The sequence below is a fragment of the Cohnella sp. 56 genome (assembly GCF_037963805.1).
Taxonomy (GTDB): Bacteria; Bacillota; Bacilli; order Paenibacillales; family Paenibacillaceae; genus Cohnella.
Genome location: NZ_JAZDQE010000008.1, coordinates 230,686 through 288,356, shown reverse-complemented (window position 1 = coordinate 288,356; position 57,671 = coordinate 230,686). Strand labels below are relative to the sequence as shown.

General features: G+C 61.1%; 42 protein-coding genes (2 of these 42 only partly in view). 10 read left to right on the top strand and 32 right to left on the bottom strand.

What is annotated here, in order from left to right; all coding sequences use genetic code 11:
* The 3 genes from VQ071_RS16215 to VQ071_RS16205 all read right to left on the bottom strand — a co-directional run.
* On the bottom strand, window positions 1-734 hold the 5' portion of the coding sequence (locus tag VQ071_RS16215) for a COX15/CtaA family protein (protein ID WP_340515137.1). Its footprint begins 295 nt before the window's first position; the window shows 734 of its 1,029 coding nt (coding positions 1-734); the start codon lies at window positions 732-734; the stop codon falls past the left edge of the window.
* Window positions 735-970: 236 nt separating this feature from the next.
* Window positions 971-1,321 carry a thioredoxin family protein gene (locus VQ071_RS16210; protein ID WP_340515136.1) on the bottom strand — a complete coding sequence of 117 codons (351 nt, stop codon included), beginning with the start codon at window positions 1,319-1,321 and terminating at the stop codon, window positions 971-973.
* Window positions 1,322-1,437: 116 nt separating this feature from the next.
* A complete protein-coding gene (locus VQ071_RS16205) occupies window positions 1,438-2,970 on the bottom strand; it encodes a stalk domain-containing protein (RefSeq protein ID WP_340515135.1) in 1,533 nt (510 codons plus the stop codon).
* Between the two features lie 159 nt (window positions 2,971-3,129).
* Here VQ071_RS16205 and VQ071_RS16200 point away from each other — a divergent pair, with 159 nt between their 5' ends.
* Window positions 3,130-4,416, top strand: coding sequence for a DUF2515 family protein (locus tag VQ071_RS16200; protein ID WP_340515134.1), 1,287 nt, complete (start codon window positions 3,130-3,132; stop codon window positions 4,414-4,416).
* A 24-nt stretch (window positions 4,417-4,440) separates the two neighbouring features.
* Here VQ071_RS16200 and VQ071_RS16195 read toward each other — a convergent pair whose 3' ends face one another.
* The 15 genes from VQ071_RS16195 to VQ071_RS16125 form a co-directional block, all read right to left on the bottom strand.
* Complete coding sequence (locus VQ071_RS16195) at window positions 4,441-5,259, bottom strand: GNAT family N-acetyltransferase (RefSeq protein WP_340515133.1); 819 nt, start codon at window positions 5,257-5,259, stop codon at window positions 4,441-4,443.
* Window positions 5,260-5,893: 634 nt separating this feature from the next.
* A complete protein-coding gene (locus VQ071_RS16190) occupies window positions 5,894-7,561 on the bottom strand; it encodes a putative polysaccharide biosynthesis protein (RefSeq protein ID WP_340515132.1) in 1,668 nt (555 codons plus the stop codon).
* 21 nt (window positions 7,562-7,582) lie between these two features.
* Window positions 7,583-8,062 carry a DUF456 domain-containing protein gene (locus tag VQ071_RS16185; RefSeq protein ID WP_277564494.1) on the bottom strand — a complete coding sequence of 160 codons (480 nt, stop codon included), beginning with the start codon at window positions 8,060-8,062 and terminating at the stop codon, window positions 7,583-7,585.
* A 7-nt stretch (window positions 8,063-8,069) separates the two neighbouring features.
* Window positions 8,070-8,813: a Cof-type HAD-IIB family hydrolase gene (locus VQ071_RS16180; RefSeq protein WP_340515131.1), complete on the bottom strand. Its 744-nt coding sequence runs from the start codon at window positions 8,811-8,813 to the stop codon at window positions 8,070-8,072.
* A 154-nt stretch (window positions 8,814-8,967) separates the two neighbouring features.
* Window positions 8,968-11,016: a peptidoglycan D,D-transpeptidase FtsI family protein gene (locus VQ071_RS16175; protein ID WP_340515130.1), complete on the bottom strand. Its 2,049-nt coding sequence runs from the start codon at window positions 11,014-11,016 to the stop codon at window positions 8,968-8,970.
* A gap of 183 nt (window positions 11,017-11,199) precedes the next feature.
* Window positions 11,200-22,359, bottom strand: coding sequence for an S-layer homology domain-containing protein (locus VQ071_RS16170; RefSeq protein WP_340515129.1), 11,160 nt, complete (start codon window positions 22,357-22,359; stop codon window positions 11,200-11,202).
* Between the two features lie 391 nt (window positions 22,360-22,750).
* Complete coding sequence (locus VQ071_RS16165) at window positions 22,751-23,863, bottom strand: TolB family protein (RefSeq protein WP_340515128.1); 1,113 nt, start codon at window positions 23,861-23,863, stop codon at window positions 22,751-22,753.
* 102 nt (window positions 23,864-23,965) lie between these two features.
* The gene (locus tag VQ071_RS16160; protein WP_340515126.1) at window positions 23,966-25,432 is read right to left on the bottom strand and encodes a sensor histidine kinase; all 1,467 of its coding nucleotides are present in this window, start codon (window positions 25,430-25,432) and stop codon (window positions 23,966-23,968) included.
* The gene (locus tag VQ071_RS16155) at window positions 25,416-26,126 is read right to left on the bottom strand and encodes a response regulator transcription factor (protein WP_340515124.1); all 711 of its coding nucleotides are present in this window, start codon (window positions 26,124-26,126) and stop codon (window positions 25,416-25,418) included. Before VQ071_RS16155 ends, VQ071_RS16160 begins: the two co-directional genes overlap by 17 nt.
* Window positions 26,127-26,261: 135 nt before the next feature.
* A complete protein-coding gene (locus VQ071_RS16150; RefSeq protein WP_340515123.1) occupies window positions 26,262-28,289 on the bottom strand; it encodes a peptidoglycan D,D-transpeptidase FtsI family protein in 2,028 nt (675 codons plus the stop codon).
* A gap of 924 nt (window positions 28,290-29,213) precedes the next feature.
* Window positions 29,214-30,335 (bottom strand): transglutaminase domain-containing protein, encoded by a 1,122-nt coding sequence (locus VQ071_RS16145; protein WP_340515122.1) that lies wholly within the window; start codon window positions 30,333-30,335, stop codon window positions 29,214-29,216.
* The gene (locus VQ071_RS16140; RefSeq protein WP_340515121.1) at window positions 30,332-30,778 is read right to left on the bottom strand and encodes a hypothetical protein; all 447 of its coding nucleotides are present in this window, start codon (window positions 30,776-30,778) and stop codon (window positions 30,332-30,334) included. The genes VQ071_RS16145 and VQ071_RS16140 overlap by 4 nt, the downstream gene beginning before the upstream one ends.
* Before the next feature lie 72 nt (window positions 30,779-30,850).
* Window positions 30,851-32,461, bottom strand: coding sequence for a hypothetical protein (locus VQ071_RS16135; RefSeq protein ID WP_340515120.1), 1,611 nt, complete (start codon window positions 32,459-32,461; stop codon window positions 30,851-30,853).
* On the bottom strand, window positions 32,458-33,207 hold the full coding sequence (locus tag VQ071_RS16130; protein WP_340515119.1) for an ABC transporter ATP-binding protein: 750 nt from the start codon (window positions 33,205-33,207) through the stop codon (window positions 32,458-32,460). The genes VQ071_RS16135 and VQ071_RS16130 overlap by 4 nt, the downstream gene beginning before the upstream one ends.
* A 5-nt stretch (window positions 33,208-33,212) precedes the next feature.
* Window positions 33,213-33,596: a GntR family transcriptional regulator gene (locus tag VQ071_RS16125; RefSeq protein ID WP_340515118.1), complete on the bottom strand. Its 384-nt coding sequence runs from the start codon at window positions 33,594-33,596 to the stop codon at window positions 33,213-33,215.
* Between the two features lie 212 nt (window positions 33,597-33,808).
* On the opposite strand from VQ071_RS16125, the gene VQ071_RS16120 reads away from it, so the two are divergent.
* Window positions 33,809-35,065 carry an MFS transporter gene (locus VQ071_RS16120; RefSeq protein WP_445293296.1) on the top strand — a complete coding sequence of 419 codons (1,257 nt, stop codon included), beginning with the start codon at window positions 33,809-33,811 and terminating at the stop codon, window positions 35,063-35,065.
* Between the two features lie 8 nt (window positions 35,066-35,073).
* On the opposite strand, the gene VQ071_RS16115 is transcribed toward VQ071_RS16120, so the two are convergent.
* Window positions 35,074-36,852: an ABC transporter ATP-binding protein gene (locus VQ071_RS16115; protein ID WP_340515117.1), complete on the bottom strand. Its 1,779-nt coding sequence runs from the start codon at window positions 36,850-36,852 to the stop codon at window positions 35,074-35,076.
* Entirely contained in the window at window positions 36,830-38,572 is a 1,743-nt protein-coding gene (locus VQ071_RS16110; protein WP_445293299.1) for an ABC transporter ATP-binding protein, read from the bottom strand. The genes VQ071_RS16115 and VQ071_RS16110 overlap by 23 nt, the downstream gene beginning before the upstream one ends.
* 289 nt (window positions 38,573-38,861) lie before the next feature.
* On the opposite strand from VQ071_RS16110, the gene VQ071_RS16105 reads away from it, so the two are divergent.
* Window positions 38,862-39,227 carry a toprim domain-containing protein gene (locus VQ071_RS16105; protein ID WP_340515115.1) on the top strand — a complete coding sequence of 122 codons (366 nt, stop codon included), beginning with the start codon at window positions 38,862-38,864 and terminating at the stop codon, window positions 39,225-39,227.
* Between the two features lie 88 nt (window positions 39,228-39,315).
* Here VQ071_RS16105 and VQ071_RS16100 read toward each other — a convergent pair whose 3' ends face one another.
* Window positions 39,316-40,041: an SCO family protein gene (locus VQ071_RS16100; RefSeq protein ID WP_340515114.1), complete on the bottom strand. Its 726-nt coding sequence runs from the start codon at window positions 40,039-40,041 to the stop codon at window positions 39,316-39,318.
* Between the two features lie 5 nt (window positions 40,042-40,046).
* Window positions 40,047-40,904 carry a heme o synthase gene (gene cyoE / locus VQ071_RS16095; protein WP_340515113.1) on the bottom strand — a complete coding sequence of 286 codons (858 nt, stop codon included), beginning with the start codon at window positions 40,902-40,904 and terminating at the stop codon, window positions 40,047-40,049.
* 304 nt (window positions 40,905-41,208) lie between these two features.
* Here cyoE and VQ071_RS16090 point away from each other — a divergent pair, with 304 nt between their 5' ends.
* Entirely contained in the window at window positions 41,209-41,631 is a 423-nt protein-coding gene (locus VQ071_RS16090) for a cell wall hydrolase (RefSeq protein ID WP_340515112.1), read from the top strand.
* A gap of 134 nt (window positions 41,632-41,765) precedes the next feature.
* Window positions 41,766-42,158 (top strand): spore coat protein GerQ, encoded by a 393-nt coding sequence (gerQ, locus tag VQ071_RS16085; RefSeq protein ID WP_340515153.1) that lies wholly within the window; start codon window positions 41,766-41,768, stop codon window positions 42,156-42,158.
* Here gerQ and VQ071_RS16080 read toward each other — a convergent pair.
* A complete protein-coding gene (locus tag VQ071_RS16080) occupies window positions 42,155-42,508 on the bottom strand; it encodes a hypothetical protein (protein ID WP_340515111.1) in 354 nt (117 codons plus the stop codon). The two genes, gerQ and VQ071_RS16080, sit on opposite strands and share 4 nt — an antisense overlap.
* 37 nt (window positions 42,509-42,545) lie before the next feature.
* Here VQ071_RS16080 and VQ071_RS16075 point away from each other — a divergent pair, with 37 nt between their 5' ends.
* A complete protein-coding gene (locus tag VQ071_RS16075; RefSeq protein WP_340515110.1) occupies window positions 42,546-43,529 on the top strand; it encodes a metal-dependent hydrolase in 984 nt (327 codons plus the stop codon).
* Between the two features lie 192 nt (window positions 43,530-43,721).
* Here VQ071_RS16075 and VQ071_RS16070 read toward each other — a convergent pair whose 3' ends face one another.
* The gene (locus tag VQ071_RS16070) at window positions 43,722-43,946 is read right to left on the bottom strand and encodes an alpha/beta-type small acid-soluble spore protein (RefSeq protein WP_340515109.1); all 225 of its coding nucleotides are present in this window, start codon (window positions 43,944-43,946) and stop codon (window positions 43,722-43,724) included.
* Window positions 43,947-44,048: 102 nt separating this feature from the next.
* Here VQ071_RS16070 and VQ071_RS16065 point away from each other — a divergent pair, with 102 nt between their 5' ends.
* Complete coding sequence (locus tag VQ071_RS16065; RefSeq protein WP_340515108.1) at window positions 44,049-44,234, top strand: hypothetical protein; 186 nt, start codon at window positions 44,049-44,051, stop codon at window positions 44,232-44,234.
* 72 nt (window positions 44,235-44,306) lie between these two features.
* On the opposite strand, the gene trpS is transcribed toward VQ071_RS16065, so the two are convergent.
* From trpS to VQ071_RS16050, 3 genes are all read right to left on the bottom strand, one after another.
* Entirely contained in the window at window positions 44,307-45,314 is a 1,008-nt protein-coding gene (gene trpS / locus VQ071_RS16060) for a tryptophan--tRNA ligase (protein ID WP_340515106.1), read from the bottom strand.
* Window positions 45,315-45,790: 476 nt separating this feature from the next.
* Window positions 45,791-47,704 carry a beta-propeller fold lactonase family protein gene (locus VQ071_RS16055; RefSeq protein WP_445293298.1) on the bottom strand — a complete coding sequence of 638 codons (1,914 nt, stop codon included), beginning with the start codon at window positions 47,702-47,704 and terminating at the stop codon, window positions 45,791-45,793.
* A gap of 149 nt (window positions 47,705-47,853) precedes the next feature.
* Entirely contained in the window at window positions 47,854-49,893 is a 2,040-nt protein-coding gene (locus VQ071_RS16050) for a hypothetical protein (protein WP_340515104.1), read from the bottom strand.
* 191 nt (window positions 49,894-50,084) lie between these two features.
* On the opposite strand from VQ071_RS16050, the gene VQ071_RS16045 reads away from it, so the two are divergent.
* The gene (locus tag VQ071_RS16045; RefSeq protein WP_340515102.1) at window positions 50,085-51,719 is read left to right on the top strand and encodes a permease; all 1,635 of its coding nucleotides are present in this window, start codon (window positions 50,085-50,087) and stop codon (window positions 51,717-51,719) included.
* A gap of 71 nt (window positions 51,720-51,790) precedes the next feature.
* Here VQ071_RS16045 and VQ071_RS16040 read toward each other — a convergent pair whose 3' ends face one another.
* Window positions 51,791-52,204, bottom strand: coding sequence for an O-methyltransferase (locus VQ071_RS16040; RefSeq protein ID WP_340515101.1), 414 nt, complete (start codon window positions 52,202-52,204; stop codon window positions 51,791-51,793).
* 1,124 nt (window positions 52,205-53,328) lie between these two features.
* A complete protein-coding gene (locus VQ071_RS16035) occupies window positions 53,329-55,116 on the bottom strand; it encodes a M3 family oligoendopeptidase (protein WP_340515100.1) in 1,788 nt (595 codons plus the stop codon).
* 129 nt (window positions 55,117-55,245) lie between these two features.
* On the opposite strand from VQ071_RS16035, the gene VQ071_RS16030 reads away from it, so the two are divergent.
* A complete protein-coding gene (locus tag VQ071_RS16030) occupies window positions 55,246-55,485 on the top strand; it encodes a hypothetical protein (RefSeq protein WP_340515099.1) in 240 nt (79 codons plus the stop codon).
* Between the two features lie 8 nt (window positions 55,486-55,493).
* Here the strand turns inward: VQ071_RS16030 and VQ071_RS16025 are convergent, their stop codons facing one another.
* Window positions 55,494-56,201, bottom strand: a complete 708-nt coding sequence (locus VQ071_RS16025) for a DUF2225 domain-containing protein (RefSeq protein ID WP_340515152.1) — start codon at window positions 56,199-56,201, stop codon at window positions 55,494-55,496.
* Between the two features lie 45 nt (window positions 56,202-56,246).
* Window positions 56,247-56,624 carry a globin domain-containing protein gene (locus VQ071_RS16020; RefSeq protein ID WP_340515098.1) on the bottom strand — a complete coding sequence of 126 codons (378 nt, stop codon included), beginning with the start codon at window positions 56,622-56,624 and terminating at the stop codon, window positions 56,247-56,249.
* A 482-nt stretch (window positions 56,625-57,106) separates the two neighbouring features.
* On the opposite strand from VQ071_RS16020, the gene VQ071_RS16015 reads away from it, so the two are divergent.
* A complete protein-coding gene (locus tag VQ071_RS16015) occupies window positions 57,107-57,643 on the top strand; it encodes a cysteine hydrolase family protein (protein WP_340515097.1) in 537 nt (178 codons plus the stop codon).
* Here VQ071_RS16015 and VQ071_RS16010 read toward each other — a convergent pair.
* Window positions 57,640-57,671 carry the 3' end of an aminoacyl-histidine dipeptidase gene (locus tag VQ071_RS16010; protein ID WP_340515096.1) on the bottom strand. Its footprint extends 1,456 nt past the window's final position, so 32 of the gene's 1,488 nt are visible here — the last part of the coding sequence; the start codon falls outside the window, past its right edge; its stop codon occupies window positions 57,640-57,642. The two genes, VQ071_RS16015 and VQ071_RS16010, sit on opposite strands and share 4 nt — an antisense overlap.

The window sequence follows — 57,671 nt, the reverse complement described above, 5'->3', positions numbered from 1 at the left end:
GCCCCGCTCAGCTCCGGCACGATCTCGCCGTTGCACAGCGGCCACCCGATGCAGCCGCCGGCCGCGTCGGTATGGCGCACATAGGCGCCCAGGTAGACGACGGCATAGCAATAAATAATGATGGCCAGTATCCAGCCGAACAGACTCTTCGGCACGGCGCCGCCGGACGGCGTCCGACGGACGGGCTGCGCGCTGCGCTGCGGCGCAAGAGCGGCCCCGGCTCCCGCGAACGACGCCGGAGCGGGCACAGCGTCCTTCGGGATCGGCCAGCCCCCCGCGTCGCCCGCAAGCAGCGTCCGCTCCCAACGCCTCGCCCACGCATACAGCAGCCAGGTGCTGGTGAATGCGATCATCGAGATGCCGAAGTGGATCGCGAGCACGGCGTCGGAGGTCGGCATGATGACGGCCAGCATGCCCAGCACGGCCTGGAATATCGTAAAGAGCAGCGCGCTGCCCGCATAGAGGCGGGCCTCTCCGTTGACCGGCTTCAGCCGTATCGTCAGCAGGAACACGCCGAGCACGAGGAAGCCCTCCAGCCCGCTGACGGCGCGATGCGTATATTCCACGATCGATTCGACCGTATAGGCGGGTATAAACTTCCCGTTGCAGAGCGGCCAGTCCGTCCCGCAGCCGCGGCCGGATTCGGTATTGGTCACGACGACCCCGGCTATGAGCACGAGCAGCATGCCGATGCAGCTCCATAAGGCAAGCAGCCGATAAGCTTTTGCAGTCATGGTTCATCCCTAATTTCTATAATGAAGTAGTCGGCTTCAGCCCGTTTTCATTATACCCGAGCGTCTATAGGCAATGCTATGTTCAAACTGTGAACGGCTCGATTCTATGTGAACTCTGTCACAAAGGCGCCTAAAATTAAAGCCCCCGTCTCCGCCGATCGGCGGAGACGGAGGCTTCGCGCCGTCATTGTCGGCGCGTACAGGGCTGTCTGCCGGCGGCAGGCATGCCAATCGGGTCAGGCCTTCGGCGCGATCTCGCCTGCGATCGCTGCAGCGCGATCCAGAAACTGCTCGATCTCCTCGCGGGACTTGCGCAGCTTGCTGACAAACCGGATCAGCTCGCGCCCCTCGTAGAAGGCGACGAAGCTCGGAATGCCGAGAATGTTCAGCTCGCTGCACAGCTCGGGCAGGTCGTCGCGATCCACCTCGATCAGGCTGAGCCGGTCGGCATACGCCTGCTCCAGCTCGGGCATGAACGGATTGATGAAGTGGCAGTCGGGACACCAGGTCGTCTTGAACACCGCGACCGTCAACTCGCCTGCGCCGACGCGCGCCCGGAAGTCGGCTTCAGTCGTTATTTTATCCATGTCGCATATCCTCCACTGACAGAACGCCATGACCGGCGCCGCCTTATCGTATTACCGGTCATTATACGCCTGCCGGCATCGGCGCACAATACGGCGGCCGGAGGATTGCGGTTCCGTCACAGATCGCGGGAGACGTTCATGAGCAGCTCGCCGTCATAGCCGTCCTCGAGCGTGTACGTCGCATGCAGCAGGTCGAACAGGTCGTCCGCATACATGTACGCTACGCCGTCGATTCTGGCGACCGTCGCATGCAGGTTCACGCGCTCTCCGTTCACGATCGCTTGATCCGAGCCGAGCGTCAGTATGACATCCTGATCCGTCGGATCGTCGTAGAATCGGATCTGCTTGCGCGCGGCATCGAACGTGATCGGGTTGTCCAGCTCGCGCATCGTTTCTTTGATCGGCACGTACAGATTGTCGTCATCGTCGCTCGCGATCGGCACGCCCCAATCCGAGCTGAGCGTGAACGCCTGATCGTCGATCTGCAAGTCGTTCTTGAGGACGTCGTATACGACCGAATCGACGCTGAGCTGTCTGAGCATCTTGCGCGGATTCATCTCTGCCAGCGCTTCGGCGGACAGCGCATTCGCCGGCGTCTCCACCGGGCCAAGCTTCAGATCCTCGTTGATGCTCCACGTTTCCTGCTCCGTCCGGATGACGATTCCTTTCAGCGGAATGTCTTCTTCCTGGAACAAGCCTGCGCCCAGCGAGATCTCGGTGCTTGCCTTGCGGATGTGCAGCGATTTGTCGGCATAGAAGTCGCCCTTGAACGTCAGCGATTCATTGAAGATCTGCTGCCAATCTTCCTCCTTGCTCGCTTCCTCGTAGCTGTCGCGCAGCTCCTGCAGCTCGTCCATGATGTCCTGCGCCGCCTCCGCGATGTCTTCCTTCGTCATTTTCGTATCCTCGTCCGTGAAGCCGATCTCCTCCTGCAGCTCAGGCGGCAGCTCGGACGCCCATGCGGTCAGACGCTCCAGCAGGCTGCGCACGCCTTCCCCGTCGGCGAGCACCGAATCGAGGAATACCGGGATCAGCTCGCTGAGCTCTTTGCCGCTCAGCTCCGCATGCACCTTCATCAGATCGATCGCTGCACCGTTGATCGGGATATTGACCGCCGACGCCCCAATCTTGGGCGGGTTGGGCAGATGGCCGATCGTATAGGAGGCGACCTCCTTCAACGCATCGCGGAACGCTTCCTTGACCAGGCTGCCGGTCATATCGCCCACGCCCGGCACGATGCCCGCCCCCGGCAGCATCCCGGTCTGCAGCCCGCCGATATCAAGCTGCAGCGGACGCTTCATCCCGTCGACGCGGAGCACCAGCTTGGACGTATCCGCCGCCAGTGTGAACGGAATATCCCCTTTGGTCAGGGACAGCTGCCCCGACGCCGCCAGATTGCCTTTCTCATCCGACCGGACTTCGTCAAGCTGCAGCTTGATCCGGCTGAACAGATGAGCGAGCCGCTGCACGCGGGCGTCTTCCGCCGCGAGCGCATCTTCGTTCCAATCGAGCTGCACCTCGAAGGAGCTGCTGCCGGCGGATGACCGCACATCCAGCTGCTTGGTCAGCATCTCGTTCAAATTCACGCCGCCGACGGCCTGGCAGCCGACAAGCGCGACGATCAGCAGGGCGGCCAATATTGTACCCATGCTACGTAATTTCCTTTTGCCCATCGCTCGATCTCCTCTCGATTCACACAACATACCAATGATATCCAATATCCTGATACCCAGTAATGGATAGTTCGACGCTCGATATGGAAATCCTTCCAATAGGGCTGCCGTACGCGCCGATAGGGGGAGATGACGATGGACGATACGACGAGTGCATACCGCGACGATCGCGGACAATCGGGGAGCGAGGAAATGACGAGCCTGTCGGGCGGTCTGGCAAAGGGCGCAGCGCTGAAGTGGGCCGCGCTGCTCGAGTCCGTCCGGCTCGCAAGACCCAGGTCGGCGCTGCGGCTGCCGCCGGGAATCGCCGCCTGGGCCGAAGCGGAGCTGGGCGGCGAGCTCAGCAGGAGAGGGCGCGGCGCCTCCTCCCATCTCGACGAATCCAACGCCGCGCTCGTGGCGAGCCTGCGCGCGGAGACCGAGGCGCTTAATCGCAACAACGTGACGCGCACGGCGGCATACCTGGACATATACCGCACCCATCCGGAGCTGCATTGGGCGCTGCTCGCCCATCTCGTATCGCGCAACGGCGGATGGAACATGACGGATCTGCAAGGTGCCTGGCTGCCCCGGCTGCTCCCGCAGCACGACCGTGCCAAGCTGTTCGGCATGCTGGAATCCTGCAATGCGCTCATCTTCCGCGATGCCTATCCGCAGCTGCGGCTGTACGAGGAGAGCAGACGGGCCGGCCGCAGCCGGTTCGCGCTGCTGTCCGCATTCGGCGTATCGGCATTTATGAAGCCGTTCTGGGAGCGGTTCTGGATCGAGCGCGATCCCGCCGCCTTGACTGTCGCGCTCATCGTGAACGAGCAGCATGTCATCGAGCGCCGCATCGTCCAGGACCCGGCGTACAAAAATTCCGTGCTCGGCTCCGCCGCCTTCAAAAGCATGCGTCCGCTCCAGCTGCAGCAGGTCGTCGTGCCGATGGGCGGCGTGCTGCCCGCGCGGGATGCGGGACCGGCGGCCGTGCTCGCCGGGCGCGTGCTGGAGTCGTTCGCGAGCGTTGACGAGCGGATTGCTTTCGGCAAGAGCCTGTACGCCATGCTGTTCGCCTATCCGAAGGTGCTGGGCGGCGCGCTCGCGTTTGCCGAGACGGTGGCGCATACCGGATCGCGGGCCGACTACTGGCCGGATCGGTTCAGGCCGGGCGGGGAAGAGGCGCAGCCCGAGCGTCGGGATGGCGGGACGGCCGGACGGCTGTGGCACAGCCCACGGCTCGAACAGGCCTGGCCCGACCGGCCGCTCGGTCCGGTGGACGAGACGGACTGGCTGTCCGACTTGTCCGTGCTCCGTCATTTCAGGAGGCTGCGTCCGCCGCTCGTGTTCGTCATGACTCACGAGCATGAGTATGGCCAGCGCAAGCTCGAAGCCGCCGCAGCGGCGCTGGAGAGGCTGGGGCGGCAGCATGCGAGCCGCGCTTGAGCTGCGGCGGGTCCAGCCCGCCGTCTATTCGCCTCGTTCGAACTGAATGTCCACGAGCGATCCCTGTTGCACATAGCCTACATTGCGATAGGCTCTGTTCGAGATCGGATTCGCAGCATCCGTATACAGCATCGGAACCAGCCCCTCCCGCAGCAGCCCGAGGCTTAGCTCGGCCACGGCCGCGCTCGCGTATCCCCGGCTGCGTCGCGCGCGCGGTGTATATACCGCATTGATCCGCCCGTGCCTGGGCGCGCGGAACGCGATATTGGCCATCGACACGGGTTCCTCCTCTACGACCCACACATACAGATTGCCTGTGGCGATCATCCCGAGCGCGGCCGTCCGCTGGCTGTCCGGCGTGGCCGGCACGCCCCGCGTCTCCTCCGAGAAGCCCGCTATAAACGCCGCGACCGTATCTGCGTCTCCTTCAGCGGCTTGCCTCAGCTCGCCGGGCACATGCGTTGGCTGGCGCACAGCCTCGCAAGTATAAGCTTCCAGCGCCATATGCGTACGCCAGGTCGTCCCGGTCCTCGCGGCATATGCGTCCGCGAACTTCTGCGCCGACGCGGGGGCGCCCGAGACGCCGGTGAGAGCCGCTCGTCCCGCCAGATGATTCATCAGCGCGGAGAGATTGCCTTCCTGCTGCGCGACGGTCGAATGCGGCGAGAGCCAGAGCCATCCGTTCAACCCGGGCGTTTGGGCGAAGAGCAGCTGCTCGTTCGCCGTCTTTACGCAGAGCGCCTCTTCCGATTCGAGCACACGGTAGACCAGATTGTACGGCACCTCATCCAGCATGAATGCGCCCTGCAGCATCGAATCGTGCGCGGTTAAGCGTTCGATCATGCCCCTCTCCTCCTCCACTCCACCTGCACGATTTATTGCTACGATATAACAATCAAGTATCGGGCAACGATGAAGTAATATCAAACCATTTATTTCCCATACTCCCCATCAACGCCGCTGTTAGCGGCAAAAAAGTCCGTTATTTCCTCCACACTTCTCACCTGCGCCGCACTTAACGGCAAAAAAATCCGTTATCTCCTCCGCACTCCTCATCTCAGCCACTCATATCGGCAAAAAAATCCGTTATTTCCTCCGCACTCCCCATCTCAGCCACTCATATCGGCAAAAAAATCCGTTATTTCCTCCGTACTCCCCACCTCCGCCACTCATAACGGCAAAAAAATCCGTTATTTCCTCCGTACTCCCCATCTCAGCCACTCATAACGGCAAAAAAATCCGTTATCTCCTCCGCACTCCCCATCTCAGCCACTCATAACGGCAAAAAAATCCGTTATCTCCTCCGTACTCCCCATCTCAGCCACTCATAACGGTAAAAAATTCCGTTATCTCCTCCGCACTCCTCACCTGCGCCGCACTTAGAGGTAACCATCGTAACGCAAGCAAGAGGCCCCGTCTCATGAACGGGGCCTCTGTGTCAGCCTGTCTAGCTATCGGAGCCCGCGGCTTGCGCGGGTCACGCCGAGCGCCCCGCCGTGCGCCTGCCGCGCGCGAAGCGCAGGAACGGGCGCAGCACGCGCCGGATGCGCGCCGGGTACGACTCCAGGTCGTCCGCGCGAAGTACGCCGAGCGCCGTGAGCAGCACCGGGTAGACGGTGCAGATGAGCAGGCCGAGCGCGCCGGTGGCGAGCAGGTACGGCCACTTGCCGCCAAGCGGCGCGGCCAGATGCAGCACGGCGTAGACGAGTCCGCCCCCCGCGGCAGAGAGCAGCAGCACGGTCGCCGCGAAGCCCGTCCAGCGGTCGCCAAGCGCTTGGACGCCGGCGCGCTTGCGGATCGACATCATGTTCGTCATCGTGGCGAACATGAAGCAAAGCGCCGTCGCGGACACCAAGCCGTATACGCCGAATAGAGGCGTCAAGATCAGCGACAGCACCAGCTTGACGAAGATGCCGACGAGCGTATGCTTCATCGCGAGCCGCTGCTGGCCGAGTCCGTACAGGATCGAATTCGAGGTCATCATTGTGATCTGGAAGATTGTGCCGCCGGCCAGCATGCCGACGACGAGGCTCGCGTCCGGATTCGGGAACAGCAGACCGTTGATGGCATGCGCCCCGACCGTCATCAACAGCACGATCGGCATGCCCGAGAAGATGCCGATCCGCAGTGCCAGCGTCGCCTGTCGGGTAACGCGCTCCCGGTCGCCGGATGCGAATGCGGCGGAGAGCACCGGCAGGATGGACTGGCTGAGCGCGATCGCGAGCACCGGCGGGATGCCGGCGATCGATTGTGCATTGGTGGTGAGATCTGCAAGCCACTTCAATGTCTTGGCCTCGCCGAACCGCCACTCGCTGAGCCGCGTGAGCAGCGACTGGTCGATCATATAGATCGCCTGCACGGTCATCGCGGTCACGAGGATCGGGATGGAGATGCGGAAGATCGCCCGGTATATATCCCGGTTGCTGCGCAGCACCGGCGGACTGCCGGCGCCGCCTCCGGCCATCGAGCGCTCCGTTCGATCCAGCTCACCCGTCCGCTCATCGCTTTTTCTTAGCTTGACGCCATAATACAGCATGACCGCAAATGCGCCGATACTTCCGACGACACTGCCGAGCGCGCCGCCGGCCGCCATTTTTTCATTGCCGTAACCCCAGCCATGCAACGCGAATACGAAGCCGATCGCCGTCACGACGCGGGCGATCTGCTCGACGACCTGGGATACGCCGCCCGCCATCATCAACTGACGACCCTGGAAGTAGCCGCGCATCATCGCGATGACCGGGAACAGCAGCAGCGACGGGGCAATCGCACGGATCGCCAGTGTCGCATGCTGCGTACCGGCGAGCCATGTATAGACGGGCGCGAACACCAGCAGCCCGGCCGTCAAGACAAGACCGGCGATCATGCCGAACTTCATCGCCGCCCTGTAGATGCGCCTGACCTCGCTGCCCCGGCCGAGCTCGACGCGCTCGGACACCATCTTGCTGATCGCGCTCGGAATACCCGCCGTAGCGATCACCAGCAATAGCAAATAGACGGTATTCGAGATACCGAATGCGCTGTTGCCGACATCGTCCATCACATGCGCGAGCGGTACCCGCTGGAATATTCCGATCACGCGCGCAATGAGCGCCGCCGCCGTCAGGATGAGCGTGCCTTTGATGAGCGAATCCTTTTTGACCATTTACGAGTATCAGTCCTATCGCTAGATTAGCCAGATGAAGAAGATGACGATCATCGCCACCTGGAAGACGACCTTCGCCACGGTGCTCGTGAACAGGCCGACGAGCGAGCCCCAGCCCACGAGCATCGCCTTCTTCACATTAGAACCGCTCACGAGCTCGCCGAGGAAGGCGCCGGCGAACGGACCGATGATCAGGCCGAAGGCCGGGATGACGAACGGTCCGATCAGCACCCCGATCGTGCTGCCCCAGACGCTCGCCTTGGAACCGCCGAAGCGCTTGACGCCCCAGGCGTTCACCACGTAGTCCGCGACGAACAGGATGATGACGATGAGCGTCTGGAAGCTCCAGAACCACCAGCCGAACGGCTCGAACGAGAAAAACCACCCGTAGACGAAAAAGGCGAAGTAGATCGCCAGCGCCCCGGGCAAGATCGGATAGACCGCGCCGGCGAGGCCGATCGCGAACAACGCAATGACGAGCACCCATCCGAGAATATCCATGCGGACATCACGCCTTTAGAATGTAATTTTGGATCACTTGGGCTACGCCGTGCTCGTTGTTCGTGCCCGTCACGACGTCGGCCTCGGCCTTGACGGCATCCTGCGCATTGCCCATCGCGACGCCGAGCCCCGCAGCGCGGATCGCCGCCAGATCGTTCAGGCTGTCGCCGACGGCTACCGCCTCGGACATCTCGCAGCCGATCATCCGGCACACTTCCTCAATCGCAGCTGCCTTGCTTACGCCCTTGGCGTTCACTTCGATATTTTGCGGCGAGGAGTTGCTGAGCTCCAGTCCCTCCCACGTCAACAGTTCTTCCCACAGCTTCGCGATGACGGACGTGTCTTCGTCGTAGTAGCCGAACTTCAGCCAGGTGCGCGAATACGTGTCGTCCACCCATTGTTCTTTGTTGTAAATGCCGTCGGTCGCATATGCCCAGAACCAGGCCACCGGATGCCGCTCCGCCAGCATATGCAGCTTCATGATCATGTCCGTAGCCAGCGTGATGCGTCTGTGCAGACTGTGCGGCTTGGTCCACACCTCTCCTCCGTTGACCGTGATCATCGGCGTATCCAGCCCGAGCTGCTCCACGATCGGCAGCGCCGTCGGGAACCCTCGCCCTGTCGAAGCGATGACCGTGACGCCCGCTTCCGTCGCTTTGCGAATCCATTCTTTGTTCGTGTCGCTGATCTCCTGCCGGTCGTTCAGCAGCGTCCCGTCCAGATCGAGCGCCAGCAATCGGTATTTGCCCACCTAGCCTACCACTCCTTCGGATGCCGGCCGCAGCCTGCTTGCAATCTAAGTCATTCTAACATATCTCGGGGGTAAAAAACGACAAGACCCGCCCAGCCGCATCTCAAGCGGCGGAACGGGTGACGAAGGTGCGATCGTCGTAACTTCGTGCGTATTAAGGCTCCTGGGTCATGTCGATCGTGGCCGTCGTCGCGAGCGGCGGCCGCGGCCCCGCATCCGTCAAGCCGACTTCGGCGTCGTATGCGTCGAAGATCTTGCGCGCGATCGGCGCGGCGCCCCAGCCGCCGTAGCCGCCGTCCGGCACGACAACCGCGACCGCGAGCTTCGGCTTGTCCTGCGGCGCGAAGGCGATGAACACGGCGTTCTCGACGAACTTGCGCTTGCCGACGCCCTGCTGCTGCGACGTACCGGTCTTGCGGTAGAAATCGTAGCGCACATCGGCGAAGCCCTCTACCTTGACCTGGGCCATCCCCTTCTCGATCGTGTCCCAGTAGATGTCGGGCAGCTTGATCTCGTTGAGCACCTCGGGCTTCGTCTTCGTCACGACATTGCCGTCTGCGTCCGTCGTATGGTCGACGAGCAGCGGCTTCATCCGCTTGCCGTGGCTTGCCAGCGTCGCCGCGTACTGCGCCAGCTGCAGCGCCGTATATTTGCCCTGCTGACCGAACGACGCGTAGATCATCGCGGACTGAGGGCTGTCCCGCGTCGCGCTGACGAAGTAATCGACGATGCCCGGGGACTCTTTGGGCAGCCCGCTGCCCGTCTTCACGCCAAGTCCGAACTCCTTCATATGCTTGTCCCAGATGTCGACGCTTTTCTTGCCTTCGCGCTTGTACAGCGCGTCGCCCACCATCTTCGCCATGAACGCGTTGGACGACTTGGCGATCGCCCGCGTTGGCGTGAGCGAGCCGTTGGCAGCCCGGCTGGCGTTCTGCACCTCGGCCTGATCGTCTTTACCGAACTTAAAGTATCCCGGATCCGACCAGGTCGAATAAGGCGTGATCGTCTTCTCCATCAGTCCGGTCAGAATCGTCAGCGGCTTCTGCGTCGAGCCGAGCGGCACGAGCGACGTCGGATGCTGCGAGCGCTCCTTCGGGTCCTTGTACGGCGGGAACACCTCGCGGATCGCGCCGTTGCCCATCGCCGGCGTGATCTCGTCCAGCTCTTCCTTGCTGATGCCGCCCTGCCAGATGTTCGAGTCGTAATCCGGCATGCTCGCCATCGCTACGACCTTGCCCGTCGCCACCTCGATCGCCACCGCATAGCCCGTCGTCGGCTGCGCGTCCTTGAGCGTCTTGACCGTCGAGGCCCGCGTCGTCGCGATCTGATCGAGTATGGCTTGCTGCGCCGTGAGCTGCACATTGCGGTTGATCGTCAAGTACAGATTTTGTCCTTTGACCGGCTTCGTCAGCTTCATGTCGCCGACAATCCGGCTCATGCTGTCGATCTGGTACGACTTGTACCCGTTCAGACCGCGCAGCTCCTTCTGGTACATCAGCTCGATGCCGTCGTAGCCGACATCCTCCGTATCCAGATATTTAAGTGCGGGATCCGACTGATCCTCGTTAATTTTTTTGTAATAATCGAGATTCACCTTGGCGCCCTTCATCTTGGTCATATAACCGACGAGCTGGACGGCCACCTTGTCCGGGCTGTACTGGCGGATGCTCTCCTCCACGATCTCCACGTCCGGATATTCGTCGCGGTGCTCGCTGAGATAGGCGATCTCGGCCTTCGTCAGCCCCGACTTCAGACGGCGCTGCTGGAACGGCAGATGCGTCCGCCCCTTGATATCCATCGCCTTCACGATGTCGGCTGCCGTGAGCGGTTCGGCCGTTTTGTCGCCATATTGATCGAACAGCTTGACCAGCTTGGCTGCGAGCGCCTCGGCCGCTTCCTGCTTGAACCCGGTTTTCAGTGTAAAGTAGAGGGACTGGGTGGAGATCGAATATGCGATCGGCTGCCCCTTGGAATCATAAATGTTGCCGCGGATCGGCGGGATCGACACGCCCTTCGTAATGAGGCTCGTCTGGCGCTCCTTGAGACTCGGGCCTTCGACGAATTGGAGATACGCGAGCCGAACGATCAGCATGGAGAAAAGTACGAACGTCAGCAAAAAGAAAATGTTGAGCCTGAAGCTGAAATTGCGGCGGTTGCGGAAGTCCTTTTTCTTTTGCTCCTCTGTCTTGATCTGGGCGTTCATGTCGCGGCTTTCCCTCCTGGCTCGAACTCCCTATTATTCTAGCATAAATAGAGACGAGGAGCAGACTCGTAAAGTCGCAGCGCCGCCGATAAAAAAATCGCCCGGGTAGATCGACATTATGCACGCTTCAATAAAAAACACACCGGCATCCGCTCGAATCGAGCGGGTTGCCGGTGTTGTCATTCAGATCAGATCCGATTGCTTCAGCAGTCTCTGAATCAGCGTCGCCACTTCGGCGCGCGTGACGTTGGCTTTGGCTTCGAGCTTGCCGCCATTTCTGCCGCTGACGAGGCCGGCTTGGGCAGCCAGTGCGATGCTGTCTCTGGCCCAGTCGGCCGCAGCCGCTCCGTCCGCAAACTTGCCGAGCGTCGCCGCCGTGTCGGGCGTGCCCGTTTGCTGCGCCAGGCCCGTCAGCTTCATCGCCTTCGCGACGATCGCCATCGCCTGCTCGCGGGTAATCTTGGCGTTCGGACGGAACGTACCGTCCTCGAAGCCTGTGATCAACCCGTAGGTCGCCGCTGTCTGCACAGCGCTCGCATACCAGGCGCCGGACGCCACGTCGGCGAATGGATTCGTACCCTCGCCCAGCCTGAGGCCGAGCCCGCGCACGATGATCGCTGCGAATTCAGCGCGCGTGATATCGGCGTTCGGATTGAACGTCGTCTCGTTCACCCCGTTGATCACAAGGCGCGAGCCCATGTCGTTCACCGCGTCCTTCGCCCAATGCTGCGACACATCCGCGAAGGTCATCGGGTGCCAGACGACCGCATACGTGCTGTTCGTCAGGCTGTTGATCTGTGCATAGTACTTGCCGTCTATAACAGTGATTTTCGTCGGTACATGTCGCACCGTGCCGTCCGGATCCACCACGATGCCTGTCGTGATCCTGCTCGGATCGACGCCTTCCGGCAGCGCGACTGTCCGTTCCACGTAGGCATTGAACGTGGTGACCTCTACCGTCTTGCCGTTGTACGTTCCTGTGACCGTGAAGTCGATCGCAGGCGCGACGATGGACAATTTGCCGCCAGTCGCCGCATTCGCGACGATCCGGGCCATTGAGGACGGCGTCTCCGCAATCGTGACTCTGACCTTGATGTCCTCAAGCTTCACATTGCCGCCAAGCTTGCCGGACAAGGCGTCAATATTGATTTGTTCCGCCGGCAGTGTGTAGGTCGCTTTGTCCGTTTTCAGGACGAGCGTCGCCGACTGCTTTTCCATGTTTTTGATCATCTGGCCGTTCAGCTCGCCGACGATGACGTTCGAATCCGACTTGACCGGAATCGTGACGATCGCTCCGCTGCCTTCCGCATCCAGCTTCGCCTGCAGCTTGGCCGGATCAACGACGATATCCGTCGTCTTGATGCCGCCCGACTCCGTTGTCGTCGCTTTGCCCGCATTCTCCGCCTTGCCGTTGACGAGCACCTCGACCGCTTGTTCAGTCGACGACGCCGAAGCGTCGGAGGAACCGGAGCTTGGCGAAGGTGCGTTTATCGTAAAGGTGAGCGACTTCGCTTCGCCCGCCAACGCGGCTGCGGTGGCCGCAGTCCGGACCTTGACCGTATGCGCCCCGGACAGTTCCGGCGTATTCGTGCCGTTAAACTTCACGTACGCACCATCGTCGATCGCGAACTCCATGCTCGTGTCCAGCCCGTTGATCGTGTTGGCATCGTCGTTGGCCGTTACGGCCGGGTGGCCTGGACGGGCAGGGACATTCAGTGCCTGCGGTGCGCTATCCGTCTTCGTCGAGCCGTTGCCCGGCTTCACGATGCTGATCGTCGTGCCGAGCCAGCTTGCTTCAAGCGCCAGCTTGCCGTCCGCATCGGCTGTCTTGCTCACGCCGCCGATCGTGTATGCCGCATTCGGCGTCAGACCCGTCAGCTTCTCCGCCGTGTAGTCGATCGTCGCATTCGGCGTCGCTTCCTGCGTCGTCGGCGTCTCGCCGATCGTCACCGAGACGGCTGCCGAAGCGAACGCCGTCGACGTCGCTGCCACGCGCACTTCGTACGTGCCTGCTGCCAGACCCGCAACCTCCGTGCCCGTGATCGCGATCCACACACCGCTCGGGCTCAGACGATATTCCATCTCGTTCGTCACGCCCGTCAGTTTGCCATCCGTCGCGCCCGGATACGTCGCATCCGTCTTGCCGACGACCGTCGGCGCTGTCGTCCGCGCCGGCACGGCCAGCGATTGCGCAGCCGAATCCGTCTTCGTCGAACCGTTGCCACTCTTCACGATGCTCAGCGATGTGCCGAGCCAGCCGGACTCGAGCGACAGCTTGCCGTCCGCGTCGGCCGTCTTGCTCACGCCCCCGATCGTGTACGCCGCGTTCGGCGTCAGACCTGTCAGCTTCTCGGCCGTGTAGTCGATCGTCGCATTCGGCGTTGCCTCCTGCGTCGTCGGCGTCTCGCCAATTGTCACCGAGGCGGCTGCCGATGCAAATGCCGTCGACGTCGCTGCCACGCGCACTTCGTACGTGCCTGCTGTCAGACCCGCAGCCTCCGTGCCCGTGATCGCGGTCCATACGCCGCTCGGGCTCAGACGGTATTCCATCTCGTTCGTCACGCCCGTCAGCTTGCCGTCCGTCGCGCCCGGATACGTCGCTTCCGTCTTGCCAACGACCGTCGGCGTTGCCGGACGCGCCGGCACGGACAGCGACTGCGCAGCCGAATCCGTCTTCGTCGAGCCGTTGCCCGGCTTCACGATGCTCAGCGATGTGCCGAGCCAGCCGGACTCGAGCGACAGCTTGCCGTCCGCATCGGCTGTCTTGCTCACGCCGCCGATCGTGTACGCCGCGTTCGGCGTCAGACCCGTCAGCTTCTCCGCCGTGTAGTCAATCGTCGCATTCGGCGTCGCTTCCTGCGTCGTCGGCGTCTCGCCGATCGTCACCGAGGCGGCTGCCGAAGCGAACGCCGTCGACGTCGCTGCCACGCGCACTTCGTACGTGCCTGCTGCCAGACCCGCAGCCTCCGTGCCCGTGATCGCGGTCCATACGCCGCTCGGACTCAGACGGTATTCCATCTGTGTCGTCACGCCCGTCAGCTTGCCGTCCGTCGCGCCCGGATACGTCGCATCCGTCTTGCCGACGCTCGTCGGCGCTGCCGTCCGCGCCGGCACGGCCAGCGACTGCGCAGCCGAATCCGTCTTCGTCGAGCCGTTGCCATTCTTCACGATGCTCAGCGATGTGCCGAGCCAGCCGGACTCGAGCGACAGCTTGCCGTCCGCATCGGCTGTCTTGCTCACGCCGCCGATCGTGTACGCCGCGTTCGGCGTCAGACCCGTCAGCTTCTCGGCCGTGTAGTCGATCGTCGCATTCGGCGTCGCTTCCTGCGTCGTCGGCGTCTCGCCGATCGTCACCGAGGCGGCTGCCGAAGCGAACGCCGTCGACGTCGCTGCCACGCGCACTTCGTACGTGCCTGCTGTCAGACCCGCAGCCTCCGTGCCCGTGATCGCGATCCACACGCCGCTCGGGCTCAGACGATATTCCATCTGTGTCGTCACGCCCGTCAGCTTGCCGTCCGTCGCGCCCGGATACGTCGCATCCGTCTTGCCGACGCTCGTCGGCGCTGCCGTCCGCGCCGGCACGGCCAGCGATTGCGCAGCCGAATCCGTCTTCGTCGAACCGTTGCCACTCTTCACGATGCTCAGCGATGTGCCGAGCCAGCCGGACTCGAGCGACAGCTTGCCTTCCGCGTCGGCCGTCTTGCTCACGCCGCCGATCGTGTACGCCGCATTCGGCGTCAGACCCGTCAGCTTCTCCGCCGCATAGTCGATCGTCGCATTCGGCGTCGTTTCCGGCGTCGCACTCATCGACACCGTCACAACCAGCGTCAGATCCGCGCCCCCGCTCATATCGAGCGTGAAGGTGTGCGCGCCTTCGGACAAGCTCGCCAGATACGCTTTCTTAATGGTCAACTTGCCTGTGCCGTCGATCGTGTAGTTGCCGCTGCCGATGCTGGCACCGTTCAGCAGCACATCGTCCAGCGTATTGCCGTTCAGCGTCAGGTTCACTACGACGTCTTCGTAATGCCCGGCCGTTGTATCTGCCGTGTTCTTGTCAAACGTCTTGCTTGACGCATCCGCCGTGCTGTTCGGCACAAATTCAATGCAGCCGCCGTTAAGCCTGAAGTTGCCCGGCGCATACACACCCGTCAGCTTGATCGTAAGCTCCGGAGCGCCGGCATCATTGTCCGTATCGATGTACAGCGTCGTCACGCCTGCCGACTCCGATACTTCTACCGAGCGTGCCGCTACACTAGTACCGCTGCCGGCCGTCACAGTACCACCGGTGAAGTCGACGACCGGATGCGCATCGGTGTAGCCGATGATGACCGGATTGCCTTCCGTGCCCGTCATCGTGATGACATTCGCCGGCGTGCCGATCTGTCCGTTCACCGAGCCGTTGACGAATCCGACGACGTTCAGCCTGTCGCCGACGCCGAAGCCTTCGATCGTATCGATACCGTTGCCCGTCTGATTGTAAGCGATCGTCTCGGCGCCCGCGCCGAGCTTGATGGCGTCGTCGCCGGACGAAGTCCAGATATCGATCTCATTGCCGCTTAACGTATTGCCTTCGATCGTCGCCTTCGATCCCGCGACGGCCCCGCCTTCCAGAATCGCGGTACCGAAGCCGGAGATCGTATTGTTTTTGATGACCGGATCCTTGACGTTGGTGAATCCGATGCCGTCATTCGAATAGCCGCCGTCGTTGGAGGTGGAGCTGTTGTGCCACGCCGGTACGGACGGACCCGTGAGCGTATTGCCCTCGATGATGAAGCCGTCTCCGGCCTCATACATCAGAATACCTGTCGGTCCGTACAGTCCGAGATTCAGATAGGCGCCAGTCTCTCCCGGCTCCGGTATGACCAGACCGATGTCATAAATATGGTTGTCCTTCACAATTCCCGTCGTGCCCCGGCGATCTCCGTTCGAGCCGCCCATCGTGCTGCGGTCCGTCGATGCGATCTGGATGCCGTTGCCCGTGCTGTACAGCGTCTTCCCGTGACCTTGAATCTCGTTGTCGTGAATGTCGACCTCAAGCGTCGGGCCCCACGCCAGAATGCCGGTCTTGTGGAACCGGACGATCTGCGAATTTTGCACTGTTACCTTGTGCGGACCTGTGCCCGCCGCGCCTTCGAGAAGGATGCTCTCGTTGTGATTCGCGCCGGACGGCTGATCCTGCGGCACATAATCCCCGGGCAGCGGTGCGACGGGGCTGCCGCTGTAATCCGAGTAGGCGTCCCGCACGTCGACAACCTTCACATGGTCGATCGTCGCAGACGTGTCCCGAACCGCGATGCCGTTGAACGTATAGACGCTCTCATACCCATTGTGCGAAGAAATATAGCCTTGCTTGCGTCCGTCGATCGTCAAATCCTTGATGACGACCTCACCGGCCGAAGCCGTCTTGACGCCGATTACGGCATAGACGAGCTGGTTCTTCAGGTTTTTCCAGCTGCCGGCTGCCAGCGCGTCCGCGTCAGGCGATTCGATGATCGTCTGCGCGATGCCGGCACCCTGCAGCGTGATGTTCTTCGTTATCGTCAGCTGTTCCCGATGCGTACCGGCTTCGATCGCAACCGTATCGCCGTCGGCAGCCGCATCGATCGCCGCCTGGATCGTGGTATAATCGGTCGTCACGCCGCCATGCGCAAGATGTGCGATCGGCGCAGGCAGCGTCAATAATTCGAATGCGGCGTCGTCCGTCGTCACATTCGGGAGCTTGTGCTGGTATCCCGCAGCCTCAATCTTCCTGGCACCGGCGGGCAGCCACATATAGGCCAGGCCGTCGGCTTTTGCAGGCGCCCTGTAGGTGTATGCGCCGCTCGCCGTGCCGTTGACATCCGCACGGATCGTCGTCGCCGCGGCCGGATCTGTCGTGACCGTCAGCAGATAGACATCGTCGCCGCCGGACATGTTCCGGATGGACCGGGGGTTGCCCGTCCCCTCCATGACGATCGGCCCGACATTACCTGTCGCGATTCGAACATCCTTGGCAATGATAGAAGCTCTCTTGGCCGACATGCCCTGACCGCCGCGCACATAGATATCGCCCGCATCTTCCGAGATGTCGACCGCACTGCCGCTGCCGCCGCCGAAGGCGCGCAGACCGGCGCCGCCGACGCCGGAAGTCCCGTTGCCGCCCAGAGCGGTTACGGCCGCGCCGCCGTAGATTCCGATATGGCCTGTATCGGCGAACACACCGTGCGAGCCGTTGACTTGTCCGTCCCCGCCCGCAGCCGTTATCTTCGACGAATCGGAGACGGAGATATCGCCATACACGCGAACCGCCATCCCGCCGGACCCGCCCGTTGCTGTCCCGTTGCCGCCAGTCGCCGACACTTCCGCTTGCCCCGTGATCGTCAAGCTGCCGTGTGCCGAGAAAATGCCGTATTCGTTCGCCATGCCTCGGCCGCCAGCAGCCGTCACGTCACTGCCGTCGATATCGATATCGTTGGTGACATACATTCCGGCACCGGCCTCGATATACGATGCGCCCGTACCGCCGTCTCCGCCGAGCGTCGTCACGGATGTAGTCGGGCCAGCGATGGTAAGCGCGGGCGTAAATATACCGTCCCCGCCCCGCTGGGCCGCGCTGGCTCCGCCCTTGGCCGTAACTGAGCCGCCTTCGATGACCGTGCTGTTGTAAGCATTGATCCCTCTGCCGCCCTCGTAGTAATCGCCACGGTCGTTAACCGCCTGCGCCGCGCCTCCGTTGGCGGTCAGCATGCCGCCTTTTATCGTCAGCTTGCCGGCTTGTCCTTGCGAACCGAATTCCTCCAGATAGACGCCTGCGCCTCCGCGGCGGGTAACTCCCGAGCCCGCGGACAATGCGGTCCGGTCCCCGTCCGTCTGGCCGCCGCTGGCCGTCACGCTGCCGTTCTTGATCAGCAGGTTGCCCCAATCCAGCCAGATGCCGTTGCCGCCCGAAGCACCCGTGGAGTCGCCGCCGTAGGCCTCTACGGTCACGCCGCCGTCTACTGTCAGCCCGGCGACGGGGTTCGTGTTGCCGCTGGTTTTATCGGACTTCATATAAATGCCGTTCCCGCTGTCTGCGGCAGGATCGGCGGATGTCCGTCCTTTCGCAATCAGCGTCCCCGTCCCCTTAATCGTAAGCTGGTGGTTGGAACGGGAGAAGATGCCGTTGAAACCCTCTATTGTATTGCTGCCCGCGACCTCGAGCACGACGTCGCCAGGACTATTGTCCTTGACGAATCCGATGCCGTTGTAGCTGTCCCCGGCAGGCGCTTTGATATTGAAATTTTCAAGCTTCAAGGTAATCGGCTCGTCCACCAACACATACACCTTGTCGTAGGTTTTGCCCGCCTTGCCCTTCAACGTTACCGTCGAACCCGCCGGTGCTGTCACATGGACAAGCACAGGAGAAGCAGGAGAATCGTCCGTCGTGATCTCCAGCACGTCGCCGTCCGCCGCGAGCGTCGCATTCTGCCACGGTTGCGAGACGCCGTTGATCTTATAGGCGGGAGCTGCGGCACCGCCTGCACGGCTTATCGTCACGGCATAGTATAACGTTGCGCTGCCGCTGTCGATCTGAATGTATGCGATCGCCGAGCCGTCCTCCGGCAGGTTCAAAGATCGAACGCCGTTGCCGTCGTTGCCCGCATAAGTCGAATCGGCGTAGAACCAGACTCTCGCAGTACTATCGGCAGACACGATATCTGCCTTGTCAAGCTTCGTCACATTGTTCGCGGCGTTGATCGACCATGTGATCGGATCTCCGTATACTCCGCTGCCCCCTCCAGGCGCAGCATCCGTCTGTCCGAGGACGCTTGTCAGCGATGCATCGTTGCTCACCGGCCCCGGCACATACTCGTACGCACCGATATCGACAGCACTGCCGACCTTGCGCGCCTTGCCGGCCAGATCCAGGCTGCCGACGGACTTGCTGTCGTCGCCTTGGTCGATGGCTTCCGTCGCCACGCTTGCCAGGCGGAAGTCACCGCCTGCGGCGTCGATGAAGGGGGAGACCGTCGCCGCGTTATGACCGTCGTTCAGCGTCGCGCCTGCGTTGAAGAATATGTCGCCTAACGCTGTTACCTTGGTCCCTTTGGCCTCATTTGCAGTCCAAATATTATTGTACAGATTTATGACACTGCCGCCCATCGAGTTGACAACCCCAACAGGACCGAATGCGCTCCCGGAGCCATTGTTCACGACACGATTGCCATAGAACGTATTGTTGATGATATCGAGGTTATAGTCGAAAATGCCGCTGATCGCCGCCCCATAACTATCCATGGCGGTATTGCTGATGGCGATATTGTTGCTGAATAAAGAGTTGGTAACGTCGCCTTCAACATAGCTGTTAAATAACAGCGCCGACTGTAGGGGGCCGTTGCTGGCATCGTTGACCGTCGCTTCAAGCGTATTGTCGGCGAAGACGACCCGATCCAAGTGAACGCCGCCAGAGAAGGGATACTTCAATCCGAGCGACACGATGCTGCCTACGACTTTTGAAGTCATCGTATTGGACTCGAATTGAACATTCGAGAGATGTACCGAATCGTAATTCCCCGTCGTCAACGCCGATCCGAGCGTATCGTAAAGACCGTCGGCAGCCGACATGTCAAACCCGGTCAGCTTGATATCGGAGGCGCTGAATTCGCCGTTGCCCGTAGCGTAGATGCCCATGTGTCCATTGCCGTTGACCGTGATCGCGGGCTTGCCGTCGGCATCCTTCAATCCGGTCAGCGTAAAGCTGCTGTTCGAGGAAGAGCTGATCGTTGCAGCTTCCCTGCTGACATGATCCCATTCCGTCAGGTCGGACTGCAGCGTGATCGTCTGCCCCGCCAGCGCCGGGTCGAATACGACCTTGCCGTCCGCCGCTGCGCCGGCCTGCGCGATGGCCCAGCGCAGCGAGCCCGTGCCGCTGTCGTCGGTATTGACGACAGTGAAGGTAGCGCTCCCGCCTGCAGTACCGGCAACAGTAAAGTTATAATTCGAGTCCAAGCTATTGGCCGCAATAAAGCTGTTGTAATAATCCTGTACGACCGCCTTCTCCCAAGTGACTGCGATCTTGTGACCCGCAGGCAGATCGCCCGACGGATTAATTGTCAGCGTGTCCGTCCCCCAGCCGGCAATTTGAGAGCTGCCGTTGGCGATCGTCTCCAGCACCGTATTGCTCGTCAGGTCTGTGATGATGAAGTTGCCGGCGATTCCCTTGAGCACCTTGCCGCTGAACTTGAGCGACAGATCTGCTGCCAGGTCCACGTCAGTCGCATCGTCCGCCGGACTCGATGCCGCCCGGTCGAAGCTGACCGGTTGACCGGAGGTGACATAGATGCCGGCGTAAGCCATCCCGCTTTGCGGTTTAAATGTCGATAATGCGCCGCTGTCGAGATCCACCTTTTTGATAGCTGCCGAAGAACTTTTTATATCAAAGAAGTAAGCGATCCGATTCGCAAAATCAATCGATAGATCTCCAGGATTTGCAGCGACGCTCGATGCGATCGTCGTAAGTCCCGTACCATCCGGCTTGATTTTCTTCAACGCATCCTCGCTGCCCGAGCTGTCGCTATTTCCATCCGTAGATAAAAAGTAAATATAGCCGTCGGCTGGATTGAATACCAACCCGGAGTAGGCAGTGATTGCGCTTAATGTCGTTACGAGCCCGACGTTCTGAGTAGCCAGATCGACGCTCCTGATCGCATAATTCCCGGCGCCCCCGTCGAAAAAGTACGCTTTGCCCCCGCCGATATCCATCGCCAAGTCTCCGGGCAGCTTCGCTATGTTGCCGGCAATCAATATGTCGCCCGTACCATCCTGATTTATCCGTCTCAACGAATCTCCCGCCGATATAGTGCTTGAACTGCTGTCATTCGTCAAGTAGTAGAGATAACCGTGTGCCGAGTCAAAAAACAGTCCCGTATAAGAGGGGGCCTGCGCTAGCGGCGAAATAAAATCAGTTTTGGCTCCCGAGCCCAGATCGATACGACGAATTGATTTTTCGTTCGACTCGCCGGCGAAATAGTATGCTTGACCTCCCGCTATATCGATCGTCAGATCGCCGGGAATCTTCGCAATCTCGGTCGCAATCGTCGTCTCGTCCGAGCCGTCGGTGCCGATGCGCATCAGAGCGTCCGCACTCCCTGCGTTACTGCTGTTGCCGTCCGAAGTCAGGTAGTACAGATAACTGGAAGGTCCCTGGCTCCCGATGTCGCTCTGAGCGACCTCAATCTCCGACCAGCCTATGACCCGATCGTTGTCGTCGACCTTGACGACGTATAGATGCTGGCCGGCAACAGCCGGGATCTCGGTCGAGCCAGTCAATGACGCATAAGCCGAAGAAGCGTCGCCGTACAAAGGCCGCTGCCAACTGCCGGGCGCTCCGATCGTGTACTTGTAGCTTCCTGCAGGCAGCGCGCTCACCTTCACCGTGCCCGCAGTTGTGCCTGGCGTCAAGGAGAGGCCTTGCAGTTGCTCGGCTTTGTAGGCCAAAATGGTACCGTCATCACCGACGGCGATGAACTTGCCGGCTCCAAAAACGACTTTGTGAAGCTCTGCGTCGATGCCGGGCTCCTGAGCCTCTTGCACGTCGCCTACAAAATCATATTCTCCGCCCGACTCGGCGATCGTGAATCGCGCGAACGAACCGTCGGCACCAACTGCCAGATACTGTCCGTTGGCATAGGCCATGCTATTGAGCTTGGCGCCAACGTTTTTGTATGACTCCGAAGAGCCAGCAGAATTGTAAATTGATATCATATTCAAAGTGTCGTCCATAAAATCGGTGGCAAGCATCAGAATCTGATTGGTTTCCGCTAAATATGCCGTGTTATAAATATAACTTGCGGGCGAGCCCGCTATGCTCCATACCGATCCGTCAGTAGAACGGCTGATTCCAAAAATACTGCCCGCTTGGAAATATCCGCCGCCGAATACGACATCATAAAAAGAATTTTCCTCTTGCGGCGAGACATCGCTCCAAACCGCCGAGCCTGGGACGCTTGAATCCAGATCGGTCTTCGCGATCGAATAGATCAAGCCGCTATCCGTGCTGCTCTCATAACCGACGGCTACAAAGGCGCCGGCACCGTAAGCGACTGAAGTCAGCATGTCGACGCCGGCGATCGAACCGGCAGCCCAGCTCGTGCCATCCGTCGAATACAGAATCGTACCATCCTCGCCAACAGCGACGAAGGTTCCGTCTCCATAGGCAATGCCATTCAATTGAGCTGTCGTATTGGAGGGCTGCTTGATCCAGCTTTGACCGTTCGCAGAAGTGACGACTGCGCCCTGATCCCCCACCGCCACGAAGAGCTGCTTGTCTTCCGCATAGACCAGCCCCCGCAAATTGTCCGTAATCGCAGGATCGCTGACATTCACCCAATCTTGAGTTGCAACCGTTGCATGTGCAGATCTTCCCGGATTTGCCGCGGCAAGTATAATCGTAAAGATCAAAAAGAAATTAAGCAGGCGTAGAATTGATTTTTTTCGCATAGTGCACCCCTGAATAAAATTTATGCCGCTATTTCTTTTCAAACTGCATTTGAATTTATCTACAATAGTAGCAATCCGCACTTAAAAAACACTGAAAATTGCTTTAGCCGTATGTTGTGCAAGGAGACTGTCCGGACAATGTCCTCACTCCTTCCTTTCCCGCCCAGACCGATTGTATCTTAGCCTTTCAATTCGTCGCCGCTCAGAAAAAAAGCCTCCCCCCATCGACAGTTAATCGATAGAAGAAGACTCCCATTTTGTCATTCCTGATTTCGTACTATTCAATCCCCGACTTCAAATGCACAACGCTGCTATTGAAAACCTTGCCGTCCCATACGGCATAAGCCAGCGCCTGGCCCGAAGGGCTCCACACCGTCTGCGGATTGTCGACATCGACCGCGATGCGGGTGGATTTGCCTGTCAGCAGGTCGTACACGTATAATCCCTGGACGCTCGTTCCGTTGGCGGCGCCCTTCAGGCTGTATGCGATCAGCCGCTGATCGGGCGACCACGAGACGCCGCCGAGCTCCGTGCCTTCGGCGATCGCTTTGGGATTGGCGCCGTCGGCATCGACCAGCGTCAGCTTCTTGATCGAATCGGTGTACTGCACCACGAGCATCTGCTTGCCGTCGGGCGAGGGCAGCAGGTCGGATACGCGATCCAGGTTCAGACGGGTCTCCTGCTGCGTGGACGGGTCCAGCATGCGCAGCGTCTCGTCGGCGTTGGAAGTGTAATAGGTTTTGCCGTTCATCTGGCGGACGATGATCAGACCTTCCGCAGGCAGCCCTTTGACGGCTGCGATCTCTCCGTCCGGACTGGCCGTATAGGCCCCGCCGCTGTAGGCGGCGCCGATCACCTTGCCGTCGTCGGTCCAGTGTGCGCTGACGGCGCCGGCGGTCGGACCGCCCGTGATGGCGAACGACTTCATCGATTCCAGGTTCACCACATGATAGACGGGATCGCCCAGCGAGAACTCGCTGTAGAGCAGATTCCTTTTGTCGGAAGACAGCCGGCCTTCGCCCAAAAACACGTTTTTCTGTTCGATTAGCGGCTCGTATTGTTTGGTGCCGAGATGCAAGCGATACAGGCTTCGCGGATAGGTATCCGCCAGCTCCTCCAGGCTCATCTTGCCCAGCGCCTCGTTTGCCTTGACCGCGACTACGCTCCCTTCGTCGAGCCAGTCGGTAATCGCGACCTGCTCGTAGGGATCGATCGATTGTACGGATATATCGGGCTCGCCCGCCTCTTTGCCGGCATCGTCGATGACCGTTATCGTTTTTCCGGGTTCTTTGATGACTTGCCGATTGCCGGCCTCATTGTTGCTGCACGCAGCGAGCGCCAGGATCACCGTCGATACGAAGAGCGCATTTTTTAGTTGAGTTGTTTTCATTCCAATCCCTCCTTGCCACTCAATTTACCAACCGTTTGTTTATAAAGTACGAACGAATGTTGCGATTTTGTAAACAATAATATCGAAGTTGTTCATGATCGCTCAGCGTGCTCCTGCTTCCGTCCCGCATGCCGGATACGCGATTCTGAACAGCGTCCCCTCCGCATCCGAGCGCACCAGCTCGATGGAAGCGCCCTGCATTTCCGCATACCTTTTGGCCAGTGCGAGCCCCAGCCCGGCGCCGCCGTTTTCCCGCGACCGGTTTTTATCCACCGTGTAGAAGGGTTCAAATATTTTGTGAACGACCGCTTGCGGGATGCCGATGCCCGTATCGGCAATCTCGATGGCGACCCGGCCGTCGCGCTCGGCGCTGGTTACGCGTATACGCCCTTTGGTTTTGTTATATTTGATGGCGTTGTCCAGCAGATTTATCAGCACGATCGTCAAGCTGTCCTTGTCGGTTTCCGCGCAGGCTTCGGCCAGATCCGTCTCCAGAACGAGACCGAACTTGTCCAGCTTGCCCTGCAGACTGTTTAGAACCGCCCGGATCGTCTCGCGCACATCCACCTTTTCTTTATTGAATTCAAATTCGTACTTTTCCAGCGCGGACAGCTGCAGCACCTTTTCGACCATCTCGTATAGCCGCTGCGTTTCGCTTTCGATATTCGTCTTGGCCGTTTTCAGCAGCGCTTCGTCGTCCGGATACATATCCAGCAGATCGAGAAACGCTTTGATCGACGTCAGCGGCGTTTTGAATTCATGGGTGACATTGCCGATGAACTGCTTCTGCTGCTGATCCAGACGGGTGAGCTTGTCTACCGCCAGCTTCAGCTTTTCCCGCTCCTCGTCTTTGTCGCGGATCGTATGCTTGATTCGCTCGCTCATCGTACGGATGCCCTCGCTCAGCTCGCCGATCTCGTCCCGCCGCCTGAGACGAACCGTCTCGTAGCTGCCTTCCCGGATCCGGTGCACCGCCCGGTTCAGCCTGATGATGCCGCCGGAGAGCGAGTTGAAATAAAAATAAGCCAGCAGAAAGCTCAACATAAAAGTGCCGGCGCCGATATACACAAAAAGCTGCCGGATTTGCCGATAAAAAGCGCCATTGTCCGCCAGATCGTAATAAAACTGAACGACGCCCACCTGCTCGTCGCCGACGCTCAAAGGGGCCAGGTAATACAGCGATTGTCCTTCGACTAAATATGCCGTTTTATGCTTCAGCGCAAATGACAACGTTCGGCGGATGCCATCGGACAGGACGCCTGGCTTGTTTTTGTAGATCGCATCCCCTGCTCCGTCGTAGAGCTCGACCGTCTGTCCGCTCATCCACTCCAGCTGCTTGGCGAACGCTTTGCCCTTCGCCGCCAGGTACGTTCGAGGCACCTTGTTCGGCTCGGCCATCAGCGACTGCATCAGGTAAATGTTCGCCGTCGAAGCCTGCTGGGCCAGGTATTGCTCCACCTGCTCCCGCTGATTTTTTCGGATCCCCTGCAGCACGAGCAGGCTCATGATGACGACCGTCAGCAACAGCAGCACGGCCAGAAAAAGGCTCGTTTTAATTTTGATGCTCATTTTCAGCGCGTCCGCCCCCTGCGGCTTTGTAGCCGATGCCATGTACGGTCTGGATGACGTCGCCGTAATCCGGTCCCAGCTTTTTTCTCAGCCGCTGCACATGGATATCCACGGTTCGCGTGCCGCCCGCAAAATCCATCCCCCATACGTGATCCAATAGCTGCTCTCGCGTATAAACCAGCCCTGGGCGGGCGGCCAATTGCGCCAGCAGATCGAATTCCTTGGGCGTCAAGTCCAGCGATCTTCCGCCGGCCGCCGCCGTCCTCCTGCCGATATCCAGCGCGACGCCGCCCAGTTCGATTCCGGCTGCCTCTCCTTCGTCTGCGGCGGCCTGCATTCTCCGCAGCAGCGATCTGAGCCGCGCCAGCAGCTCCCGCATGTCGAACGGCTTGGTCATATAGTCGTCGGCGCCCAGCTCGAGCCCGAGTATTTTGTTGACGATATCCTCCTTGGCCGTCAGCATGATGACGCCGACCCGCCCTTTGTTCTGCAGCTTCTTGAGAATATCGTAGCCGTCCATGCCCGGCAGCATCACGTCCAGAATGATCGCTTCGGGGCGGAACAGACTCATTCGCGCTATCGCTTCGCCGCCGTCATGAACCGTCTCGACCTCATAGCCCTCCCTTTTCAGAGCGTAGGCTATAGCCTCGGCGATTTTCCGCTCGTCTTCGATTACCATCACCTTCTCGTGCATCGACCGCTTCCTCCTTCGCCATCCGCACAGCCGACGCCGAGCCCGGCTTAGATCAAAAACCGCATGCTGTCCGGCTCTTGCAAGAGAATGCCGTGCAGCATGCGGTTTATGAGTTGTTCTTACCCTGATGTGCGCTTATTGCTGTCCTTCCGTACCTGTCGTCGAGGAAGAATGCGGACCCGCATCCGTCAGCCCAACCGCCGCATCGTACGCGTCGAAAATCTTGCGCGCGATCGGCGCCGCGCCCCAGCCGCCGTAGCCGCCCTCGGGCACGACGACCGCGACCGCGAGCTTCGGATTGTCGGCCGGCGCATAGGCGATGAACACCGCGTTCTCGACGCGGCCGCCGCCGACGTCCTGCTCCGACGTACCGGTCTTGCGCCGGAAGGAATACTTGAAGTCGTCGAAGCCTTGCACCTTGACCTGTGACATCCCGGTCTCGACCGTTCTCCAGTAGCTCGTCGGAAATTCGATCTTGTTCAGCATCTCGGCTTCGTAGCTCTGCACGATGTTGCCGTCGGTGTCCTCGATGCGCTCGACGAACTGCGGCTTCAGCCGCGTGCCGCGGCTTGCGAGCGTCGTCGCATACTGCGCCAGCTGCAGCGCCGTGTAGCGGCCTTGCTGGCCGAACGACGAGTAGATCAGCGCGGACTGGGCGCTGCCCCGCTTGGCCTCGATGTAGTAGTTGACCGAGCCCTTGGACTCGCCGGGCAGACCGCTCTCCGTCTTGACGCCGAGCCCGAATTCCTTCATATACCTGTCCCAGACGTCCAATCCCTTGGAGCCGTCTCGCATGTACAGCGCGTTGCCCACCATGCCGGCCATGTAGGCGTTGGAGGAATGCGCGATCGCCGTCGCCGGCGTCAGCGTGCCGTTCGCGGCGCTGCCCGCGTTGCGCACCTTGGTCTCATGGCCTTTGCGACCGAACTGGAAGTAACCGGGATCGTACATTTGGGACCCGGTGTTGATCAAACCTTCGTTCAAGCCGAGCAGGATGGTGAGCGGCTTCTGCGTGGAGCCCAGGTTGACGAGCGACGAGGGATGCTTCTTGCGTTCCTTCTCGTCCGCGTACGGCGCCTGAACCTCGCGAATCGCGCCGTTGCTCAGGTAAAACTGGAACTGCTCGTAGTTTTTGGCGCTGATGCCGCCCTGCCAGACGTTCGGATCGTAGTCCGGCATGCTCGCCATGGCCACGATCTTGCCCGTCTTGACCTCCATCGCCACGGCGTATCCGGTCTTGGCGTTCGGCGCGCGTTCTTGCCGGTTCGCCGACGTGCGAATTTTTTGCAGATGCTCGGTGATCGCGTTCTGAGCGGCGAGCTGCACGTTTTTGTTGATCGTCAGATACAGATTGTCGCCCTTGACCGGCTTCGTCAGCTCCATCGGGCCGATGATCTGGCTCTGATTGTTGACCGGATACGTCTTGAGCCCGTTGCGTCCGCGCAGCTCCGACTGGTACATCAGCTCGAGCCCGTCGAAGCCGACGTCCTCCGAATCGAGATATTTGAGCGTCGGATCGTCCTGATCCTTGTTGATATTTTTGTAAAAGTCCAGCGACTTCGCGCCCGACAGCTGCTTCATGTAGCCAACGAGCTGCGCGGCGACGCGTTCCTTGCTATATTGACGGATGCTCTCTTCGACGATATCGATACCTTTGAACGCATCCCGGTGCTCGCTGAAGTAGGCGATCTCCTTTTCCGTCAGCCCCGACTTGATTCGTCGCTGCTGGAAGGGGTAGTGAACCCTGCCCCCGAAGTCCATATCCTCGTAAATCTCATCCGCCGTGAGCGGCTCAGCCTGGGGGTCTCCGTACTGCTTGAAGACGTCTGCGATTCGGGCTGCCAATGCGTGCCCCGCTTCCTTCTTGGTGCCGGGCTCCATCGTGAAGTACAGCGACTGCGTGGACGTGGAGTAAGCGATCGGAAACCCCGTCGAATCGTAAATATTGCCGCGAATCGGCGGAATCGAGACGTCTTTGGTCGCGAGCTGGTGCTCCTGCTCCTTGAGATTCGGTCCTTCGACGAACTGCAGGTACGCGAGCCGGATAATCAGAATCGAGAATAGTCCGAATACGGTGAAAAAAAAGAAATTCAGACGGATGCTGAAATGCCGGCGGTTGCGAAGCTCCCTCCGCACCGCCTCTTCCGTCAGCTTGTCACTCATGTGATGGGTCCTCCTGTTAATGAGAAGCTAAGCAGTTTTGCGCCAAAGCGCTTGGGTGCGCGATAGCGGCGGTTTGGGGCGCTAGCGCACCGCAGCCGGGCGCTTGGGCGCGCGATAGCGGAGTTTTTCCGCTAGCGCATCGGGGCCTGGCGCTTGGGTGTGCGATAGCGGAAGTTTGGGTCGCTATCGCATCGCGGCGAGGCGCTTGGGCGCGCGATAGCGGAAGTTTTTTCCGCTATCGCACCGCGGCGAGGCGCTTGGGCGCGCGATAGCGGAAGTTTTTTCCGCTATCGCATCGCGGCGTGGCGCTTGGGCGCGCGATAGCGGAAGCTTTTTCCGCTAGCGCACCGCGGCGAGGCGCTTGGGCGCGCGAAAGCGGAAGTTTTTTCCGCTATTGCACCGCGGCGAGGCGCTTGGGTGCGCGATAGCGGAAGTTTTTTCCGCTATTGCACCGCGGCGGGGCGCTTGGGTGCGCGATAGCGGAAGTTTGGGTCGCTATCGCATCGCGGCGAGGCGCTTGGGCGCGCAATAGCGGAAGTTTTTTCCGCTATCGCATCGCGGCGGGGCGCTTGGGCGCGCGATAGCGGAAGTTTTTTCCGCTAGCGCACCGCGGTGCGGCGCTTGAGCACACAATAGCGGAAGTTTTTTCCGCTAGCGCACCGCGGCGAGGCGCTTGGGCGCGCGATAGCGGAAGTTTTTTCCGCTATTGCACCGCAGCGGGGCGCTTGGGTGCGCGATAGCGGAAGTTTTTTCCGCTAGCGCGTCGCGTCGGGGCGCTTGGGCGCGCGATAGCGGAAGTTTTTTCCGCTATCGCACCGCGGTGCGGCGCTTGGGTGCGCGATAGCGGAAACTTTTTCCGCTATCGCACGCACCATGCTGGCAGCGGCCGCTATCCAAGCCGCATGCGGGCGCGCACCATGCCGGCTATGCCGAGCGCACATGCGTGTCGTCGAAGTGCGGCGGGTTGAACCAGTCGCCAGTCTTCGCCCAGGTCGAGTCCAGCGGGATCCAGTCGCCGCGATCCCCGATGAGCACCTCGTTCCACGCGTGCGGCCCGTAGCCGCCCCGCCCGTCGTACCCCTGCCCGGTCACGACGCGCACGTTCAGGCCGACCGACCGCGCCATCGCCGCGTACAGCCGCGCATAGTCGATGCAGACGCCTTCGCGCGTGCGGAACGTATCCTCGGGCGACTGCTCGCGCCACTCCCCGCGCTGCTCATAGGCTTCGGCCTTGCCGTCGTCGTAGGCGACGCGCGTGCCGACCCAGTCGTACAGCGCGCGCGCCTTCGCCTCGTCGCCGTCGGCCTTCGCCGTCACTTCCTTCGCCGCGCTCACGATGTCCGTAGGCAGCTCCGCGTCGATGATGTCGTACCGCTTCTGCCATAGTTTATCCATCTCGCCCTGCATCGAAGCGGCGAGCACGGGCAGCCGTTCGGTCAGCAGATTGCCCGCGGCAGGCTTGATGATCTGCGCGGCGGCTTCGCGGTACAGTCCCGACTGCTCGATGTATTGCGCGAACACGCTCTGCGGCGACAGCGCGCAATAGGCGAACAGGACGGCGGTGACCAATATCGCCCGCCCGCCGCCGAGCGCGGCGCCGATCAGTCCGCCGACCGTCCGGCTCACCGGGCCGCCGCCCGGCACAAGCACAAAAGGCGCGGCGCCCACGCGAATGAGCAGCGAGGAGACCGTGCCGAGCAGAGCGCGAATAAGCAGGTAGGCGATCAAAAACAGCACGGCAAAGCGCAGCAGCGGCAAATCCCGTACGCCGGAGTATGCGGTATAGGCAATCTGGCGCCAGGTCGAAGCGTCTGCCGCCGGCTGCGGCCAGCCGCGCCCGACGAGCCAGCGCTGCACTTCGGGCGACGCCGCGGAGGCGCACCAGGCGGCAGCCGCCATCGACAGCAGCGTCAGCAGCGCGCCCGACAGGAACAGGAACAGCTGCTTGGCGGAGCCTTTGGCGCCCCGCCTCATCCCTTGGAGCAGCGACACCGCCACGAGCGCGAGCAGCGCGATCGTGACGAGATTGCCGTCCAGCCAGCTCATTTGGATGCTTGGAGCGCCGTCGTCACGAAGTCGCGGACAGCGCCTTCCATTTTCCAGGTGCCCAGGGATACGCCTCTGAACTTCACGTCTACCTCGCCCGAATTCGGCGTGCCCGACAATTCGAGATTCGGAGATTTGACGAGATAGGTGCCGTCCGGGTTCAACGTATAGGTCGCCTTCCTGGCCTCATCGGCCATCGCCTTGGACGCTTCGTCCTTCACCGCGGCGGTCGCGGTCTCCACGACCTGGCCGCCGATCTCCTTCAGATCGTTGACCGTATAGCCGCCATAAACGACGACGCCTGCGATGATCGCGACCGCGAGCACCCACTTCAGCACCGTTTTGACGACATTCAATATAACGAACAACGCGACCACCGCGATCACGATCAGAATCCAGTGGTCGGTGACGAACTGTTTCCAGGCCTCGGGCTCGAAGCTCATGAGATCTCCTCCATTGCGAACAATCTGTATTCTATTATACTTTACAGATTTGCCTCGCGTAAAACCCCGGACTTAAGACCGGAATTTGAACGATTGCTCGCCGCGCTGGCGCTGGCGGGTCTCGACAGTGTTAAAGATCGATAGATGAATCCATCTGGCGGTCGCCTTGAGGATCAACGGGCCGGAGGCTAACAGCAGCGCCGCGCCTGCCGCCAGGCCGATCCAATATCCCGTTCCGACACGCGAAGACAGGAGCTCTTCGGTGACGACCCAGCGGTTCAGCAGGCCCGGCAAAAAGTAGATGGCGAAGCTGACCGGTGCATAGATCCAAGTCAGCAAGACGCTGCGCTGCATATAAAATTGAGCAAAAACGAGCGTCGTGACGACCAGTCCGCAAAGTGCGTAAGCGGCCAGCAGATACGCCACTCCCCCGATATGCGCGCCTTCCGTGAAATAAGAAGGCTTCCCGCGGCCGCCTGCAGCGACGCCCACAGCCATGAGCGCCAACACGCCGCCGACGCCTCGCCCCATGAACGCCCAGATGGCGAGAAATCTGGCAAGCAGCAGTTTCTCCCGCGGATACGGCAGGCCCAGCCACCATTCGAGCCGACGCTTGCTCGCCTCATACGACATCATGCTCATGACGATGACGGACGGAATGATGCAAGGTATGACGAGCAGCGCCCGCAGCGCGTTGAGCAATTCGAGAGGATCCCGCGCACCGAAGTAGCCGCCTATCCCCGCAAGCAGCAACAGAACCGCATACGCGATACGAGCCGGCTTGACCGAAGTCCAATACTTGAAGCGGGAGCGCTCTAGCGCGTATACGGCGGCGAACCCTGTGCCGATCTTGCCCTGTCCCACCGTCTGGGCGGCGCTTGTCCGTCTCGTCCAAAGACCCGCGAGGCTCCCGGGCTTGTGACGGGACAGGTCGCGAATGCCGTAATTCGCGACTAAAGCGGTGCAGAATCGGTACGTCAGGGCAGCGGCCACCACGCCTATAAAGGCATAGGCCGTGACGCGGCTCGGCGCCAAATATTCCGGTTGTATTGTCGTGAGGAGTCCAAACAGAATGAACGGCGATATGAAAATAAGCAACCATGGGACCAGCAGCCATCTTCTCCAGCCATAATACATGCCCAGCAAACTATAGCCCGCCGATACACCGAGCAGAACCAGCGCCGCGTACAGAAGACCATATGACAAAGCGATCGCTACGAGGCTGCCGCCTCCGATCATCACTCCGGCGTCGTCCTGGGATCCCCACCGAATGACGCCGCATCCCACGCAGGCGAGCCAGATGCCGCCGGCCACGACATACTGCATGCCGCACGCCGCGATGATCTTGGCTTTAACCAGCGATTGCCGGGATACCGGCAGGCAGATCCACCATTCCTTGAACCGGTACTCCCACACCGTCATCGCCAATCCGCCGCCCATATACAGCGCGATCAGGAAGACAAGCAGCGCGCCGAGCGCGAACACTGACTCTATGGAAAAAGCGTCGCCAAGAAAAATGATCGCGGCTGCGAGCAAGATGACAATGGAGACGCCCCAATAGGCAATTGATACGCCGTCCCGCGGCATAAAAGACCGATATCCGTGCCACTCCAGCCGAAGCAGCGTCCGCTCGGCCCGCTCGGCCCGTGTCGAATCCCGTGTGTCGCCACCCGCCGCCCTCATGCGAACACTTCCCGATAGCAGGACTCGACGGATCGGCCGCCTGCGCGCAACTCTTCGACATCGTGGCATCCAAGCATCCGTCCATTTCCGATCAGCACGATCCGGTCGAACAGATTCTCCATCTCTCTGATATCATGCGTCGCGATCAGAAATGTGCGCTCTCCGTCGGCCAGCTCGCCGACGACAGCCTGCGCGATCGACTCGCGCGACACCATGTCGACACCCGCGAACGGCTCGTCGAGGATGATGATCGGCGCCTGGCGCGACAGACAGGTCAGCAATTGGAGACGCGCCTCCTGCCCCCGCGACATCGCGCCGATCCGCTGGCCCCGGTCAACGCCCAGTCGCTCGATCAGCTCCTCCATGCGCGCTTCGCTCCAGTCCGGATACAAGCCTGCCGCCAGACGCAGCCATTCACCCGCTCCGAGATACGGAGGGAGCTGCCCCCGGTCGGGCAGGAACGACAGCACGCCTAGCCGCTCCGGTCCCACAGGTGCGCAGAACAGCTCCGCCTGTCCGCTGCTCGGCGGGACCATGCCGGTCAGAATGCGCATGAGCGATGACTTGCCAGCCCCGTTGGGACCGAGCAATCCGGCGAGGCTGCCGGCAGGAATCTCGAAGGAGACGCGGTCCAGAATCGTCTTCTTCTTGATATGCAGCGTCACTTCCCGGCAGCGAATGGCCGGCGCCTTGGCCGCATCGACAGCATTGGAAAAACGAAAATCCGAATTCCTTGGCTCAGTCATGCCGATCACTCCTCTTCCCGTGCTAATGCCAGCATTTGTTCAAGCGTGAGCCCGATCGAGCGGGCCGTGTCCTCCAATCTCGCGACAGCCTCGCGTGCGAGATCGCGGCGTGACTCCCCTATCACCACTGTGTCTTCCGTCACGAATGTTCCCTGCCCCCTGTAGGTCACGATTAATCCAAGCCGTTCCAGCTCCTGGTATGTCTTCATGATCGTCGTCGGGTTGACGCGCAGGCTCGCGGCCGCTTCGCGGACCGACGGCAGCCGCGTTCCCGGCTCCAGCTCGCCTCGGGCGATCATCGCCCGCACCTGCTCGACGAATTGCTCATACAGCGGCCGGGACGGATCGAGCCTGAAGTCTTCCGGCTTCCATATGCGGATCGGCGGCATCGCCACACCCCGCTTTCATCACAATTGTGTGATGTGTATGGCTACATGCCACACACTTTAGTTGTAGTGTACCATGCAGCACCATACACTGCAACCTCCATTTTCAGAGCGCCGCATTTGCGAGAGGCGGCATAACCTCGTCCATGCGCACGTACATGTAGAAATAACGCCCAAGACGCCCGTCCGGCGTCTTCAACCCGGAGGTGGACGCAGTGAGAATGGCTATATGGCTGTACCTGTTTCTATTCGTCGCATTCTTCGATCTGCATGCCCAATACCCGATGCTCACGCCGTTCGCCGTCTCTCTCGGCGCGGCGCCGTCGTTCATCGGGCTCGTGATGGGCATGTACTCGCTCACGCATCTGCCGGGCAACCTGCTCGCCGGGTACGGCGTCGACCGCTACGGCAGCCGCTTCTTCATCTCGGCCAGCCTGGTCGGGGCAGGCGTGCTCCTGCTGCTGCAATCGAGAGTGACGGATCCCTGGCACCTGCTCTATGTGCGCTCGGTGAGCGGCTTCGTCCTGGCCTTCCTGTCGCCTGCGTGCCTGTCGCTGCTGGCGAAGCTCGCGCGCGATCACATCCAGCGCGGCAAGCTCATGGCGGGCAACGGCCTCGTCCACACGGTCGCCTCGGTCGTATCGCCGGCCGCAGGCGCTTATCTCGCCGCGAAGGTGGGCTTCGCCCAGTCGTTCGCCATTCTCGGCTGGGGGCTGCTGGCGACCGGCGTGCTGTCGCTATGGTTCGTGCGCGAGCCGAAGCATGAAGCCGGCAGCGCCGCAGATGTGCTCGAGGCCGATAGCAATGCGCAGGCGCTTGGCGCCGGGCATGCGGCGCACGGCATGGCCGCGCATGGCGAAGAACCCCCCGGCCCGTCGGCCGGGGAGTCCGCAGCGCCGCCCGCAGCGCACAGGTTCCCGTGGGCGATATTCATCCTGCCCGTCGCGATGGCGTTCGCGCAGGGTATCCTCTCGTTCGAGCTGCCGCTGCGGGCGATCGACGCGGAAGACGGCGGTGTGCTGACGACGGGCATCCTGTTCTCTGTCGTCAGCCTCGGCGCGCTGGCCACGCTCGCGCTTTTGTTTTTGCAGCGCTATCTGCCGTATACGCGCTGCATCGTCGGCGTACTGATGCTGGCGCTGTCTTATTACGGACTGGCCTCGAACTGGCCGATCCCCGTGATGGCGCTGCTGTTCGCCGTCGGCATGGCCAAGGGCGTCGTCTTCCCGGCGATGACTTCGTTCCTCCTGCAGCTCAGCGGCCCTGCCCGATACGGCCGGACCTTCTCGATCATGGCCATCGCCTCCTCGATCGGTGCCTTCCTCGGCCCCGTCGCCGCCGGCGCCCTGCGCGGAGAGGTGTCGCCCTTTTTCCTCTCCTTTGCGGCACTGATGCTCACGCTGATCGCGCTCGCGCCCAAGCCGATCTACGGCGAAGGCTGGCACCCCAAGCCCGCGGCGCCGCCGGTTTGATTGCCAAGTCATCCCACCCCTCGCTCCTCCTTGCCCTGCGAATGCAGGTACAGCTCCTCATAGTAGCCGTGCTGCGCCAGCAGCTCGTCATGGCTGCCCTGCTCGACGATGCGGCCGCCGCTCATCACGATGATGCGGTTGGCCCGCATGACGGTGGACAGCCGATGCGCGATGACGAGCGTCGTCCGCTCCCGGGAGACGACCCGCAGCGCCCGCTGGATCAGATGCTCCGTGTAGGAATCCAGGTTGGCCGTCGCTTCGTCGAGAATGAGAATCTTCGGCTTGAACACGATGATCCGCGCGAACGAGATCAGTTGCCGCTCGCCGGCGGACAGCCCGCTCCCCCGCTCCGACAGCAGCGTGTCGTAGCCGTCCTTCAGCCGGCCGATCAGGTCGTCCGCCCCGACGAACCGGCAGGCGCGGACGACCTCCTCGCGCGTGATCCCTTCGTCGAACATGCGGATATTGTCGACGATGCTGCCCGCGTACAAATACGGCTCCTGCTGCACGAGCCCGACGATCCGATGCAGCGACGACTGGGGCAGCTCGCGTATATCCACGCCATCGATGCGGACATCTCCCGCCCCGACGTCGTAGAACCGGCACAGCAGGCTGATCAGCGAGCTTTTGCCCGCGCCCGTCGTGCCCACGATCCCGATCATCTCCCCCGGCGCGATATGCAGATCGAGATCGTGCAGCACCGGCACCTCCGGCTGATAGCCGAACCGGACATGGTTGAAGTCGATGCGGCCGACGACGCGCGCAGGTTCAAGCTTCGCAGGAACGGCGGCATCCTCGATCTCCGGCTTGACGGCGAACAGGCTCCAGATGCGGCCGACCGAGACGGAGGTCGACTGCAGCGTATTCCACTGCGAGGTGATCGTGCTGATCGGCTGGAAAAACTGGCGGATATACGTGATAAAGGCATATAAAACGCCGAATTCGATCGCCCTGCCGAACACCGCCACCCCGCCGAGCCAGGTGACAAGCGCGATGGACAGGCTGCTGAGAATATCGAAGGACCGATTGAACAGCACGTTCGTGCGAATCTCCCGCAGATTGGCGCGGAGATATGTCCGGTTGTTGTCGGTGAACCGGCTCTGCTGCTCCCGCTCCTGATGGAACGCCTGAATGATATTCATCCCCGCCAGATTCTCGGCCGCGAACGCGATCAGCCGCGACAGCGCCGCGCGGGAGAGCTGGTATGTCTTGCGCATATACGTCCGGAATCCGATCGCGATGAGCGCGATGACCGGCAGCAGGATGAGACAATAGAGCGTCAGCGTGACATCCAGACGGAACATGATGGCAATGATGAAAATAAGGGTCAGCCCGTCGCGCACGACGCTGAGGAGCACCTGCGAGAAAAATTGATTCAGCGTCTCGGTATCGCTCGAAACGTTCGTAATCAGACTGCCGGACGGCATCCGGTCGAAAAACGACATCGATTGCTTGCCGATGTGCGCGAACAGGTCCTTGCGGATGCGGCCGATAATATGCTGGCCCAAATACTGAAGCAGATTGTTCTGCAAATAGGTGAACAGAAAGCCCGCTGCCGCCAATCCGAGATAAACCGCGCAGATCGTCACCAGCGCCCCGTAATTGTAGCTCCCCTGCATGATGTGGTCGTCGATGGCAATCTTGACGAGATAGGGCTGGGCCAGATCGGCCGCGACGGCAAGTATTGTACAGCTGAAAACAAGCAAAAAGGAAAGCCTGTGCGGCCGGATGTACCCGTAAAAAGCGCGGAAGGCGGACTGCTGGTCAGAGGACGGCCTGGTCTTCATCGTCTCGGTCCCCCTCCTCCTGAATAGCATGAAGCGTCGCGTACAAGCCCGCTCTGGCCAGAAGCTCGGCATGCGTGCCTCGCTGCACGATCCGGCCCTCGTCCAGCACGACGATCTCATCCGCATGCTTCAGCGCGCTGATCCGATGGGCGATGAGGATGGTCGTCTTGCCGCTTCGCGCCCTGCGGACCCCCTCGATAATCCGCTTCTCCGTCACCGCATCCACCGCGCTGACGCTGTCGTCCATAATCAGAATCGGCGCGTCCTTGATCAGGCCGCGAGCCAGACCTGTGCGCTGCCGCTGTCCGCCGGAGAGCGTGACGCCCCGCTCGCCGAGCCTCGTGTCGAAGCTGTCCGGCAGCTCGGCGATCGAAGCGTATATTTGCGCCTGCTTGGCCGCCCGCTTCACCTTGTCGAGCTCCGATTTCCGGTTGAAAAACGCGATATTGTCGCGGATCGTCGTGCTGAACAGGAAGCCCTCCTGCGGTACGTATGCGATCTGATCGCGCAAGCTCTCGAGCGTCAGCTCGCGGATGTCGGTGCCGCCGATCCGGATCGTGCCCGCGGGCGCCTCGTACACGCGCAGCAGCAGCTTGACCAGCGTCGTCTTGCCGCTGCCGGTCTTGCCCAGGATACCGAGCGTGCAGCCCGGCGCAATGTCGAGATGGATATCGTGCAGCGCCTCGCGCTCGGAATCCGGATACGCGAAGCTGAGATGGCGGATACGGATGGCGGCCTGCTTGAGACTGAGCGGCTTCGCACCCGCCGTCTCGCGAATATCCGGCTCGACCGCCATCAGATCGCCGATCCGCTCCAGCGAGGCGCGGGAGCGCTGCATCGTATTGATGACGTTGCCGATCTGCTGCAGCGGCGCAGCCATCATGCGAATATACAACGTCAATTCGACGAAGTTGCCGAGCGAGATCGTATGCCGCAGCGTCAAGTAACCGCCGTAGGCGATCGTCACGATCATCGAGAGCGCTCCGAGGAAGGGAATGATCGCCTGGAACAGCGAGGATACGCGCACCAGACGCAGCTGGTTGTCGCGGATGCGGTCGACGTTTTCCCCGAAGCGCCTGTTCATGATCTCCTCGGCCGCAAACTTCTTGGTCACGCGGATGCCGCCGAACTGCTCCTCCGCCGACTCGGTCATTTTACCGAGCGAATCCTGCACGGTGAGCGAGCGTTTGCGAATGACGGGGCCGAACCGGGTCACGATCCACGGAATGAACAGCAGGGGCAGCACGCAGACGAGTACGAGGCGCAGCGGGATGTCGCTCAGCGTCATCATGACCATAGAGGATAAAATAAGAATCGTTGCATTGGTCGTCTGGTTGATGCCCATCGAGATCGACTCCCGAACCGCAGTCACATCGTTCATCACGTAGCTGAGCAGCTTGCCGACGCCGTTTTTCGAGTAGAACCGCTCGCTCAGCGTCGTGAAGTGGGCGAACAGCCGTTTGCGCATATCGAACTCGTACAGTCTGCCCAGCCGCATGATGACATACTGTCCCGCGCCGGCCAAGACGCCGAACGCGATGCCGACGGCCAGCAGCCGCAAGCTGTAATCGACGATCGCATCATGAGTCAGCCGCCCCTGCTCCAGCCGATTCGTGAAGCTCCCCAGCAGGCGCGGATAGTAAGATTGAATGGCATTGCCCGCCGCGATGAGCGCGATCGAGAAGCCGTACACATACCACTTTGACCTGATGTAATCCATAAGCATACGTTTGGGCCTCAACATCATCACTTCCCGGGATGGAATGTTCTTGCCGCTTGCCTTTATCGCCGCTTGCCTTTAGGCCCTATTCTAAAACTTTTACCCAGTCGTCACAACGCGGCTTGTCCGATATACGGATGACCTGCGGCTCCTGCTCCCTCTGTCCTGCGCTTGGGCGGCCGGGTCTCCGCTTAGAATACCCCCGGCTTGTGGTACAATAAATCGAACTTATACCGGAGAGACCTGGACAGGTCCCATCGCGATCCGGATCTGAGGAGGCGCTCGCACGTTGGATATCGCAATCATCGTCGAAGGCAAAAACGATCGCAGCCGGCTCGCACGCGTCCTGTCGGGCGACGTGCCGATCCACTGCACCTTCGGCACGCTCAGCAGCGAACGGATCGAGGCGCTGCGCAAGGCGGTCGGCCGCCGACACGTCTATCTGTACATGGACAACGACGCCTCGGGCCGGCGCATTCGCGGCATGCTGCGGGACGTATTCCCCGATGCCGAGCATATTTATACGAGACGCGGTTATGCCGGAGTGGAGGGTACGCCGGAGGAATATCTCATCCAGCAGCTCGAGAAGGCGGGACTTGAGGAGCATATTCTCTATCCGCCGCCGGACTCGCCGTCAAGGCGGGATCAAACCTGACTGCAGACGAAAAACACCCCCGGCACGGGCTACAAGATCGCCGCGTACTGAGGGTGTATGGGGTGCTGCCGTCATTGGCCTGAGCAAACTACATCAGCTTCTTGACCTTGCCGTATACGTCTTCCCAGCTTGCCGTGCCTTCGATGCCCGAAGAGTCCGGCAAGATCTGCTCGCGCATACGGCCCTTCTTGTCGACGAGGACGATCAGGTTCGCATGGGAGAAAAAGCCGTCCGGCCCTTTGATCGCGGCCAGCCCGTACTTGGTGGCGAGATCGGCCGTGTCCGCCTCATCGCCGCGCAGGAACTTCCAGCCGGCATAATCGGCGTGGAACTTGTCGCCGAACTTGCGCAGCACTTCGGGCGTATCGCGCTCCGGATCGATCGTCACGGAGACGATATCGACGCTTTTGCCGAATGCGCCCTCTTCCTTCAGCTTGTCCTGAACCTGCGAGAGCATGAAGGTCGTGGGCGGACAGACATCCGGGCAGTTCGTGTAGAAAAAGTACACCAGGCGCACCTTGCCGTTGAGCGAGCTCATGCTGACTTCGTTGCCGTCGATGTCCTGATAGGTGAAGTCCGGCGCCGCGCCCAGATCCGGCAGCTTGTCTCCCTGCTGCTGGCGGATGAGCAGCCAGGCGATCAGGACGAGCAGCAGCGCGAACAGCGCCAGCGAGAATCCGTATCGCACATACCACGGTTTGACAGGCTTGGTCGCCTGTATGCTGCCCGATACGTTCACGTTCACGGAGGCAGGACTGCCTCCCGTGCGGTCGTTGCTCCCGGACAAGCCGGGCCCTTCGTGCTCTTGAGACATCTATGCTACACTCCGTTCGTATCGAGTATCATGACGAGAAACATGATCATGAGATAGTTGACCGATAACAAAAAGTCCGTCTTGGCCCATTTTTCCGTATTCTTCGCGGTCAGTCCCGAGATCGCGTGAATCAGCCATGCGCCGACGATAAGAACGGACAGCACCAGATAATACATGCCGACATAATCGTAAACATACAGCGCGATCGAGGCGACCAGCAGCAGCAGAATATAGGGAATCATCTGCCGCTTGGTGCGCAGGATGCCCTTCACGACCGGCAGCACGGGGAAGCCCGCCGCGCGATACTCCTCCACGCGCCTGATCGTGAGCGACCAGAAATGCGGCGGCTGCCAGAGGAACAGCAGCGCGAACAATATCCATGCGCCGGCATCGACTTCATTGGTTACGGCGCAATATCCGATGACGGGCGGCATAGCGCCCGAGATCCCGCCGATCGATGTGCTCCAGGTGGAGGTGCGCTTGAGCCAGATCGTGTAGACGACGCCGTACACGAACATGCCGAGCAGGCCCAGCCAGCCGCAGAGCGGGTTGATGAGCAGGAACAGCACGGCAAGTCCCGCTACGCCGAGCGCGATCGAGTATCCAAGCACGAATGCGGGAGACAACCGCCCCTGCGGCAGCGCCCGGTCGCTCGTCCGGGACATCTTGGTGTCGAAGTCCCTGTCCCAGTAATTATTGAAGACGCAAGCCGCAGCCATCGTCAACGTCGTGCCGATCAGCATCCAGAGCAGGTCCCACCACTCGATATGCCATCTCGAAGCGACCCAGAACCCGCCAAATGCCGCGACGAGGTTAAGGCGAATAATGCGCGGCTTGGTCAGAGCCACCAGATCTTTGAACACGATGTGCCTCCTCCAAACATAAAAAGCCGCAAGCGGCCTGACACGTTTATCTATTTCCTTCTATTAGATGATAACCAAATCTGCACACCTTGACAATGTTCGCGCCGACCTGTTCATCAAATCGCCACCTGTGCGCCACCCGGCGGCCATCAGACCGCCCTCGAACCGTCAATTTGAAGAGTAGGCGATTGTCACCATTCCGGGGGCGCCGCAATATGATGTACGGAGACATTCGCCTAGATGACCGGCGGGCCGACAGGTCCGATAGCGCAGGCGCGAAGCGACAGGAAGGTGTAGCCGTAGCATGGCCGTAATCAAGACAAACGAAGATGATGTCAGGCTGCTGGCCCGGCTGCTCCGCGCGGAAGCGGAGGGCGAGGGCGCGCAGGGCATGCTGATGGTCGGCAACGTAGGCGTCAACCGTATTTTGTCCAATTGCCTGGACTTCAAAAATATCCGCTCGATGTCGGATATGGTGTACCAGTCGCCGGGCGGATACGAGTCGATCCAGAAGCCGTACTTCTATCAGCGGGCCCGCGATTCGGAGATCGCGCTGGCCAGGCGCGTCATCAACGGGGAACGATTCTGGCCCGCCTCCAACGCGCTCTGGTTTTTCCGGCCGACCGGCGACTGTCCTCCGACGTGGTGGGATCAGCGCAACGAAGGCCGGTTCAAGGCCCATTGCTTCTATGTCCCGCTCCAATCCGACTGCCCGCTCGTTTACTAACTGGCGCTTTTGGGCGCCGCTCAACCAAAGGAGGATCTTTCTTGTATAACCGTATGGCTTGGCCCCAAGGCAGCATGCAGCAAGCACCGATGAATGCCGTTCCCGCACAGCAAATGTCCGGCATGGTACCTTCGATGACCGGTGCGATCGCCGTACCCAACGGCACGATGCCCATGAATATGGCGCCGCCCGCCGTTCCCAACGGCGTGCCGATCTCGAACACCGGGGCGACGTTCATACCGGTGACGACCGGGCGGGAAGAATCGTATGTCGAGAACATCCTGCGCATGAATCTCGGCAAAGTCGCGACGATCTACATGACCTATGAGAACAACAGCGAATGGAACGCCAAAATCTTCAAAGGCGTGCTTGAGGCTGCAGGACGCGACCATATCATCATCAGCGATCCGGCGACGGGCAAGCGTTATCTGCTGCTCACGCTCAATCTGGATTATATTACGTTCGACGAACCGCTTATTTATAATCTGCCCTTCGGCCAAGCCGGCAATCCGGTCACCCGACGCTAATCCGCAGCTTCGCCGGCAGTCACGGGAGCGAACGTCCACATCCGAATGCCGTCGCGGCCTTTTTTCACCCACGCCTCCATCTCTTGCCAGCCGGAACGCCCATCGAGGCGTTCCTTTTTTTTGGCGACAGCCTCCGCCTCATCGCGCGCCCGGCGCAGCTCCACGAACACCCCCGGCTGCTCGCGGTTCTCGGCGAGCTCCGCATCCGACCAGCGCGACGGATCGCGTCGCACCCACGCCAGAAATAACGGCCTGTATTCGTCGAGTACGGTATATTCGCAAAACAGGATCAATGCCTTCAGCTCCTCATATTTGAATCGGACGGCGCCCATACTATACCGATGCCGCATTTGCGGCAATATCCCGTTAAAAGGAGTTGGCTGGCACATGGATTCCGGGACACATCTCGTGTTCGGGCTCGGTTTGGGCGGACTGGCCCTGATCGATCCCGTCATCGCTTCCGAGCCTTACGGACCTGTGGCGGTGTTGATCGGCACGATCGCAGGCTCGCAGGCGCCCGACTTCGACACCGTGCTGCGGCTGCGAAGCAATGCCGATTATATCAGAAATCATCGCGGACTGTCCCACTCTTTTCCTGCCATCGCCGGCTGGACCGTGCTGCTGACGCTCGTGCTGTCCTTGATTTTCCGCAGCGTGTCCTGGTGGCATCTCGGTCTATGGATTCTGCTCTCCGTCGTCCTGCATGTGCTCAGCGACTTGTTTAATTCCTACGGCACGCAGGCGTTCAGACCCGTCACGCGCAAGTGGGTCGCCTGGAACATCATTCATATTTTCGACCCGTTCATTTTCGGCGCGCATCTCGTAGGCATCGTCGTCTGGCTGACCGGATGGGCGAGTCCCCGCGTTATTTTTCCCGTGCTATACGGCCTCCTGGCCGTCTACTACGGGTGGCGCAGCCTGGCGCACCGGACACTGTCCGCGCGGCTGCCCGCCAGGGACCCCGAGCACCGGGACGGCGATCAATATACGCTGCTGCCTACGCTGAATTTGTACAGATGGAACATCGTGCGGCAGTCCGCGGACTGCACGTACGCGATCGGCGAGTGGGACAAGGGCGCCGTGCACTGGATCGATCATACCAGGTGCGATATCCATCCGGCCGTAGACGCTTCGAAAAAAAACAAGGATGTCCAAGCGTTCCTGAGCGTCACGCCATTCCCCTGCGCGAGCGTGCTGGAGCAAGCCTGGGGCTACGAGGTGCGTTGGGTCGACATTCGCTACCGTCACCGCAAGCAGTATCCGTTCGTCGCGACGGTCATGATGGACGCCTCCTACAAGGTCATGCAGTCGTATGTCGGCTGGCTGAGCGACGAGCGGCTGGAAAAAAGGCTGCGCATGAACGCCTATTGAGCGGTTGACTGCGCACGACCGTTCACGTCTTCACAGCGAGCATAGACAAATACGCGAACAGGGACGGCGCCGAGCCGTCCTTGTTTGCATATTTGCCGGAAATTTTTAATGGTAGAGGTTGACCGGAGCGGCGGATAGGCGCACAATAAAAGCCCGAGGGTTTGCCTCGGGCTTTCGGTGAGCTAACGATTGTTAGCGGCTGCCACCGGAAAGTTGTTGCTCGGCCATTTGGACCAGCTTCTTCGTGATGTAACCGCCCAGGGAACCTGCATCGCGGGACGTCACGTTGCCGTAGTAACCGTCGGAAGGAATTTGCACGCCCAGAGATTGAGCGGCTTCCATCTTCATGTTTTCCAGAGCGGCACGAGCTTGAGGGACCAGAACTTGATTACGGGAACCGGAGCTATTGCTTGCCATGATTGAATTTCTCCTTTCGTCCTGCTTGAATGGGTTGGTTGCAAGCTTGCGTTGTTATTATGCTATTGTTGAAGAAAACTATACTTGAGGAGTGAAGACATTTTGAGCAAATCTTTGGGACTGTTGTTTGCAGTCGTCTCCATGCTGCTGCTGCTCGGTACGGCCATCTCGATCGACTACAACGGCTGGCTCGCGTCCGGCCTTGCGGTGCTCTCCTTTGCCGTGATCGGCTGGGGATTCTCGCTCAAGGCGCGCATCGCCAAAAAAGGTCCGATCCAGCAGCGTTAAGCGGCAAAAAGCCTGCGGCTCCCCTTGTGAGGGAACCGCAGGCTTTTTTTAAATTGCGTGCGCTTGGCGCATTCAGCGCAGCGGCGGCAGGAAGCCCATCGCTTCCTTGACCTCGGCCATCGTCTTCGCCGCGACGGCGCTCGCGCGCTCGGCGCCCTGCTTGAGAATGCGGTGAATCTCCCCGGACTCCCGGATCTCCGCGTATTTGCGCTGCAGCGGCTCGAGCACGCCGACCACCTGCTCGGCCAGATCCTTTTTGAAGTCCCCGTAGCCCTTGCCTTCGTACCGGCTCTGGATCGTCTCGATCGACTCGCCCGAGCAGTTGGCGTAGATGCTGAGCAGGTTGCTGACCTCCGGCTTGTTCTGCAGATCGTAGACGATCTCACGGCCGAGGTCCGTCTTGGCGCGCGACAGCTTCTTGCGGACGACGTCCGGCGGATCGAGCAGGGCGATGTAGCTGCCGGGATTCGGATTGCTCTTGCTCATCTTCTTGGAGGCGTCGTCGAGCGACATGATGCGCGCGCCGACCTTGGGGATAAAGGGCTCCGGCACGACCAGCGTGTCGCCGAACCGGTGGTTGAAGCGGCCCGCGACGTCGCGCGTCAGCTCCAGATGCTGCTTCTGGTCGTCGCCGACAGGCACGAGATCGGCCTTGTAGAGCAGGATGTCCGCCACCATCAGCGACGGATAGACGAACAGGCCCGCGCCTACGGCGTCCTTGCCGGCCGACTTGTCCTTGAACTGGGTCATGCGCTCGAGCTCTCCCATATAGGAGAGCGTCGTCATCATCCAGCCCAGCTCGGCATGCTCGTGCACATGGGATTGGACGAATACGGCCGCTTGGGCGGGATCGACGCCGGCCGCCAGGTAGAGCGCGGCTACCGATTCGGTGTTCTCGCGGAGCGCGGCCGGCTCCTGCGGCACGGTGATCGCATGCAGATCGACGATCATGTAGTAGCTGTCGAATTCATGCTGCAGCTCGACGAATTTTTTAATCGCGCCGATGTAGTTGCCCAGCGTCAGCTGTCCGCTCGGCTGGATGCCGGAGAGGACGCGTTTTTTGCCGTTTGCTTCGCTCATAGCAGATTTCTCCTTCGGTCAATTGGAATGTCGCGGCATGGCTCGCCAATCCGCGGTTAACGCAAAAAAGACCTCTCCGCCGCAAGGGACGAAGAGATCGTGGTGCCACCCTCATTCGCTCGCGCGTGCGGCCTGCGTCCCTCGCAAAGGGACGGCATGCCGACGCTTGAGCCTTGATAAGTTCCGGTAACGGGGAACGGACGGACTGGATGGGAGTCGGCAGCTTAAGGCGGGCATCAGGCCCGTCCGGCATGCGGCTCGTTCCCCAGTCGGCTCCGAGATCCATTCGGCCAAGGCGGGAACGCCGGTTCGCAGCAGCCACCGGCTCTCTGAAGTTCCATGCCTCGCGTACTTGTTCTCATCATCGCCTCATATGTTATCGTTCATTATACCGCTGGATCGGGAGAAGTCAACCGTCGATTCGCCTGTGTGGGCGCGAGCTGTCCAGCGATGCGACAGCGAATGAGCGCCGACCGCTACTGGATCTGCTGTAAATACGCGACGACCTTGTCGATCTCGTCGTCCGTCAGCGCGCCGCCGTGCTTGCCCTCGGGATTGCGGGTCGTCAGCACGTCCTTCAGCGTAGCCGCGCTGCCGTCGTGCAGGTACGGCGCCGTCGCCCATACGCCGCGCAGCGTCGGCACGTCCCACTGCTTGGGCGTCCGCGGGTCGGCATAACCCGCGCGCGCGTCGCCCTTGGACGGCTTGTCGAGCGGATTCGCCGTCCCGACATCGTACAGATGCGTCGTGTCGGCCGTCGTCAGCTTGCCCGTGCCTCCCGTAGCCTGCGCGCTGTCCGTGAAGTACGGGCCGGCATGACAGGCGATGCACTGCCCCTTCGTCTCGAACAGCGCCTTGCCCGCTCTGGCTTCCGGCGTGAGCTCGCCGTCCGCAGCGCGGTACGGGCTCCGCGGCACCGGCATGCTGTCCGGGTCCTTCATATAGACGGACAAGGCGTCGAACAGCTTCTGCAGCTCGGCGTCCATCGGCTTGCCCGCATCCTGCGCCAGCATCCCGCCCATCTCGTCTTGCACCGTATGGATATAGTCGGTCAGATCGTCGCGGCTGCCGTCCCAGAGCAGCAGCCCCGTCTCCATCGCACCGACGTTGCTCGGGACATTGCGCGGGCCCTTCGAGGCCATCAGCGTCAGACCGTCCGTCTCCCCGGCCGAGTGGCAGGAGGCGCAGCTCATCCAGTGCTGCTGCGTGACCGGGTACTCGTCGCTGTTGGCGCTCATGAAGACGGTCTTGCCGAGCCGCTCCTCCTTGGACATCGGGTCCTTGGCGATCAGCTTCAACGTCTTGGCCTCGGCTCTCGCATCTCCCGCCGTACGAATCGTCGCGAGGTCGTGCGTATTGCCGTTGTTCACGTACAGCGCTCCCCCGTCCCCGGTCAGCGCCATGCCCACCGGCCAATCGCCGGGCACGTGGCGGACGATGCCGGATGCGTTGCCGCCCCGATTGAGGTCGAACGCCACAACGTCCTCGCTGCCGGACATGAGGACGTATGCCTTGGCGCCGTCCGGCGCGAAGGCGATGTCGGACGGGTTGGAGACGATCGTCGTCTTGCCCAGACTGTCCGGCACGTTGATGGCCTTGAACAGCTCCTTGCGCTGCTTGGGCAGCTCGCGGTCGGCTTCCGTATCGATGACGGATACGGCCGGGAACACCGTCTCGTCGAACGCGATGACCGAATCCGTATTCGTCAGCAGATGCGTCGCCCAGGCCGACTTGCCGTCCGGGGCGATGCGGATCTGCTCCAGCGTGTTCGGTATGCCCTGACTCTTCTTCGGATCGGATACGTCCGGCGATGCGGACAGCTCGATCGTCGACTTCACCGCCGGCGACGTCGTGTCGATCACCGCGATGGCCGCCTTGAGGTAGAGGCCGACGTACAGCTTGGTTCCGTCGGCCGTGAGCGCCAGCGCCCGCGGCCGCTCGCCGACCGCGACCGTCGACTCGGCCTTGCGCGCCGCCCGGTCGATGACGGTCACCGTGCCGGACCGGTCGTTCGAGACGTAGAGGCGCTTGCCGTCGGGCGACACGACGATGCCGTAGGGCTCGATGCCGCCGGCGTCGATCGTCCCCGCCAAGGACAGATCCTTCGTCTTGAGAATATCGATCTTGTCCGTATCCCGGCAGGTGACGTACAGCTCGCGTCCGTCCGGCGAGAGAGCCGCCTGCTGCGGGAAGCGGCCTACGGCAGTCTCCTGCAGCACCTTGCCGCTGCGGACGTCGGCCTTCGTGACCGTGCCCACGTCTGCGTTGACCGCGTAGACGGTTCTGCCGTCCGCGGCCAGCACGATATTGTCGCTGGAGCTCGGCCCGACGGCCGCCTTCGTCTCGCCGCCGGCGCAAGCCGCCAGCGACAGCGCGGCGCAGCACAGCATCGCCGCCGCCAGCCATAGCCTCCCCGGCCGGCAACGGGCGAAGGAACGGCCCGCGCGGGCCGTTCCTTCAGCAGTGCTGCAGCTCGATCGTTCGTGCGGCTTCAGCCAGGCGGTCCGATCGGATCGGGACCGCCCATGCATACCGCCGGTCATCGCTTCGACACCTCGAGCCCGCGCAATATCGGCGCTACGCCGTTCGCGCCACCGGCAGCCTGCACCTGCGGCACGGTGTCCTTGTCCGTATTGCCCGAGTCGTCGCCTTCGACATACCGGTCGCCCGTATCCCAGAACTCGCTCGCTTGCATCCCGTGACCCAGCTTCGTCCCGTTCACGATCGTCCGGTAGAAGCCGACATACCTTGCCTGGATCGTCTTCCGGTCGAGCGCAGCCGGCTTGTCTGCGTCCGCATCCTCGTTGCGAAGGTTCGACAGACCCAGCCTCAGCATGGCGGATACGCCGCCGGCCGTATAGGCATCGTACTGGCCGCTGCCGTCCAGATCGGTCTTGTACGTGTTCCAGCTCTTGCTCCAGAGCAGCTTGTCGGTCGCTGCGTACACCTTGCGCGCGGCGTCGCGGTACTTGGCGTCCTGCGTCGCCAGATAAGCGGCCGTCAGGCCGCGGATCGCGCCCGTCTGCGCCCGCAGCGTCGGCGCCGTGACCAGCGCCTTGCCTTCGGCATCCCAGCCGTTCGCGGCAAGACCGTCCTCGCGGATCGCATGCTGGATCAGGAAGTCGCCCTGCTTCGCGATCATGTCGAGCGCCTGCTTGCCTTCTTCGGTGTGCAGGCCGTCCGCGCCTTCGCCGTTCGCGTAGCCGACGGGCAGTCCGTCGACGGCGCGCTCGAACATGCGCAGCGCCTCCATCGTATAGCCCGCGTCAAACGTATCGCCCGCCAGCTTCTGCGTCTTGCCGTCGTGCTCGCTCGTCAGCCAGCCGCCGGCTTCATTCCAGTGCATCGCCCGAATGTTGCGGTACACCTGCGTCATGACATCCCGATCCGCCGTATACGGATCGTCCGACGCGATATCGTTCGTCTCGTCCGCATCGATATTTTGCGCGGGCGCCGCCTTGAACGGCGAGCCGTCGAACACGGCCGCGAACGCGGGATTGCGGTTCGGATTCGCCGTGCGCTGATCGGTCGTGCCGTAGAACTCGGCGGTCGGCCACAGCATCAGCCATTGATCGGAGAGCAGGCTGCGCGCATCGGTAACCTGGTATGAAGCGGCGCCCGGGAAGTCCGCGTTGCCGTCCTCGGTCACCGCGATCGCGTGCGGCAAATAGCTGAGGCCCTGGGCCGGATCGTACTTCGCGCCGGCGCCTGCCGCGAGCTTGCCCGTCTTTGCGTCATAGAACAAGCCGTCGCGCACCGTCAGCAGCTTGTTCCAGATGCCTTCGACGAGGAACAAACCTTGCAGACCGTCCGCCGAGCTCACGCCGAGCGCGACGTTCGGGTCCTTGGCGTCGGCTTCGGCCGCGTCCAGCTCCTCGTCCTTGTCCCGCGAGTGAAAGCCGCCAAGGAAGTCGCCCGCCCACAGCGCCTGCTTCAGCATCGTGCCGCCGTATGCCGCCGGCACAAGCGTCTTGTTCATCTTGGCGCGGTCCCAGCGCAGGCTCGCGAAGTCCACCTGGTAGTTCGGCACATAAGCGCCGTCCTCTCCGTCCGCGAACTTCTTCGTGTCGACCGGCTGCGCATAATGCGGATCCCCTCCAGCATATTCGATCATGGTCGGGTACATATTGCGCTGGATGTCGTCCGGCGACGAGCCGACCGACTCGGCGAACATCGTATATCTCGCTGCGAGCTGCTCGTTCGGCGTGATTCCCTTCGTCTCGGCCGACGCCTTGATCGCCGGACCGTTCGCCAGATGGAGGCCGAGTCCCGACTTTTCCACGACCTCGTACATCGCTTCCTCGGAGTACTCGTACGACTCGATGCCCGCGATATAATCGAATGCGGTCGGCTTGTCGATCTCGCCGGCGTCCAGCACGTCCAGATCCAGCCCGAGCGACTCCGCCAGCGGCTCGCCCGACAGCTCAAATTCGGCGTATGCCATCATGTTGCCGGCCGTGTCGAAGCTGTTCTCGTCCGACACCTTCCACTCCTTGTCTCCGCCGCTGCAGCCGACCGATATCGCGAGCATGCCCGCCGCACCCGCCAGGCCGGCTCTTCTCCCCCAACGCTTTGCCATTTCCCTTTGTCCCCTTTTGGTTTAACCGTTTGTCCGATGCTAACTCTACCCGACGAATTATATCAGCGATGAGAATGATTATCAATAATAATTTTCATGAAATGACAGTTCTGACGCGGGACGAGTTGCGCATACGTTGTAAACGATCGGCACTGCTTGGCCGGCAATGGCGCGCGGGCGGCTAGAGGCGGATGATAGGGAAGGAGCGTGATCGCATGACATCGGCAACCGCGATGCGCAGCGCGACTTGGGCGGCTGCGGCGGGCTGCATGTATATATTGTGGAAACTAAATCCGGAGTGGCCCCTTGCTTTCCTGCGTTCCTTCTTCGCGATCTTGCTCGACGCCTTTCCCTTTCTGCTGCTCGGCGCTCTCGTCTCCGCCGCGCTCGAGACATTCGTCAGCGACAGGTTGATCCAGACCATCGCACCGCGCAGCCGGCTCGGCGGCGTCTTGTTCGGCAGCCTGCTCGGCCTGGCGCTGCCGCTGTGCGAATGCGGCATGATCCCGGTCGCGCGCCGCTTGATCCGCAAAGGGCTGCCCGCATACATCGGCATCGTCTACATCATCGCCGGTCCCGTCGTCAATCCGATCGTATTCGCGTCTACGGTAGCCGCCTTCTCCGGCGATCCGGCAATGGCCAGCGCGCGCCTCCTGCTCGCACTGGCGACGGCGCTCGCGGCCGGCTCCGCACTGCTCCTGTTCATGCGGCGGAGCCCGCTGCGAGAGAGCGGCGCGACGGGCAAGGGCGGAGCGGCGGCCGGCCAAGGCCCGGGAGGAGGCGCTCAACAGGGGAGCGCTCATGGGCATGAGCACGGACATGGGCATGAACATGGGCATGAGCATGGGCACGGACATGGGCATGAGCATGGGCACGGACATGGGCATGAGCATGGGCACGGGCACGAGCACGGGCATGAGCACGGGCATGAGCACGGACATGGGCACGGGCATGAGCATGGGCACGGACATGAGCATGGGCACGGACATGAGCATGGGCACGGGCACGAACACGGGCATGAGCACGGGCATGAGCACGGGTACGGACATGGGCATGAGCACGGACATGGGCACGGGCACGGACATGAGCACGGGCACGGACATGAGCACGGGCACGGACATGAGCATGGGCACGGACATGAGCATGGGCATGAGCATGAGCATGGGCACGGGCATGGGCACGGACATGGGCATGAGCACGGGCATGGGCATGGGCATGGGCACGGACATGGGCATGAGCACGGGCATGGGCATGGGCATGGGCACGGGCATGAGCACGGGTACGGACATGGGCATGAGCATGGGCACGGGCACAGTCATACTCACCCGCATGATCATGATGATTGCCACCATGGCTGCAGCCATGCGCATCACGCATCCGATAGCAGCTCCGCGTACGGCCGCTTCCTGCAAGCCGCCTCCTCCATAACATCGCATACGTTCCTCGATCTTCGCGACATGGGCAAATTTTTGGCGATCGGGGCAGCGCTCACCGCACTCGTCCAATCCGTGCTGCAGCAGCAGACGCTGACCGCCGCGTCCGGCCACAGCCTGCTTTCCCACATTTTTCTCATGGGCTTCGCTTTCTTGCTCTCGCTCTGTTCGACTTCCGATGCCTTCGTCGCCGCACCGCTGGCCGAGTGGTTCCACCCAGGGGCTATTCTGGCGTTTCTCGTGTTCGGACCGATGCTCGACCTCAAGGGGCTGATCGTCATGCTGTCCGTGTTCCGGCGCGGCTTCGTTCTGCGGCTCGCATTGCTCCTTTTCGTGCTCGTGTTGGCGGGCTCGATTGCGGTCGAGAAGCTAGGCTGGCTGCATGGCCTGTAGGAACAATCGTCCTACAATAAAACAGGACTGGCCCAGGTCATTTGCATGACGATTGGGTCAGTCCCGCTGCATTACTTGTCGTTCAATATATCCCGCATGCCTCGCCGCTTATTGTTCAAATGAAACAAGACGTTAGCCATATTATAGTTAGATTCGAAGGTTACGCTTAGGTATAGTTTTTCTTGCTTTAAAACAAAATCATATGTAACTTCGCCATGCGTCCAGCTTGTCTTGCGCTTGATCGAATCGACGGCAGAACGTCTCAGTTCCTCGATTTGCTCGGCACCGAGCCCCTCGGGCTTATCGCTGGCTGTCCTGCGCTCTGCGAGATCGATCGGCAGATGGCGTATGCCGAACTTGCCGACGGTGTCGTTGCGCACTTGAATGACGATCGTGCCGGCCGTCATGCCCTTCAATTCACTTTCCATTTGCTGAAAAGCCATATCCACCTGCCTGGCAAGCGGGACCTTCAACTCAAAACCCATAATTCTCCTCCTCTACGATGGGAGTTACTCCCCATTGCCGCCAGGTATTTCCTACCAGCGACTTGAGAACCATTATATTTAAATATTAAGAATATTTCAATAAAAATACGATAAAAATCGACTAAAATTTTCATTTTTCTAAATTCTCGACATACAATGAGAACGCTCTCAATAAAAAGCGAAAATGAAGCGCTGCGTACTGAGCGATTGGAGTGGAGACGAGGCCGGCGGTGAGCAGTCGAAAAGTCGATGGGCCGGCGCCCATCGCCTCTCCTAGGGAAGGCGATGACTCCATTCCCGCTCCCGCACCGCCTATCGCCTCACCTAGGGAAGGCGATGACTCCATTCCCGCTCCCGCACCGCCCATCGCCTCTCCTAGGGAAGGCGATGACTCCATCCTCGCTCCCGCACCGCCCATCGCCTCGCCTAGGGAAGGCGATGGGACCATTCCCACTCGCGCAACGCCTATCGCCTCTCCTAGGGAAGGCGATGACTCCATCCTCGCTCCCGCACCGCCTATCGCCTCACCTAGGGAAGGCGATGACTCCATTCCCGCTCCCGCAACGCCTATCGCCTCTCCTAGGGAAGGCGATGACTCCGTTCCCGCTCCCGCAACGCCCATCGCCTCTCCTAGGGAAGGCGATGACTCCATCCTCGCTCCCGCGCCGCCCATCGCCTCTCCTAGGGAAGGCGATGACTCCATCCTCGCTCCCGCGCCGCCCATCGCCTCTCCTAGGGAAGGCGATGACTCCGTTCCCGCTCCCGCACCGCCCATCGCCTCTCCTAGGGAAGGCGATGGGCCATCCTCGCGCCGCCAGCGTCCTCCACTTCGGCGAGGCCGCTCTACCTCCAGCCAGCCTCGCCTCATGGCGTTTGCCCCATGCTCGGTCGTGCCGTGCCCGGTCGCTCCATGCTCGGTCGTGCCGTGCCCGGTCGCCCCATGCTCGGTCGTGCCGTGCCCGGTCGCCCCATGCCCGGTCGTGCCGTGCCCGGTCGCCCCATGCTCGGTCGTGCCGTGCCCGGTCGCCCTATGCCCGGTCGTGCCGTGCCTGTCGCCCCATGCCCGGTCGCCTCATCGCGTTTGCCTGCATGGCAGCCGGCTCGCTCGCCGCCAGCGCCCACGATTATCTCGCGCTCAGCGCCTCAAATGCCTCGACGTCGCCGGTCGCGCGCTTCACGGCAGCCGTCCAGAACTCCGGCCGATCGAGCGCGACGCCGAGATGGCGCCGGCCGAGCTCCTCGACCGTCATAAGGCCGGTGTCCCGCAGCAGCCGGTCGTAGCGCTCATGGAAGCCCGCGCCCTCTGCCTCGGCCACCGCCGCGATGCCCGTGCTGAACAGATAGCCGAACGTGTACGGGAAGTTGTAGAACGGCACATCCGTCGCATAGAAGTGCAGCTTGGCTGCCCAGAAATGCGGATGCCACGAGGACAGCGCGTCCCCGAACGCTTCTTTTTGCGCCTCCACCATCAGCGCGTTCAACGCATCGACGTCGAGCATGCCGCGCTTGCGGGCTTCGTAGAACCGCGTCTCGAACAGGAACCGCGCCCGGATGTTGTGGCAGAACGCGGAAGCCCGCTGGAGCCGGTCGTCCAGGAGCGACAGCTTCGCCTGGTCGCTGCCGGCCGCCCGGAGCAGCGCATCGCTCACGAGTCCCTCTGCGAATGTGGATGCCGTCTCCGCGACGTTCATGGCATAGTTCCGGCCGAATTGCTGCAGGCCGTCCACGCACACGTCATGATAGGCATGCCCCAGCTCGTGCGCCAGCGTCGAGACGTTGTCCGGCGTGCCCGAATAGGTCATGAAGATCCGTGTCTCCCCGGTCAGCGGGAAGTCCGTACAGAAACCGCCCGGCCGCTTGCCCGCACGGTCCTCGGCTTCGATCCAGCGGCCGGCGAAGGCGCGCTCCGCCAGCTTCGCCTGCGCGGGCGAGAAGCTCCCGAACGCGTCCTTGATAAGCGCTGCGGCCTCGTCGTACCCGATGCTGCCGCCTTCGGCCCCTACGGGAGCGGACACATCGTGCCAGCCGAGCCGCTCCTTGCCGAGCAGGCGCGCCTTCGCCGCCAGATATCGCCCGAGCGGCTCCGTGCCCGAGGCTACGCCCTCCCACATGGCGTCCAGCGTGTCCCTGCTCATCCGGTTGATGAGCAGCGGCTCCTTGAGCGGGTCCTGCCATCCGCGCGCCTGATACAGCTTGAGCCGGAAGCCTGCAAGCCGGTTCAAGGTATCGGCGGCCAGATCCGCCTGGCCGCTCCAGGCCTCCTCCCACTTCGCGCCCATCTCGTCGCGCACCTGCTGGCTCGGATGGGACAGCTTGTTGAACGCCTGGCCGGCCGACAGCGACTGAACCGCACCGTTCTCTTCCCAAGGGATCGCGATCCGGCTGACGATCGTCTGGTAATTCTCGCCCCAGCCGTGATAGCCGTCGACGGCCAGCTCGCTTGCCAGCGCCTCCAGGGCGGGCGGCAGCTTTTCCTTGACGAAGTCGCGCCGCTCCCGGACGATGAATGCAATCTCGGACACCGGGTCCGTGGAGAGCCATGCGTCCAGCCGCTCGTCCGTCACCCTGGCGAGCGCTGCGTCGTACAGATCCAGCGCCTGGCCCAGCTTGGCCGACAGCGATTGCAGCTTCTCCGTCCACGCTGTCGCCTTGCGGTCGTCCATGTTTTGCGCGGACAGGCAGCCGACATACGAGAATGCTTCGCGCAGCTTGGCCGTCAGCTCCTGGAGCCTGGCCGTCCAGTCGTCCAGCACCGCTGTATCCGGCTCGGCCTCGCCAGCCTGCTGCAGCTCGGCAAGCAATGCGTTCGTATCCTGCTCCAACTTTGCCGCGAACGCAGCAAACTCCGGGGATTCGGAACCCCCGGAGAACATTTTGTCCAGATCCCATACCAGGGAGTAGCTGTCCGACATATTCAATCCCGTCCTCTCTCGCATCGCCGGCGCCGCGAACCGTTTGGCGCCTGAGCCCGGACATTGTCAGCCCGTTCCATCTATTGTATCGTTAATGGACATGCTTTAGCTAGAGAGGAGACGGAAGCCTTGATCCCATTTCGCAACAGTCTGCCGTACGACATCCAGATGAACGAGGTCTATGCCTCCGAATGTCCGTTCTGCGGTCAATCTCATATCCGGCTGCCGCTGAAGCCGTCCGAGATCGAACAGCTTCGCGGAGGCGGCATCATGAAGCGGCCGATCGTATTCCCTTGCTGCCATACGCGCCTGCAATTGGTCGACGCGGACGGCGATTATCTGCTGGCGGACAGACCGCTCAGATCTTAAGGAGCGTATCAGCTCCCGATTCGCTGCATCTCTTCGGGCAGCTCCTCGCCGCCCCCCGTCATCTCTTCCCGAATCGCCTGCCAGCCCTCGCGGGAGGCGCGGATCATCGCCGAATCCACGATGCTCTTGTCGTGAATGACCCGGCTGAACCAGCGCACAGCCTCATGGAACCGGCCGAGTCTGCGGTTCAGCTCGCCGATCAGATACAGGATGCGGGCATTGTTCATCAGATCGCGCTCCGACTGATAAGTCAGCACATAGGCTTCGAGCGCATACTCCAGGAAGCGCTTCTCCTGCTCGACATTGCCCTCGTACCTGTACAGCCAAGCGATATGGTGCAGAATGCCCGCCACGACGCGATCCTTTTCCTTGATGGTCTCCGCCGTCAGCAGCGCCAGCTTGTAGCAGGCGAGCGCATCCTCGCGGCTGCGCTCCCCGCCGTAGTCGTGCATACGCCAGAGTCTGCCGACACGCTCGAGATAGGCGCTGCGCTGCCAGTCCACCAGACGCGCGCTCGAATTCTCCGTGGATGCGAACCCGCAGTACGGGCAGACGCGAACGACATAATAGTCGGGATTGATCGACTTGAAGTATGTGCAGAAGTCCGAATCCGAACGAATCGCGCGCTTCAGGCTAGGCCGTACCCGGGAGGTCGAGAATTCGGCCTCGCAGCAGACGCATGCAATCTTGGTCTGGTATAGGGGTTCCATCCCGATTCCTCCATTGTGGACGCGCCCCCGGCAGCCCCGCGAGACGGTCGATTACTGTTCGGTGTTCACAAAATGATGGGCCGGCCCCGACAAGCGTTCGAGCACGAATGCCTTGAGCTCGTCCGGCAGCTCCGTCTCGTCGAGCGACCTCCGCATGCAATCGAGCCAGGCCTCGGCTCTGGCGGGCGTGATCGGGAACGGCAGATGTCTGCCTCGCATCATCGGATGGCCGTATGCATCGGAATACAAACTAGGTCCCCCGAAAAATTGCGTCAGAAACATGTATTGTTTTTCCATGACCGGCATGATGTCTTCCGGAAATAGCGGCGCCAGCAGCGGATGCTGCTGCACCTTCGGATAAAATCCTTCGACGATCCGGCGAACCGTATCGGCTCCGCCGATGGCTTCGTACAAACTGCCGTAGTTCATTGGTTGCAATCCCCTCCCGATGCCTGTCCGTGATCGGGACTTACTACCTTAAAGTCCCTTCATTATAGCACAAAGAAACGCGACTTCTATCCTAATTTTGCCGAAAATGAATAAACAAAAATCGCCCCGTAAGGGCGATCGGATGAAAGTGGATCATTCGATAAATCGGTGGCTACATCTCTTCCTCAGGGCTGACGAGCGACTCCCGAATGACATATACGAAGGCGCACATGAGTAGGCCTGCCACAATTCCTGCCATGTTCATCACTCCACTAGTCAAATTCGTAAAGCTTGGTTCTATTGTACCACACGAATGTAACAGCGGCATTACTTTTTTGCAATCGCTTACATTATTTTTTTGAAGCTTTCTATCTGCTTGTGGACGACCTCGGCAGGAGATCGGCCGCCCGGCACAGAACTTCATTTGCAGAAACCGCAACTTCAAGTCAGGAACGAGCCAACAAGGAACGAGGGATGAAATCATGAACGCCACAGAAAAAACCGCGCTGCTCATCATTGACGCCCAGGTCGCAATGTTCACGTACGAAGACTTCAAGCTGCACGACGAGTCAGCCGTGCTGGAGCGCCTGATCCGGCTGGCGGATCGGGCCCGCGCCGGCGGGGCTCCCGTTTTTCTTATTCAACAAACCTCATGGGACGGGGACGAGTTCCAGGAAGGCAGCCCGACCTGGGAGCTCCACGCCTCTCTCCAGCCGCAGCAATCGGATATTGTCTTGCGCAAGACGACTTGCGATTCTTTCCATCAGACCGCATTGCAAGAGAAGCTGCAAAATATGGGGATAAACAGGCTGGTCGTCGCCGGCATGCAGACGGACTTCTGCGTCGACACGACGGTCCGGCGCGCCGCGAGCCTCGGCTACGAATGCATACTCGTCCGGGATGCTCACAGCACGTTCGATCGCCAGACGCTGACCGCCGCCCAGATCGTCGCGCACCATAACGACATTCTCAGCAGCGGATTCGCTCGCCTCCAATCGGCGGAGGAGATTGTATTTTAAATGTTTTGTTCGGCACCCAGCGCCCGCA

What these genes read in the sequence shown, in the direction of transcription:
- VQ071_RS16210 (WP_340515136.1), bottom strand. Translation starts at nt 1,321, where the DNA reads ATGGATAAAATAACGACTGAAGCCGACTTCCGGGCGCGCGTCGGCGCA.
- VQ071_RS16205 (WP_340515135.1), bottom strand. Translation starts at nt 2,970, where the DNA reads ATGGGTACAATATTGGCCGCCCTGCTGATCGTCGCGCTTGTCGGCTGC.
- VQ071_RS16200 (WP_340515134.1), top strand. Translation starts at nt 3,130, where the DNA reads ATGGACGATACGACGAGTGCATACCGCGACGATCGCGGACAATCGGGG.
- VQ071_RS16195 (WP_340515133.1), bottom strand. Translation starts at nt 5,259, where the DNA reads ATGATCGAACGCTTAACCGCGCACGATTCGATGCTGCAGGGCGCATTC.
- VQ071_RS16190 (WP_340515132.1), bottom strand. Translation starts at nt 7,561, where the DNA reads ATGGTCAAAAAGGATTCGCTCATCAAAGGCACGCTCATCCTGACGGCG.
- VQ071_RS16185 (WP_277564494.1), bottom strand. Translation starts at nt 8,062, where the DNA reads ATGGATATTCTCGGATGGGTGCTCGTCATTGCGTTGTTCGCGATCGGC.
- VQ071_RS16175 (WP_340515130.1), bottom strand. Translation starts at nt 11,016, where the DNA reads ATGAACGCCCAGATCAAGACAGAGGAGCAAAAGAAAAAGGACTTCCGC.
- VQ071_RS16165 (WP_340515128.1), bottom strand. Translation starts at nt 23,863, where the DNA reads ATGAAAACAACTCAACTAAAAAATGCGCTCTTCGTATCGACGGTGATC.
- VQ071_RS16160 (WP_340515126.1), bottom strand. Translation starts at nt 25,432, where the DNA reads ATGAGCATCAAAATTAAAACGAGCCTTTTTCTGGCCGTGCTGCTGTTG.
- VQ071_RS16155 (WP_340515124.1), bottom strand. Translation starts at nt 26,126, where the DNA reads ATGCACGAGAAGGTGATGGTAATCGAAGACGAGCGGAAAATCGCCGAG.
- VQ071_RS16150 (WP_340515123.1), bottom strand. Translation starts at nt 28,289, where the DNA reads ATGAGTGACAAGCTGACGGAAGAGGCGGTGCGGAGGGAGCTTCGCAAC.
- VQ071_RS16145 (WP_340515122.1), bottom strand. Translation starts at nt 30,335, where the DNA reads ATGAGCTGGCTGGACGGCAATCTCGTCACGATCGCGCTGCTCGCGCTC.
- VQ071_RS16140 (WP_340515121.1), bottom strand. Translation starts at nt 30,778, where the DNA reads ATGAGCTTCGAGCCCGAGGCCTGGAAACAGTTCGTCACCGACCACTGG.
- VQ071_RS16135 (WP_340515120.1), bottom strand. Translation starts at nt 32,461, where the DNA reads ATGAGGGCGGCGGGTGGCGACACACGGGATTCGACACGGGCCGAGCGG.
- VQ071_RS16130 (WP_340515119.1), bottom strand. Translation starts at nt 33,207, where the DNA reads ATGACTGAGCCAAGGAATTCGGATTTTCGTTTTTCCAATGCTGTCGAT.
- VQ071_RS16125 (WP_340515118.1), bottom strand. Translation starts at nt 33,596, where the DNA reads ATGCCGCCGATCCGCATATGGAAGCCGGAAGACTTCAGGCTCGATCCG.
- VQ071_RS16115 (WP_340515117.1), bottom strand. Translation starts at nt 36,852, where the DNA reads ATGAAGACCAGGCCGTCCTCTGACCAGCAGTCCGCCTTCCGCGCTTTT.
- VQ071_RS16110 (WP_445293299.1), bottom strand. Translation starts at nt 38,572, where the DNA reads ATGGATTACATCAGGTCAAAGTGGTATGTGTACGGCTTCTCGATCGCG.
- VQ071_RS16100 (WP_340515114.1), bottom strand. Translation starts at nt 40,041, where the DNA reads ATGTCTCAAGAGCACGAAGGGCCCGGCTTGTCCGGGAGCAACGACCGC.
- VQ071_RS16090 (WP_340515112.1), top strand. Translation starts at nt 41,209, where the DNA reads ATGGCCGTAATCAAGACAAACGAAGATGATGTCAGGCTGCTGGCCCGG.
- gerQ (WP_340515153.1), top strand. Translation starts at nt 41,766, where the DNA reads ATGACCGGTGCGATCGCCGTACCCAACGGCACGATGCCCATGAATATG.
- VQ071_RS16080 (WP_340515111.1), bottom strand. Translation starts at nt 42,508, where the DNA reads ATGCGGCATCGGTATAGTATGGGCGCCGTCCGATTCAAATATGAGGAG.
- VQ071_RS16075 (WP_340515110.1), top strand. Translation starts at nt 42,546, where the DNA reads ATGGATTCCGGGACACATCTCGTGTTCGGGCTCGGTTTGGGCGGACTG.
- VQ071_RS16070 (WP_340515109.1), bottom strand. Translation starts at nt 43,946, where the DNA reads ATGGCAAGCAATAGCTCCGGTTCCCGTAATCAAGTTCTGGTCCCTCAA.
- trpS (WP_340515106.1), bottom strand. Translation starts at nt 45,314, where the DNA reads ATGAGCGAAGCAAACGGCAAAAAACGCGTCCTCTCCGGCATCCAGCCG.
- VQ071_RS16055 (WP_445293298.1), bottom strand. Translation starts at nt 47,704, where the DNA reads ATGCTGTGCTGCGCCGCGCTGTCGCTGGCGGCTTGCGCCGGCGGCGAG.
- VQ071_RS16050 (WP_340515104.1), bottom strand. Translation starts at nt 49,893, where the DNA reads ATGGCAAAGCGTTGGGGGAGAAGAGCCGGCCTGGCGGGTGCGGCGGGC.
- VQ071_RS16045 (WP_340515102.1), top strand. Translation starts at nt 50,085, where the DNA reads ATGATAGGGAAGGAGCGTGATCGCATGACATCGGCAACCGCGATGCGC.
- VQ071_RS16040 (WP_340515101.1), bottom strand. Translation starts at nt 52,204, where the DNA reads ATGGGTTTTGAGTTGAAGGTCCCGCTTGCCAGGCAGGTGGATATGGCT.
- VQ071_RS16035 (WP_340515100.1), bottom strand. Translation starts at nt 55,116, where the DNA reads ATGTCGGACAGCTACTCCCTGGTATGGGATCTGGACAAAATGTTCTCC.
- VQ071_RS16020 (WP_340515098.1), bottom strand. Translation starts at nt 56,624, where the DNA reads ATGAACTACGGCAGTTTGTACGAAGCCATCGGCGGAGCCGATACGGTT.
- VQ071_RS16015 (WP_340515097.1), top strand. Translation starts at nt 57,107, where the DNA reads ATGAACGCCACAGAAAAAACCGCGCTGCTCATCATTGACGCCCAGGTC.